Raw genomic sequence first — 46,865 nt, forward strand, 5'->3', positions numbered from 1 at the left:
GCGGTGGGGCTGGGCGCGCTGGCGCTCCAGGTGGTCCTGGGACTCACCGGCGTCGTCACGCCCGGCGGGCTGCTCATCCTGCAGGGGCTCTTGACCCTGCTGACCCTGACCGTGCTGACGGTTGCCTCCGTGGGCTCTCCCCTGTATCGCGGAGCCCTGGCGCTGCTGACCGTGGTGTCCGGGATCGGGTTGGGGATGGTGCTGGTGCCGGACGTTCCGGCGGGTTGGGCAGCCGGATTGGGCGGGCTGGTGGCCGCCTTCCTGGCTGCCCTGCGCAAGAGCTGACCGCCAGGACCCGAAACGGATGTCAGAGGGGTGGACTAGGGTCTACCCATCGCGTACTAAAAGCGCGTTCAGGTGGACCGGGGTGGTCCACTCTTCCAAGGAGCGACGAGAAATGGCCGTGAATCAGGAGAAGGAAAAGGCGATCGAGCTGGCGCTGGCGGCGGTGGAGCGTCAGTTCGGCAAGGGGTCCATCATGCGGCTCGGCAACGACGAGCCCATGATGAAGGACGTCCAGGCCATTTCGACGGGGTCCACTTCGCTCGACATCGCCCTGGGCGTGGGCGGCGTGCCGCGCGGACGCATCATCGAAATCTTCGGGCCGGAGTCCTCCGGTAAGACGACGCTGTGCCTCCACATCGTCGCGGAGGCGCAGAAGAAGGGCGGCGTGTGCGGCTACATCGACGCGGAGCACGCGATGGACGTGGGCTACGCGCGCAAGCTGGGCGTGCGCACCGACGACCTGCTCCTGTCCCAGCCGGACACCGGTGAGCAGGGCCTCGAAATCGCGGAGATGCTGGTGCGCTCCGGCGCCATCGACGTGCTGGTGGTGGACTCGGTGGCCGCGCTCGTGCCGAAGGCGGAACTCGAGGGCGAGATGGGCGACGCGCACATGGGCGTGCAGGCCCGCCTCATGAGCCAGGCCCTGCGCAAGCTCACGGGCACCATCTCCAAGAGCCAGACGTGCGTCATCTTCATCAACCAGATCCGCATGAAGATTGGCGTGATGTTCGGCAACCCGGAGACCACCACGGGCGGCAACGCGCTGAAGTTCTACGCGTCGCAGCGCATGGACATCCGCCGCGTGGGCGCCATCAAGAACGGCGAGAACGTGGTGGGCAGCCGCACCCGCGTGAAGGTCGTGAAGAACAAGGTCGCGCCTCCCTTCAAGGAGGTGGAGTTCGACATCATGTACGGCGCGGGCATCTCGAAGGAGGGCGACCTCATCGACCTGGCCTCCAACGAGAACATCATCGAGAAGAGCGGCAGCTGGTTCTCCTTCAAGGGAGAGCGCATCGGCCAGGGCCGGGAGAACGCGAAGGAGTACCTGCGCGAGCACCCGGAGACCTACAAGGAGGTCGAAAGCCTGGTGCTGGAGAAGTACGGCATCGGCAAGACGGCCGGTGCGGCGGCGGCCCCCGCGGCGGAAGCGGCCGAGCCCGCGGAAGGCGAGAAGCGCCCCCGCGTGAAGGCCGTGAAGTAGCCGCAAGAGCGTCTCTGGCGGAACGCACCGCCGCGCACCTCCGGGGGGAGCGGCGCGGCGGCTGAAGCCGAGAGAAGGGGCCGGTCCCAGGGCATGGGGCCGGCCCTTTTTTCTTCACCATGAGAGGGATTGAGCGCGTGACGCGCACGGTCATCACCGGACCGTGGCCGGGATGTTTCGTGCTGGACGAGGAGCGCCTCTAGACTTCGCGGCCTGGGAGCCCCTTCACCCCTGCTCCCCGCTGGAGTCCAACGCCTTGTTCAACCCCTTCAAACGCCGCACGTTCCTGCAAGCCGTGGTTGCTGTCGCGGCGACGACGACCTTTGGATGCTCCGACGACGACTCGACGGACGCGTCGGCTGGCTCGCCCTACTTCCCGCAGTCGCTGGCGTCGGGAGACCCGCGTCCGGACAGCGTGGTGGTGTGGGTTCGCGTGGAGGACAAGGACCGCGCCGGGGACGACCTGCCCCTGCGGCTGGAGGTCTCCCCGACGGAGGACTTCAAGACGCTGGTGCTGGACAAGAAGGACCTGACGGCGCGGGCGGAGCATGACCACGCGGTGAAGGTGAAGGTCACCGGCCTGTCCGCGCGCACGACGTACTACTACCGCTTCTCCTACGAGAAGGACGGCCAGAAGCACACCACGCGCACCGCCCGCACGCGCACCGCGCCGGCCTCGGGGGACGACGTGCCGGTGAAGTTCGTCTTCGCCAGCTGCCAGGACTTCATTGGCCGCTACTACAACGCCTGGCAGCGGCTCTTGCAGCTGGACGAGGACCTGGACTTCGTCGTGTTCCTGGGCGACTACGTCTACGAGACGACGGGCGACACGTCCTTCCAGTCCGGCGAGGGCGGCCGGGCCGTGCGCTTCAGCGAGCCGGAAGGCGCGCTGCCGCAGGGCACGGGCATGACGGCGTTCCTCGCGGCCAACTCGCTGTCCAACTACCGCGACCTCTACAAGACGGTGCGCACGGACAAGCAGCTGCAGGCGGTGCACGAGCGCTACCCGTTCATCATCGTCTGGGACGACCACGAGTTCTCCGACGACTGCTGGCAGGACGTGGCCACGTACGAGGACGGCAAGAAGGACGAGACGCAGCGGGACCGCAAGCTCAACGCGGAGCAGGCCTTCCTGGAGTACATCCCGCTGGACACGGTGCAGTCGCCCGAGGGCGCCATCGACGTGGCCAGCGAGCCGCGCTTCCCGAACTCGCGCATCTACCGTGACTTCGAGTACGGCAAGCACCTGAAGCTGCTGGTGACGGACTACCGCAGCTACCGGCCGGACCACCTCATCCCGGAGGACGCGTATCCGGGCGGCGTGGTGCTGGACGAAATGCTGCTGGGCGCGGCGCTGCAGGGCCAGCCGGACGCGGTGAAGCAGACGTTCCAGGCGGACGCGTTCGCGTACGTGGACATCGACGACCCGGCGTACGCGGCCCAGAAGCAGGTGCTCCAGGGCGTGTACCTGAGCCAGGCGAAGGCCGCGGGCCTGACGGACAAGGACGCCGCGGAGAAGATGGCCGCGTGGGTGAAGGGCCCGCTGGCGCTCTTCTACGTGAACCAGGTGCTGGCGGCGGTGAAGAGGGAGCTGGTGATTGCGCCGGCGGGCAAGCCCCGGGGCCTGGCGTACGCGCACATGGGCAAGGCGGCGCTCTTCAACATCCAGGGCTCGCGCTACGTCGTGGTGAAGGACACGTTCGACCTGTTCGCGGCGGTGAACTTCCAGCTGTCCAAGGGCAAGAGCGAGGACGTGTTCGGCCCGGAGCAGGAGGCGTGGTTCCAGCAGACGCTCGCCACGGCGACGAACACCTGGAAGATGGTGGTGAGCTCCACGTCGCTGTCGGCGCTCATCTGGGACTTCCGGCAGCAGGCGGACATCACGGACCCGACGCTGCGCCAGCGCTTCTACTTCAGCGTGGACCAGTGGGACGGCTTCCCCACGAAGAAGAAGGTGATGCTCAACGCGCTGAAGAAGGACGTGTCGAACACGGTGTTCATCTCCGGCGACATCCACGCGTCGTTCGCGTCGGTGGAGGAGGGGGTGCCCACGCTGACGGCGCCGGCCATCACCTCCGGCTCCATCAAGAGCCTGGCCAGCCTGGCGCTGATTGGCGCGGGTTACGCCACGGGCGCGCCGGTGTACCAGCACGCCGTGACGGAGATGGACCAGACGCTCATGAAGTCCAACCCGGGCCTGCGCTTCGCGGACACGGACTCGCACGGCTTCGTGGTGATGGAGGTGAAGGCGGACGAGACGCTCGCCACCTTCCACCTCATCCCGGCGGGCGAGGTGGCCAAGGACTACTCCAAGCGCGCGGACGGCGAGCTGGAGGCGAAGTTCACCGCGAAGACCTTCCGCGTGAAGAACAGCGACATCCAGCCGGCCTGAGCGGGCCGTTGAGGATGTGAAGCGAAGGGCCGCGTGGGAGGGCTTCCCGCGCGGCCCTTTTTCATGGGCGGCGCGTCTCTGGGAGGCGCGCGCGGACCGGGGTATAGACGGGCGCCATGCACGTCTATGCCGCCGCGTTGGCCCAGGAGCTGGGCATCAAGCCGGAGCAGGTGGACCGGACCCTCGCACTGCACGAGGAGGGAGGCACGGTCCCCTTCATCGCGCGCTACCGCAAGGAGGCCACGGGGGGGCTGGACGAGGTTCAGATCCAGTCCATCCTGGACAAGGCCTCGGAGCGCGCGGAGCTGGACGGGCGGCGGGACACCATCCTGCGCAGCATCGAGGAGCAGGGGAAGCTGACGCCGGAGCTGTCCAGGGCGCTCCAGGCGGCGCGCACGCGCGCGGAATTGGAGGACCTGTACCTGCCGTACAAGCCCAAGCGCCGCACGCGCGCGGCCATTGCCCGGGAGAAGGGGCTGGAGCCGCTGGCGGATCTGGTCTGGAAGCAGGAGGGCCAGCGCGGGGAGAACCTGGACGCGCGCGTGAAGCCCTACGTGAACGCGGACAAGGGCGTGGCGGACGTGGCGCAGGCGCTGGCGGGGGCTCGGGACATCTGCGCGGAGCGGGTGGCGGAGGACGCGAAGCTGCGCCGCGAGGCCCGTGACCTCTGCACGCGGCGGGGCACGCTGCGCTCGGACGTGGTGCCCGCGAAGAAGGGCGAGACGACGAAGTTCGAGAACTACTACGGCCACGAGGAGCCGCTGTCCCAGGCCCCGTCCCACCGCGTGCTGGCGCTCTTGCGCGGGGAAGAGGAGGGCGTGCTGAAGGTGAAGCTGGGCCTGCCCGACGATGAAGTGAAGGGGCTCTTCAGCTCTCGCGTGGTGACGCGGCCGCAGTCGCTGTTCGCGGGGGAGTTGCGCGCGGCGGTGGAGGACGGGTGGGACCGGCTGATGGGGCCGTCGCTGGAGTCGGAGCTGCGCGCGGAGCTGAAGGAGCGCGCGGACAAGGGCGCCATTGGCGTGTTTGGAGAGAACCTGCGGCACCTGCTGCTGGCGGCGCCCGCAGGTGCTCGGGCGGTGCTGGCGTTGGACCCGGGGCTTCGCACGGGCATCAAGCTGGTGATGCTGGACGCGACGGGGACGGTGGCGGAGACGACGACGCTCTACTCGGAGCGGAGCGCGGACGAGCGGGCGCGCGCGGCGAAGCTGCTGGAGGCGGTGGTGCGCAAGCACAAGCCGGAGCTCATTGCCGTGGGCAACGGCACGGGCAGCCGGGAGGCGGAGGTCTTCACGCGCGACACGCTGAAGGCGATGGGCGTGCAGGTCCCGGTGGTGTCGGTGAGCGAGCAGGGCGCGTCCATCTACTCCGCGTCGGAGGTGGCGCGAGAGGAGTTCCCGGAGCTGGACGTGTCGCTGCGCGGGGCGGTGTCGATTGGCCGGCGCTTGCAGGACCCGTTGGCGGAGCTGGTGAAGATCGACCCGAAGAGCATCGGGGTGGGGCAGTACCAGCACGACGTGGACCAGGGGCTGTTGAAGAAGAAGCTGGGCGAGGTGGTGGACTCGTGCGTGAACGCGGTGGGCGTGGACGTGAACACGGCGTCACCGCAGCTGTTGGAGCACGTGTCCGGCGTGGGGCCGTCGCTGGCGAAGAAGCTGGTGGCGCACCGGGCGGCGAAGGGGCGCTTCACGACGCGGCGGGAGCTCTTGAAGGTGAGCGGCCTGGGGCCGAAGACGTTCGAGCAGGCGGCGGGCTTCCTGCGGGTGCGCGGGCCGGAGCCGCTGGACTCGAGCGCGGTGCACCCGGAGCGGTACTCCGTGGTGGAGCGGATGGCGAAGGACCTGGGCGTGGACGTGGCGGCGCTGGTGGGGAACGCGTCGCTGGTGCGCCAGATTGAGGCGAAGCGCTACCTGGGGCCGGAACTGGGAGAGCTGACGCTGAAGGACATCCTGGCGGAGCTGGAGAAGCCGAGCCGCGACCCGCGCGGTGACTTCACGGCGCACGCGACGCGGGATGACCTGCGCACGCTGGAGGACGTGAAGGAGGGGATGGTGTTGCAGGGCGTGGTGACGAACGTGACGGCGTTTGGAGCGTTCGTGGACGTGGGCGTGCATCAGGACGGTCTGGTGCACGTGTCGCAGCTGGCGGCGCGCTTCATCAAGGATCCGTCGGAGGTGGCCAAGGTGGGCGACCGGCTGACGGTGAAGGTCCTGTCCGTGGACCTGGCGCGCAAGCGTCTGGCGTTGTCGGTGAGGGCGGTGCTGGAGGGTGGGGCGCCGCAGTCGAAGCCCGCGAGCGCACCGCCGCCGCAGCAGCAGCGGCCCGCGCAGAAGCCCGCGACGCAGGCTCCGCCGCAGAAGAAGCCGGAGCCGTTCAACAACCCGTTCTCGAAGCTGAGGCGTTAGGGAATTGATGCGCCAATGCTGATGACGAATTTCCGGGCGCCGGAGTTCAGGCGCTCTGGAGACTCCTTGCGTTCAATACGTCTCAAGTGCTCGTGCCCCTTGCTGACAGAGCTTGAGGCTTTGGCTGTTTGGTTTGCCGTCTGGTGGATAGACATTCTTGTGGCAATCGCTTGGAGACCCATCTCTTCATGCAGTCCTCCCTTGTGAGGCACCCGGCTCAATCCAACGGGAACAATAGCACTTGCGTGGGTTGCGTCTCCCCACCACCGAGATGACTTCCAATGCCAGCCGTGGTCAAGTCCATGGCTCTGCACCGGGGGCCTCGTGTACCACGTCTTCCTTTCACACAGCAGCGATGACAAGCCATCCGTTGAGGAGTTGGCTAGGCGGATGCGAGAGGAAGCGAAGCTTGAGCCCTTCCTCGACAAGTGGCACCTCATACCGGGCGCACCCTGGCAGCCGGCACTGGAGCGGGCGCTGGCTGACAGCGAGACCGTGGCCGTCTTCTTCGGCCCCTCGGGGCCTGGTCCCTGGCACAACGAGGAACTGCAGCTCGCGCTCATGCGTGCTGTCCAGCGCCGGGACGATTTCCGCGTCATTCCTGTCCTCCTGCCGGGGGCAAGTCCGGAGCAGCTCAGTGGCTTTCTGGGGCTGCGCACCTGGGTAGACTTTCGCGCGGGGCTCGACAGCGAAGCTGCCTTTTCTCGCCTCATCGCGGGGATCCAGGGCCGCGCTCCTGTTGGAGATGCCTTCTCCCTCCCGGATGAACCCGCTCCCTATCGGGGCCTGCTCGCCTTCGACGAAGCCCACAGCGAGTATTTCTTCGGCCGTGAACCCGACATTTCGCGCACCTTGGAGAAGGTGGTTCGCGAGCGGTTCGTCGCGGTGGTGGGGCCTTCCGGTTGCGGCAAGTCCTCACTGGTTCTGGGCGGAGTCCTGCCCAGAGTGAAGCAGGAGGGCAGGGCGCTGGGCTCCGGGGGGCGAACCTGGACGTTGCGCCCAGGGAATCGGCCCCTGCGTGCACTCGCGGACGTCCTGGCCTCAGGGGAGGCTTCTGGAGCGCAGCGGCTCGCCCTGGCCGACTCCCTCCACAAGCGCTTCCTGGAGAGCCCGGACGGGTTGGTCACGGCTCTCTCGACGCTCACTGCCGACAGCCCCGGCCCGTGCGTGTTGGTGGTTGATCAGCTCGAAGAACTCTTCACCCATGCCCCCGGCAAGCCAGGAACGGGAGAGGTAGAGCCGTTTGTCGCCAACCTGCGTGATGCGGTGTTTGAAGGCAATGGCACCGTGCACATCCTGGTGTCCCTGCGGTCCGACTTCTTCGACCGTTGCTTGAGTCTCCCGCTGCTGCGCGAACTCCTCCAGGACCGCGTGGTGTTGCTGGGCAGCCTGGGGGACGAGGCTCTGCGCGACATCATCCTTCGCCCAGCACACAAAGTAGGTGCCGACCTGGAGAAGGGCCTGCTCACATCCATCCTCAAGGATGTCTCCCGCGAGCCAGGGATGCTTCCTTTGCTGGAGGACGCCCTGGATCAGCTTTGGCGCAAGCGCAGTGGGGCCTGGCTCACCCTGGCTGCCTATGAGCACAGTGGAGGCATCTCCCAGGCCCTCCGGCTTCGCGCCGATGCCTGTTATCAGGCCCTGAAACAGGAGGAGCGCGAGGTGGTGCGGCTCATCCTGGTGCGCCTGACGTCCCTGGGGGAAGGCCGTGAGGATACCCGGCGCCGCGTGCCTGTCAGTGAACTCACCCTTCCAGGGATCCCCGAGGAGCGTGTTGACCGGGTGTTGCGGACACTCTCAGGAGCGGAAGCGCGGCTCATTGTAGTGGACCAGGGTAGCATTGAGGTGACCCACGAGGTGCTCATTCGCACTTGGCCCACCTTGCAGAAGTGGCTGGATGAGGACCGGCGAGCGCTGCGGGTCCAGCGCCGACTCTCAGAGGCTGCGGGAGAATGGCGGGAGAAGGGACGTGAGGACAGCTTCCTCTACCGCGGGGCCCGACTGCTCGACGCCGAGGAACTCTTCAAACAGAAGCCCCAACTGGTCAACCAGCTCGAGTCCGAGTTCCTGGGGGCGAGCATCCAGCTTCGCGAGCAGCAGAAGCGCGAGGAGGAGGCACGGTCGAAGCGGGAACTCAAGGCCGCACGTCGGCTTGCGCTCGTCCTTTCGATCGCCATCGCGATCGCCATCGGCGGTTCAGTTGTGCTCTACCATCAGTTCAGGCGAGCTGAGGAAAATAGCCAGCGAGCGGAACGTGAAAGTCGCGTCTCGTCCTCGCGCGAGCTGGTCTTGAGCGCGCTCCAGACGATTCCCGAAGACCCTCAGCGGGCACTCCTCCTCCTCCAGCAGGCTCAAGGCGCTGCGTCGGACGTCAATCTGCCAGTCGACAACCTTGGGGGCGCCCTCGACGCTTGGAGCATGGACCCCTGCGTGCTTGTCCTGCGGGGGCACCACGGTGTCCTCAAGAGTATTGCGTTCAGCCCTGACAGCTCACGTGTCCTCACTACCTCCTATGACAATACCGCGCGCCTGTGGGACGCCTCTTCTGGAAGACACCTGGTCACACTCCGGGGCCATACGAGTTCTGTAGATGCTGCCGCGTTTAGCCCTGACGGCTCGCAGGTCCTCACCGCTTCTTTTGACCGCACCGCGCGCCTGTGGGACGCCTCCTCTGGCAGACTTCTGGTCATTTTCCAGGGTCACCTCGGCCCCGTGGTGTCCGCCGCGTTCAGTCCCGATGGTGCGCGTGCACTCACCGTATCTTCTGAGGGCTCTGTGTATCTGTGGGAGGTTGCCTCCGGAAATCTCCTGGCCACTTTCCAGGCCCCCGCTGGCTGGGTGGTAGCCACCGCGCTCAGCTCTGACGGCCTGCGCATCCTCACTGCCTCCGCTGATCGCACAGTGCGCCTGTGGGAGGCCTCCTCCGGCAGACTCCTGGCCACTTTCCAAGGCCATACCAAGCCTGTGATGGCCGCTGCGTTCAGCCCGGACGGTTCACGTGTCCTCACTGCTTCTCATGACGACACAGCGCGCTTGTGGGAGGTCTCCTCTGGCAGACTCCTGGTCACTTTCCAGGGCCACACCAACTCCGTGGTGGCTGCCGAGTTCAGCCCCGACGGCTCGCGCGTCCTCACCGCTTCAAAGGACAACACTGCACGCTTGTGGGATGCCTCCTCCGGCAAGCTCCTGGCCTCGTTCCAGGGGCACACCCGCGATGTGAAGTCAGCCACATTCAGCGCCGACGGCGCGCGCGTCCTCACTGCTTCCGATGACAACACCGCGCGCGTTTGGGATGTCTCCGCCGGCAAGCTCCTGGCCACGCTCCAGGGGCACGCCGACGTCGTGAGGACCGTCGCTTTCAGCCCCGACGGTTCACGTGTCCTGACCGGATCCGATGACAGCACCGCGCGCGTTTGGGAGGCCTCCTCCGGCAAGCTCCTGGCCACGCTCCAGGGCCACACCTTCGTCGTGAGGGCCGTTGCGTTCAGCCCCGACGGCTCGCGCATCCTCACCGCATCCGGCGACAAAACCGCGCGCCTGTGGGAGGCCTCCTCCGGCAAGCTCCTGGCCACGCTCCAGGGGCACACCAAGCCCATTGAGGCGGGCGCGTTCAGCCACGATGGCTTGCGCATCGTCACGGCTTCTCATGACCAGACCGCGCGCGTGTGGGATGCTTCCTCTGGCAAGCTCCTGGCCACCCTCCAAGGCCATACCGGTGTCGTGGTGGCTGGCGCCTTCAGTCCCGACGGCTTGCGCATTCTCACTGCGTCTGTTGACGGCACTGCGCGCCTCTGGCCGAACTGGCGCTGGGAGCCAGAGTACTTCGCAAAGCTCGACGTGGGCCGCGCACTCACCTGCGAGGAGCGCCGCAGGTTCCTGCACGAGGAGAACGCTTGCTCCGAGGTGCTTGGAACTCCCGAATTGAGGACAGAACTCTCTGCTGGTGCGCCGGCACCGTGAACAGTCTGGAATGAATACGCTGCTTCCTCGCGCGACTGCATGAATACGTTTCACCAAGGTCGGCTGTCGGCCTTGACGCCCGCGACGCAGGCGCCGCCGCAGAAGAAGCCGGAACCGTTCAACAATCCGTTCTCGAAGCTGAAGCGCTGACCCGTGGCCTACATTCAAGACCTGACCCCTTGCAGCTACTTCCGCCAGTGGCAGTCGTCGCTCGCGGTGGGCTGGCTCGAAAGGGGGAACGCGTATCCCCGGGGTACCGTGGACGAGGCGTTCTTCGCGGCGTTGTTCCGGCTGTGTGTGAATCCCTGGCGACCCCCAGTTGTTACTGCGGGCTTCCACCGGTGCACGCTGTGTCAGTTCACGGGGCTGAACGCGGCCATCTCCTACAAGGGCGCGCACGTTTCGCTTGGGACGGAGAACGTCCTCATCCCCGGGGAGACAAAGGTCTTCATCGCTCCGACGATGATCCTCCACTACATCGACGCGCACGAGTACGTGCCGCCCAGGGAGTTCCAGGAGGCGGTCCTCAAGTGCCCGGAGATGCGCTCCATGGCCTATCTCAAGGCCATCAAGGCCCGGGGAATCTCGCTCTCCGCCTTCTCCCAATGAAAGACCCATGGGTTCGCGACCTGACCGGAGTTCTTCGGGGACTCTTGAAGAAACCAGCCGTCCCGGTTCTGGATATCGAGTGGTTGCTTGCTCGATGCGATGACACCCTGCAAGCCCAGGGGCCACTGCGCGACGCATCCGTCGAGCAACTCGTCAAGGATGTCCGAGCCTTCGAAGCCGAGTTCCCCGCGTTCCCGAAGCTGATTCGCTGAGCGCGGACGTCATTCCGCAGGCACGTCCCAATACGTCTCCAACGCTTGGGACCAATGTCGCTTGGCGATAGGTGAAGCTTCCGCATCCCTCATCCGGATGAGGAACATACGGATGGCGTCCTTCTGGAGCGGACTCAGGCGGTCGAACCTGCGAAGGAAGAAGGCGCGTAGGTCTGGCTGTGCCTCATTGGAGATGGTCAGTGCGGACAGGAGAAAGTCGCGCACATCAAGATCTACAAGCGCCGCGTTGAGGTAGGCCGGAAGGTAATAAGCAAGCGCCTCCGGGCTGAACAGCGGGAGGTGCGCCGCATGGTCGCGTACCTTCTCTATCGGGACGTCCTTCCAGTGGCGCCCCCCGAAGTCCCGGACGAGTTCGGGTGTCTCCCATGCACCTCGTGCATAGGCGATGCGTTCCTTCTCGGGGCGGGGAACACCTGAGAAGGCGTGCTCTATGCGGCGTCGGAGGGCGTCATCGCTCATTGGCACTTCTCAGGAGGGCTGCATTGGACGCGAATGAACTCCGTGCAGCGAGCTTGCCCTCTCTCATAGCCTTCAAGGACGCTCTTGTGCTCAGCATCGCCGCCGCGAAAGCATCGGTTCATCAAGGTCCTGCGCGCTTGGATGCAGTGCTCAAAACGGTTCCATTGAGCCGTCAAGTCGACGCAGGACATTCTTGCTGTACAGCTCATGCTCTGAGTCTTGCATGCCGTACCAACTGCTTTGCTCAAGTCTCGCCAGACGTCTTTGGTGCAGTCGCCCGGAGGAGGTAGCTCTGTTTCTTCAGCCCGGCCTTGGGGCGTGAGAAGGAGGAGCCAGGTGATGGCGACAGGCATCCAGCTTGGGCCCTTCATGCGGATGCACTCCTTTCAGTCCAGCGGGAACAGCCGCGCTTCCTTCGCCAGCACTTCATTGCGCGCCAGCAATCCCGTGAACCGCTTCGTCCCGTTCCGCGCGTCGAACCGTGCCGCGATGTCTCGCGCCTGGGACTCCAGCCAGTCCTTCAGCGCCCGCGTCCCGTAGCCTCCGTCCACCGCGTGCAGCGGGAACGCTCGGGGCAATCGCAGGCTCACTTCGTCCCGGCCCTCCGCGACCACCTGCCCCAGCAGGAACGACGCCGCCGTGTAGAAGCTGAACCGGTCGCGGTAACTGGAGTGCTCCAGCGCCCAGCCCAGGTGCTTCTCCAGGAGCGTCAGGCCTCGCGACAGGTTGCCTGTCAGCGCCAGGAACTCCAGGTGCTCTCCCACCGTGGCGAGGAACTCGCGGTTCTTCGCCACCATCGCGTAGCCGCGCAGGTGGCAATCCCTGGCTTCCTTCATCCGCTCCAGCTTGAAGAACGGATACAGCAGCGTGCCCAGCGTCAGGTGCGGGATCTCCGCGCAGGACTGTCTTCCATCCAGGATGGGCTTCGCCTTCTGGACGGCCTGCTCCCACTCGCCCTTGTCCACGTGGTGATCCAGCTCGTCGTCCAGCTCGCAGACGCGGCAGTCCGTCAGGTGGTCCCTCGGGGCGACGAGCCACGCCTCCCACAGGCGCTCCGCGTCCTCCGTGTCCCCCATGTCGCGCGCCATCTGGTAGCGCAGCTTCAGCGCCGCGCGCTTGCCCGCGTCCAGCTTCGCGAAGCTCTGCTCCACGTCATCCAGCGCGTCGGAAATCTGCTTGCGGCTGATGTGCGGGAACTCGTCCAACCGGCCCACCACCCACTTCTGCTTCCACAGCATGTCCTCCGGGTCGAACCGCTGCGGGTCCTTCTTCTGCTGCCCCCGGCACCACGCGAACGCCACCAGCGCCTTGTCCGGATACCCGCCGAACGTCGCCGCGTCGATGAGCGCGTCCCGCAGCTCGTATCCCAGCGCCACGTCGCCGTGCACGTCCACCAGGCGCACCGCCTCCTCCAGCGCGCGCACCTTCGCGTCGCCCTCCGGCAGCGCGTCCGCCTGCGCGCGCAACGCCTCCACCTGCTGCTGCCAGTCCACGGCCATCAGTGCATCCCCCGCGAGCCCGGACCGGACGAACCGCCTCCACCACCACCACCCTCATCCAGCCGCGCCGAGATGAGCCCCAGGAGCCCGTGGTTCAAGAGCGCCATCTCCTGCGCGTTCAGCGGGTGCTGTCCCAACAGCAGCGCCTGCACGTAGAGCATCTCCACCGACAGCTTCAGCAGCTCCCGCCCCTCCACCGCCGCCAGCCTGCGCACCACCGGGTTGTGCAGGTTGAGGCAGAGCAGCGCCCGGTCCTGACCACCCGCGCCCGCCATCACTCCGTCCAGCACGCCCGCGTACAGGTCGTCCGACTCCTCCCGCGCCCGCTCCGCGTCCCGCTTGAACGCCCCTTCCGCGTCCGAGCTGTAGAGCGTGGGCACCTCCGCCGGGAAGAACTTCTTCACCTCCACGCCGCAGCGGAACGGCGCCAGCACCCGCTCCGCCAGACGCAGCAGCGGATAGATGGCCTCGCGCTCGTCCAGCGTCAGCTCCTCGAAGCTCTGCGGCAGGTCCGCCGACGAGAACGGCGCCACCTGCGCGTCCGGCACCACGTGCGGCAGCTTCTCCAACAGCGCCGTGTCGTGCGTGTACGCCGCGTTCAGCACGCACAGCCCCTGCGCCCCCGCCACCCGCGCCACCTGCCGGAAGCCATCCAGCGTCGGCGTGTAGCGCACCACCGGCCACGACCGCCGGTAGTCCGCCAACGTCATCACCCCGAGCGATGTCTCGAAGGGCAGCCAGTGGATGACCAGCCGGTAGAAGTCATCGTCGTCCAGCGCCAGGCCCTTCACCGACAGCCCATGCAGCGCAATCAACCGCTGCAGCGACCGGGGGTCGTCATTCGCCAGGTCCACGAGGTACTTGCGCAGCGACTGTCCCAGCGCCTCGCGCGCCTTCGCCAGCACGGTGTCCTCGTAGAAGGACTCGCGGCTCGCGGTGGGCCTCAGGCCATTCGCGTTCACCACGCACTTCACGAAGAACGCCCACTCCGGCAGCAGGTTCTCCGCGCTCTCCGACAGCAGCATCTGCTTCAGGTACACCCGGTGCTTCTGCTTCGCGTTGAAGTGCGGCGACGCCGGCAGCACATACGCCACGCCGTCCACGTCCCCCGCCTCCGAGCGCAGCGGAATCACATCCAGGAAGTCCGTGCCGAACACCTCTCGCCCGTACGCGAGCAGCGCCTGCCGCCTGTCCCCCGCCGTCTCGTAGAAGCGGCGCCAGGGCGGACCGTCCGGGTTCAGCGTCTCCGTGCGCCCGTCCACCGTGAGCCGCACGGGGAAGGGCAGCAGGCCGCCATAATGCTTCGCCAGCTGGCGCACGCGCTCCGGCGTGAACCACTCCACCATGTCCGCGCGCGCCACCAGGTAGACGTGCGTGCCGGGGGCGTCCAGCGGGTGCTCGGAGACGCGCACGTCGTACGTGCCGTCGTGCCGGCCCCGCCACTCCAGCGTGCGCCCGTCTCCCTTCGCCGAGCGCGTCACCACCAGCAGCTCGTCGCACACCATGAAGCACGACAGGAGTCCGATGCCGAACTGCCCGATGAAGTCGTTGCGGCGGGCCTCCAGCTGCTCGCGCTTGGAGGATTCCCCAATGGTGGCCAGGAAGCGGTGGATCTCCTCCTCCGTCAGCCCCACGCCCGCATCCGTGAAGAGCAGCGTGGGCGGCCCGCCGTCCTGCTTCTCCCGCAGCTCCAGCCCCACGGCGCCCGGGGCTTGGGGCTCCAGCTGCTGCCGGGCGCGGATGGCGTCCGTGGCGTTCTGGAGCAGCTCCCGCACGTAGACCCCGGGCGAGCTGTACAGGTGGTGGGACAGGAGGTCGATGACCCCACGGAGGCTGACTTGGAATCGATGGTCCACGCGACCGTCGAGCGTAGCGCGCTGCATCCTCCCCGGGGCCACAATCCCCCGCCGTGGGTGGATGAAGGCATGTGTCCTTCCCATGGCAACCGGACACGCCAGCCCCCTTCCGCCTCCCTGGCGGGGTGGTATGTCGCGCCCCGGCCGTGCGGCGCCCCCTGTGGCGGCACGGCGACATGTCGTCTCTTTTCCTCCCTGGAGCGGACAACGATGGGCAAGAACCTGAAGGCAGTGGTGGTGGGCGCGGTGCTGGGTGTCTCGGGCGCGGCCTTCGCGCAGGCCACGCCGGCGGCCCCCAAGGCCGACGTGAAGGCGGCGGCCAAGGTGGCGGCGGGCAAGGCGGCGGGCAAGGCGGAGGCCACGACGGGCAAGACGGAGGTGACGTGGTGGGGTCACGCCGCCTTCGTGGTGAAGACGCCGGGCGGCGCGACCATCGCCATCGACCCGTGGTTCACCAACCCCAAGGCGCCGCAGGGCGCGACCTGGCCGGAGGCGGTGGACGCCATCCTGGTGTCCCACGGCCACTTCGACCACGTGGGTGAGACGAAGGCCCTGGCCCAGAAGACCAGCGCCAAGGTGTACGGCTCCTTCGAGCTGGTGAACCTGCTGGGCCTGCCGGAGGCGCAGGGCATGGGCGCCAACGCGGGCGGGACGTTCACGGTGAAGGACGCCACCATCCACCTGGTGGAGGCGGTCCACTCCAGCAGCTACCAGGCGGACCCGAAGGGCGCCTCGCAGTACGCCGGCGCGCCGCTGGGCTTCGTCATCGAGATCGCCAACGGCCCCACGCTGTACCACGCGGGTGACACCGGGGCGTTCCAGTCCATGGGCCTCATCGCGGAGCAGTTCAAGCCCACCGTGGCGCTGCTGCCCATTGGCGGCCACTTCACCATGGACCCGGCGCAGGCCGCCGTCGCCGCGAAGCTCCTGAAGGTGAAGACCGTGGTGCCCATGCACTACGGCACCTTCCCTGCCCTGGCCGGCACCCCGGACGCGCTCACCACCGAGCTGAAGAAGACCAAGGCCACCACCAAGGTGCTCGCCCTGGAGGCGGGCAAGGCCACCGCGCTGTAGGCCTTCCTGGTCGGTCGTCCCCCACGCGCGCGCGTCCATCGCATCTGTTGCTGGACGCCGCCGTGGGGCCGAGGCCGGGTGGCATCCCGGAAGCGACTGGGTTATTCCCCGCCTCAGCGCCCCCGAGAGGGAAGCTCCGGCCGCGCGCGTTCGAGGGGTGTACCGGTGCCGGTGCTGGTTTTTGGACGGGGGACCTGGCTGGCCACGCTCCTGGCGGACGTGGTCGCCGCGCATGCGCGCGCCCCCGCGCCCGTCCCGGCGCCTCCGCTTCCGGATGCTGGCTCCGGCCGGGCCCGGGGCCGCGCCTTCCTGCGCCGCACGCTGCGAGCCTCGGGGCTGGTGTACGGCACGCCCGTGCCGCTGCCCTCGCCGGTGGATGGCGGTGAGCCCGCGGACGTCCCGGCGCGCGCGGTGGAGGACGAGCTGTTCCACGCCGTGGTGCGCACGCTGGCGCGCATGGCGCTGGACCTGGCGCGGGTGATGGACGCGCCGGAGGGCCCTCGCGTGGAGCAGCTGCTGGTGCTCTTCGCGGTGCTGGCGGGCGAGCTGGACCTGGCGATGGCGCTGGACGCGCGGCTTCAGGCGGGACTGCCGGTGCCCCGGCGGATGGTGGGCCGGGTGGAGGACGCGCTCGACAAGCGGGCGCCGTCGCTGGCCGGGGACCCGGTGTACGGGCTGGTGCTGCACAACGGCGCGCAGTACGCGGACGCGCAGCTGTTCTGCCGGCAGGCCATCGACCTGTTCTCGACCGGGCGGCTGGTGCGCGCGACGGTGGAGCGGCGGCGGGACTTCGCGGCGAAGCAGAAGGCGCTGCTGGTGGACGTGCTCACGGCGCTCGCGTGCGTGGACCGCGAGCCCAGCGCGCCCGCGCGCCGCGCCATCCTCCGGCAGGTGGAGGGGCTGAAGCTGCCGCACGCGCTGGAGGGCGAGGTGAAGGCCGCGGTGCGCCAGTCCTTCGAGCGCAAGCGCGACGTGCGGGCAGTGGTGCGCCGGGTGCGCAGCGTGGACATGCGGCACCTGCTGTTGGAGCAGGCGCTGCTGGCGGCGCTGGTGGACGGCCGGCGCACGCGGCGGGAGCGGGCCTTCATCGACACGCTGGCGGGCGCGCTGCACGTGCCCCACGCGGAGCTGCGCCGTCTGGAATTGGAGATGGCGGAGTTCTACGCGCGGCATCGCTCGCTGGTGGATGTCTTCACCGTGTCGGACGCGGCGGGCGCCATGGGGGAAGAGCTCATGGGCGGCATGCAGGAGACGCTGGAGAAGAACTACCACCGGCTCATGCAGGAGGCGCGCGAGACGGGCGACCTGGCGGTGCTGCTCACCAAGGCGGCGCGGCGCCAGAAGCTCACCGACGACGAGCGGCAGCGCATGCGCGCGCAGCTCATCGACGTGGCGAAGGCCATCCCGGCGCTGGCCATCTTCGCCGCGCCGGGAGGCATCCTGCTGCTCGCGGCGCTGGCGAAGGTGCTGCCCTTCAGCCTGCTGCCCAGCGCCTTCCAGGACGGCCCTCCGATGGACTCGGACGACGAGGACACCCTGGAGCGCGAGGCCATCTGAAGTCCGCGCTAGTTCGCCTCGGTGAGGGTGAGGCGCAGGTGCTGGGACAGGGGCGTGCCGTAGCGTGACACGGGCACCCGGCGCACGGTCCTGTCGGTGTCCACGGTCCACGTGGGGGCGCCCTGGTGCGGGCCCACGGCGGGCTCCTCGTCCAGCTCCGTGCCCACGTCCCAGAGGTACACCTTGGACGTGAGGTCTCCCGTCACGGGGGTGTTGTCCTTGTCGAACAGCGCGATGCCCTGCTCGTCGGTGCCGAAGAACCAGTCGTTGGACTGGCCGAACATGGTCGCGAAGGACAGCCGGTCCGCGGGGCGCGCCGTCACCGTGAACTCGTAGGCGTGGCCCGGCAGGAGCGGACCCGGAGCGGACGCGTCCACCGGGGTGTTGAAGGTGCCGGACACGCTCACGCCCGTGGGCGGCTTCAACGCGAAGGCGTTGGCCAGCTGGGAGGGATCCCCCGTCTCAGCGAGGGCTTCCAATCCCAGCCCCCGGTCCGGCGCGCCTTCCGTGAACAGCGGCGCGGAGGCGTTGTGCACGGCGATGATGACCGGGGACAGGGGCGTGGCCACGCCATTGAGCGGCGTGAGCCAGGTGTGGAGCGCCGTGACATCTCCGGTCTCCGCGAGGGCCTCCAGTCCCTGGCCCCGGTCCGGCTGGCCCTCGGTGAAGAGGGGTTCATTGCCCGCGCCCACGACCCAGACGCCCGGAGCGATGCGGACGGGCTTGATGCCTTCGGACGTGCTCAGGGTGACGCCGTCATCGGAGACGTTGCTGATGCGCACCGTGAAGCGGTGCGTGGCGGCGTCGTGGGCCAGTTGCACGCGGATCATCGACGCGAGCGGCGGCAGGTTGAACGTCTGGCCGGTGCTGAGCACGGGCCGCGTGCCCACGCGCCGGACGTTGGAGTTGAAGTCCTTGGTGCCGGGGCCGTCCGTGGCGGTCGCCTGCTTCGGGCCGGTGTGCGCGCCCACTGCGGGCTCCTCGTCCACCTCCGTGCCCGCGTCCCAGAGGATGACCTGGGACGTGATGTCGCCGGTCACCGGCTGTCCATCGGCGGAGTAGAGGGGCAGGCCCCGGGGCTCCGTGCCGAAGAACCAGTCGTTGGACGCGCCGAACATGCTGGCGAAGGAGAGCCGGTGGTTGAGGCCCGCGGTGAAGCTGAACTCGTAGGTGTCACCCGGGGCGAGCGGGCCCGGCGACGTGCCGCTCACCCGCGTGTCGAACCGGCCGGACTTGAGGTTCTGGAAGGGCGCCACGTTCTCGATGCGCACAAGGAAGCGCCGGGCGGACGCGTCGTCGTCGCCGGAGCCACAGGCGGACAGCGTGAGCAGACCGAGTGCGGCGCAAGCGGCGCTTCCACGAAAGGAGCGGATGGACATGGGCGGAGTCTCCCTGGGGCTCGCGGAAATGCGAAGCCCGGCGGCGTTACTCCCTCCTACGCGGCGTGGGCTCCCCCGGTTACGTCACGGGGCAGGAGCGGCGTCAGGAACCGCTCCAGCGCCAACGGGTCGCCGGGCCGGGAAGCGTGTCCCACGTAGCCATCCGGGCGCACCAGGATGAGCGCGCCCGTGTCCGGGACCACGTCATAGGCGCGGTGCGCATGGCCCTCCGTATCCACCAGTGCGTCTGGAGGGAGGGGCACTCCCGTCCCGAGGATGCGAACGACGCGCACGGATTCCCCGGAGACCTCCGCGTGCGCGGCTCCGAAGGCGAGCAGCGTCCAGTGCGGGCCGCGAAACCTGTCCGACAGTCGGACAGGTTTCCCGTGCGCGTCCACGCAGGGCGCGTCCGGGGCGCGGTCTCCGGCCTGGACCCGGGCTGTGTCGCCGGGAAGCTCCTTCGCGAGCGGACCGCCGCGATAGCTCAAGCCCAGCTGCCGCAGCTCGTCGCCTCGGTTCAGGGCCTTCATGTGTCCCTGCCGCATGCCGTCGAACAGCTGGGAGGACAGCCCGAGCACCCGCGCGGCGATGGGCAGCCGCTCCGCCTCGTAGGTGTCGAGCAGGGCCGGGTCCGCGCCCTGGATCACGTGGCCCAGCTTCCAGCCCAGGTTGTAGGCGTCCTGCACGCCGGTGTTGAGCCCCTGGCCTCCGGTGGGCGGGTGCACGTGCGCGGCGTCGCCCGCGATGAAGACGCGGCCCACGCGGTAGCGGTCCGCCATGCGCACGTTGGGGCGGTACAGGGACAGCCAGCTCGCGTCATGCAGGCGCACGGCGCGGCCCGGGTGAGCGGCCTCCTGGATGCGCTGCTGGAGCGCCGCCTCGGTGAGCTCCGGCACGACGCCACCGGGCTTCACCTGGAGGGCGAGCTGGAAGCGGCCCGCGCCGGGAAGCGGGCACAGCGACACCGCGCCGCCCTTCGCGAAGGGCCAGATGTGCCAGTGCGTGTGCTCCAGGCCCTCCACGCTCACGTCGCCCACGACCATGCGCTCCTCTTCGTGGGTGACGCCGTGGAAGGTCAGGCCCAGCTCCTTGCGCACGCGGCTGTGTCCGCCGTCCGCGCCCACCAGGTATTGCGTACGGACGGTCTCCTCCACGCCGTCGCGGGTGAGGGTGGCGGTGACGCCGGTGTCGTCCTGGGTGAAGCCGGTGAGCGAGGTGCCGGACTCCACCGTGACGCCCAGCGACGCCAGCCGGTCGCGCAGGATGCCCTCGGTGCGGGCCTGGGGTACGAGCCAGGGATTGGGGTGCGGCACGTCCGGCGTGGCCGCGCGGCGTTTCATCATGGTCCACCGCCCCACGACGAAGCGCCGCCAGTGGAGGCGGAGGCTGGGGTAGGGCGTACCGGCGGCAAGCACGGCATCGACCACGCCCAGGTCATCCAGCATCTCCAGCGTGCGAGGCGAAAGTCCCTTGCCGCGAGACCCGGCGAAGGGCCGGGAAGCCGCGTCCACGATGCGCACGCGGATGCCGCGGCGAGCAATGTCACACGCGAGCGTCAGGCCCGTGGGGCCGGCACCGATGACGAGCACCGGAAGGATGTCATGAGGCATGGAAGGTCTCCTGTCGCAAGCCAGCGGCGACGGAGACAAGAATGTAAGGGAGTGCTTATGTTGTCAGCTTGCGTTCCCGCTCCAGGAGTCCGGCATGCCGCGCGCGAAGCTTTCCCCTCGGAAGACGCCCACGCAGGAGCGCTCGCGCGCGACGGTGGACGCGCTGGTGCAGGCGACTGCTGACATTCTGGTGCGTGACGGCTACGCGAAGCTGACGACGAACCGCATCGCGGACCGGGCGGGCGTGAACGTGGCGTCGCTGTACCAGTTCTTCCCCGGCAAGGAGGCGCTGGTGGCGGAGGTCCAGCGCCGGCACGTGAAGGCGGAGCGCGCCGCCATGCGGGAGGTGCTGGCGACGCGCAAGTTCAGCACGCTGAAGGAGCTCATCCAGACGCTGGTGGCGCTGGGGTTCACGGCACACGCCGTGAATCCCAGGTTGCATCACGCGCTGACGGAGGAGATGCCCGCGCGCCCCGCCAGGAAGTGGGACCCGGAGGACGCGCCCATGCTGGAGGCCCTGGGCCGGTTCAAGACGGACGTGCCGGACCCGGAGCTGGCCCTGTGGCTCATCGACACCGTGGCCCACGCGGTCATCCACCGCGCGGTGGTGGAGCGCCCTGACGCCCTGTCCCAGGGACTGCTGCAGGAGGAGCTGGTGACGCTCCTCCTGCGCTACTTGAAGCGGAAGTGACTCAGCGGCCGGACGCCTGTGTGTCCACGGCGGCCAGCTCATCCTTGTTGAGCTTCACCTCCGCGCCCGCGAGGTTCTCCTCCAGGTGCTTCACGGAGGACGTGCCCGGGATGGGCAGCATCACCGGCGAGCGCGCCAGCAGCCAGGAGAGGGCAATCTGCGCGGGCGTCGCGTCGTGCTTCTTCGCCACGGAGTCGAGCGTGCTCCCCGGCTTCGCCAGCCCGCCCGTCGCCAGCGGGAACCAGGGGATGAAGCCCAGGTTCTCCTTCTCGCAGTAATCCAGCACCTTCTCGTGCACGCGGTCGGTCAGGTTGTAGCGGTTCTGCACCGACACGATGTCCACCACCTTGCGCGCCCGCTCGATCTCCTCCACCGAGACCTCCGACAGGCCGATGTGACGGATCTTCCCCTCCTTCTGGAGCGCCTTCAGCTCACCCAGCGACTCCTCCACCGGGACCTTCGGGTCGATGCGGTGCAGCTGGTACAGGTCGATGCGCTCCAGCTTCAGCCGGCGCAGCGACATCTCCAGCTGCTGACGCAGGTACTTCGGCGCGCCCACCGGGTGCCACTCGTTGGGCCCCGTGCGCACCAGGCCCGCCTTCGTCGCCACCACCACGCCCTTCGCGTAGGGGTGCAGGGCCTCCGCGATGATCTCCTCGCTGACGTAGGGGCCATAGGAGTCCGCCGTGTCGATGAAGTCCACGCCCAGCTCCAGCGCGCGGCGCAGCACGCGCACCGCCTCCGCCCGGTCCTTGGGCGGACCCCAGATGCCAGGGCCGGTGAGCTGCATGGCGCCGTAGCCCAACCGGTGGACGGGCAAATCTCCGCCCAGCTTGAAGGTGCCGCTCTTCTCCGCGGGTCGCGTCGAGGTTCCGCTCATGAGTGCTTCCTCCGTGCAGATGAACGCCCAAATGGATGCATGTGCAGGAAATGCGTTTCCCGCGTTTCAGGCCGTCCGGTAGCGCCCGGCCAGGGTGTGGGTGGCTCCACGCAAAAGCCCGGCCTCGGCCTTCTCCAGGGCGACCAGCGCCTCCGCGGCCTCCAGCCCCGGGACGCAGACCGTCTCACCGCGCTCCAGCGCGACGAGCGACGCGGTGACGACGTCCTCGGGCGACATGGTGCCCGGGTAGCCGCCGTTGAACTCCGTGAAGGTCATGCCCGGGCAGACGACCTGCGCCACCACGGGCGTGCCGCGCAGCTCTCCCGCGAGCGTGCGGGTGAAGTGGACGAGGAACGCCTTCGCGCCCGCGTAGGTGGCCCGGTGGGGCAGGGGGACCGGCGGCAGCGCGCCGGAGAAGGCGAGCAGGGAGGCGACGTTGATGACCGCGCCCTTGCCCCGCGCGAGCATGCCGGGCAGCGCCGCGCGCGTGGCCAGCATCGGCGCGATCATGTGCAGGTTCGCCAGGCCTTCCAATGCGGAGGGCTCCACCTGCGCGAAGGGGCCATAGCCGCCCACGCCCGCGTTGTTGATGAGCAGCGTGATGTCCTCGCCCGCCGCGCGGCTGGCCACCCGCTGGAGGTCCGCGTGCACGGTGAGGTCCGCGCGCAGCACCTCCGCGCGGATGCCATGCGCCGCCGTCAGCTCGGCCGACTGCGCCTTCAGCCGCTCCTCGCGCCGGGCGACGAGGACCAGGTCATACCCGAGCGCCGCCAGCCGCCGGGCATACACCGCGCCAATTCCCGCGGACGTGCCCGTCACCAACGCTGTCCCTCGACTGCCTGCCATGCCTGCTCCTTGAAAGGGGAAGAGGGTGCGCGCCCGGTCCCGTCGCGATGAATGCTGGAGATGGGGACCGCCGCCGCGAAGCGCATGCGGCCAGGGCCGCACCCTCGGCCGCTGGGTAACGAAGGGCGGCCGGACGTGCAAGCAAGACGGCACGGCCGGGAGTCGAAAGGCCCTCAGCCCAGCGCCTTGACCGCCGTCTCCGGCGTGTCGCGGAACTGCTGGTGGTACAGCTCCGCGTAGAGCCCGCCCTTCTCCATCAGCTCCGCGTGGTTGCCGCGCTCCACCACGCTGCCGTGCTCCAGCACCAGGATGAGGTCGGCGTGGCGGATGGTGTTGAGCCGGTGCGCGATGACGATGCTCGTGCGGCCGGACAACAGCTGCCCCAGCGCCAGCTGGATGAGCGCCTCCGTGCGCGTGTCGATGTTCGCCGTCGCCTCGTCCAGGATGAGCACGCGCGGATTCGCGATGACCGCCCGGGCGAACGCGAGCAGCTGCCGCTGTCCCTGGCTGAGCGTCGCGCCGCCCTCGCCCAGCACGGTGTCGTAGCCCTGCGGCAGGCGGGTGATGAAGTCGTGCGCGTGCACCGCCTTCGCCGCCGCCTCCACGTCCTCGCGGGTGGCGTCCGCCTTCCCGTACGCGATGTTGTCCGCCACCTTGCCGCTGAAGAGGAACGGCTCCTGGAGCACCATGGCCATCTGCCGCCGCAGGCTGGCGCGCGTCACCTGCCGCACGTCCTGGCCGTCCACGCGCACCGTACCGCCCGTCACGTCGTAGAAGCGCGGCACCAGGCTGGCCACCGTCGTCTTGCCCGCGCCCGTGTGGCCCACCAGGGCCAGCGTCTGGCCGGGCTCCAGGTGGAAGGACACGTCGCGCAGCACCGGCCGCGCGGCGTCGTAGCCGAAGGACACCCCCTCGAACACCACCTGTCCCTGGATCGGCCCCAGCTCCACCGCGCCGGGCACGTCCGGCGGCTCCGGCGCTTCGTCGAGGATGGCGAAGATGCGCTCCGCCCCCGCCAGCGCGGACTGCATCAGCGCGGCCACCGACGCGGCCAGCTGCACCGGCCGGAAGAACTGCTGCACGTAGATGAGGAACGCCGCCACGCCGCCCACCGTGAGCTGTCCGCTCAGCGCCAGCACGCCGCCGTAGCCAATCACCAGCGCCGTGGACAGCGTGGAGAGCAGGTCGATGGCCGGCGAGAACGCGGACGTGATGCCCACCGCCGCCACGTTCGCGTCGCGGTTGGCCGCGTTCCGGTCGCGGAAGCGCTCGATGTTCTTCTCCGTGCGGTTGAACGCCTGCGCCTGCCGCACGCCTCCAATCTCCTCCTGGAGGTTCGCCGTCACGTCGCCCACCGTCTGCCGCGTCTTGCGGTAGGCATTGCGAGCCCTCGACGCGAAGAACCACGTGGTGAGCACGATGGCGGGGATGAGGGAGAAGCACGCCAGCGCCAGGCGCCAGTTGATCGCGAACATCGCGGCGAGCACGCCCACGAGCCCCAGCAGCGAACCCAACAGCTGCGTCAGCCCCTGAGCGAAGAGCTGGTTGAGCGTGTCCACGTCGCTGAGCAGCCGGCTCATCAGGTCGCCCAGCGGCCGGCGGTCGAACCAGGACAGCGGCAGCTGCTGGAGCCGGTCGAACAGGCGCTGGCGCAGGCCCGACAGGACGTGCTGCCCCGTGTGGCCCACCCGCCGCGTCTGCGCCCGCTGCGACACCAGGCCCACCGCGTAGACGCCCAGCAGCACCGCCAGCGTCCGCAAGAGGCCCCAGCCGTCCCCCGAGCCGATGTCGCGGTCGATGGCCCGGCTCATCAAATACGGCCCCAGGGCCTGGCACGCCGCGCCCACCAGGATGAAGACCATGGCCACGGCGAGCGTGGCCGCGTGCGGACGCAGTTCGCCCAGGAGCCTGCGCAGCACCTTGCCCCGGTGCTTCGCGCGGCCCGCCTCCAGCTCCGCCATCGCCTCGATGCTTCCGGGCCGCCTCATGCCACCTCCTCCTGGCGCGGGGGCAGGAGCTGCGACCCGAGGATGTCGTTGTACAGCTCGCTGGAGGCCTTCAGCTCCTCGTGGCGCCCCTTCGCGGCGATGCGCCCCTCGTCCAGCACCAGGATGAGGTCCGCGTCCCGCACGGTGCTGATGCGCTGGGCGATGACGATGGCCGTCCGGCGCTTGTCCCGCATCAGCGCGTCCAGCGCGCCCTGGATGGCCGTCTCCGTGCGCGCGTCCACCGCGGACGTGCTGTCATCCAGGATGAGCAGGCGCGGATCCGTGAGCAGCGCCCGCGCGATGGCCAGGCGCTGCCGCTGTCCGCCGGACAGGCCCACGCCGCGCTCGCCCACCAGCGTGTCGTAGCCCTGGGGCAGCTCGCGGATGAACTCCGCCGCCTGGGCCGCCTCCGCCGCGGCCTCCACCTGGGCCTGCGTCGCCTCCGGCCGCCCGTAGGCGATGTTCTCCCGCACCGTGCCGGAGAACAGCAGCGCGTCCTGGAGCACCACGCCCATCTGCGAGCGCAGGCTCGCGAGCGTCACGTCCCGCACGTCGTGCCCGTCCAGCAGCACCGCGCCCCCGGTGACGTCGTAGAAGCGCGGCAGCAGGTTGATGAGCGTGCTCTTTCCAGAACCCGTGGTGCCCAGCACCGCCACCAGCTGCCCGGGCTCCAGCGTCACGCTCACGCCGCGCAGGATTTCGCGGTCGCTGCCCGCGTAGCGGAAGCGCACGTCGCGCAGCTCGATGCGGCCCTGCAACGGGGGCAGGGGCACCGCGCCCGGGCGGTCCGCCACCTCCACCGCCGTGTCGAGCAGCTCGAAGACGCGCTGCGCGGACGCGCTCGCCCGCGACATGCTGGCCGCGAAGAAGCCCAGCGTCATCAGGGGCATCAGCAGGAAGGCCAGGTAGCTGTTGAAGGCCACCAGCTCTCCCAGCGTCAGCTCCTGGTGGAAGATGCGCCAGCCGCCCACGCCCACCACCAGCAGCGAGCCCACGTTGGCGAAGAAGGTGACGAAGGGGAAGTTGCCGGCCAGCGCGTCCACCACCCGCAGGTTCTTGTCCTTCAGCTCCGCGTTGGTCTTCCCGTAGCGCTCCCGCTCCCGCCCCTCCGCGGAGAAGGCGCGCACCACGCGCAGCCCGCGCAGGTCCTCCTGCAGCGTGGTGTTGAGCGAGCCCAGCAGCGCCTGCAGCTGGCCGAACAGCGGCCGCATCCGCCGCATGAACCGGCGCAGCACCCACAGGATGGGCACCACGGAGCTCAGCGCCGCCAGCGCCAGCACCGGATCCAGGTACAGGAGCAGTCCCGCGCAGCCCAGCAGCATCGCCGCCGCCGCGGCGAACTGCACGACGCCGCTGCCCACGAAGGTGCGCACCGCCTCCACGTCGCTCGTCAGCCGCGTGAGCAGCTGTCCCGTCTGCGCCTGGTCGTAGTAGCTGAAGGACAGCCGCTGGATGCGCGCGAAGAGCGCGTCGCGCAGGTCGAACGCCACGCCCTGCGACGCGCGCTCCGCCAGGTAGCCCTGCAGGAAGTTGAACAGGCCGCGCCCCAGCGCGATGGCCACCAGTCCTCCCACCGCCAGATACACGGGGCCCTGGTCGCCGCGCGCGAGCCCGTGGTCGATGGCGATGCGGATCATCTGCGGCGCGCCCAGGTTCGCCACGGAGACGAGCAGCAGCGACAGCAGCGCCCCCAGCGCCTCCAGGCGATAGCGGCGCAGATAGCCCAGCGCCCGCAGGATGGGCGGACGGCCGGATGCGGGTGGCGCGGACGTGCTCACGTGGGACCTGGACCCCTGCCTCCCTGCCCTGGAAGGCGCGCGCATGATGGGCGCCCGTCAGTACCACTTCAAGCACGACGCGGGGTGCGAAACGGTGGTTGCGCGCCGCGCCACGGGCCGTTACGTGGGCCGCCTTTCCTCCCGCTTCGTCACGAGGTGAACGTCATGGAATACCGGCAGCTGGGTGGTTCTGGTTTCAAGGTCCCCGTCCTCAGTCTGGGCACGGGCACGTTCGGGGGCGCGGGTGACTTCTTCAAGGGCTTCGGCTCCAGCGACGTGAAGGAGGCCACGCGGCTCGTGGACATCGCGCTGGACGCGGGCGTGAACATGTTCGACTCCGCGGACGGCTACTCCGCCGGGCTCGCGGAAGAGATTCTCGGCAAGGCGCTGGAGGGCCGGCGCGACAAGGCCATCATCTCCACCAAGGCCACCTTCCGCGCGGGCCCGGGGCCCAACGACGTGGGCTCCTCGCGCTTCCACCTCACGCGCGCCGTGGAGGCCTCGCTGCGCCGGCTGAAGACGGACTACATCGACCTGTTCCAGCTCCACGCCTTCGACGCGGTGACGCCCGTGGAGGAGGTCCTCAACACGCTGGACGGCTTCGTGCGCGCGGGGAAGATCCGCTACCTCGGCTGCTCCAACTTCTCCGGCTGGCACCTGATGAAGTCGCTGGCCGTGTCGGAGCGCTACAACCTGGCGCGCTACGTGGCCCACCAGGCGTACTACTCGCTCGTGGGCCGGGACTACGAGTGGGAGCTGATGCCGCTCGCGTTGGATCAGAAGGTGGGCGCGGTGGTGTGGAGCCCGCTGGGCTGGGGCCGGCTCACCGGCAAGCTGCGCCGGGGCGCGCCGAAGCCGGAGACAAGCCGCTTGAACAACCCCGCCACCGCGGCCGGCGGCCCGCAGGTGCCGGAGGAGTACCTGTTCAAGGTCGTGGACGCGCTCGACGCCGTGGCGAAGGAGACGGGCAAGACGGTGCCGCAGGTGGCGCTCAACTGGCTGCTCCAGCGGCCCACCGTGTCCAACGTCATCATCGGCGCGCGCACGGAGGAGCAGCTGCGGCAGAACCTGGGCGCCATCGGCTGGAACCTCACGCCCGCGCAGGTGGCCACGCTGGACGCCGCCAGCGCCACGCCCTGGCCCTACCCGTACTTCCACCAGCGCCAGTTCCACGAGCGCAACCCGTTCCCCGTGACGTGATGAGCGCGGCGTGAAGCAGGGGGCGGCCAGGGCCTGGGTCCGGCCGCCTCCGTCCCGGGGGCAGGTCCACTGTCTCCCGGGGCGATGCACCTCACGCCCATGTCCCTCAAAGAATACAAGCCCGGCAGACCCTTCCCTGGCGTCATCGGCCGTACCTGGGAGCAGTCGTCTCCCGCGTGGCCCGCGCCCCTGCGCTCGAAGCCCGGCGCGCCCAACGTCCTGTTCATCATCCTGGATGACACGGGCTTCGGGCACCTGGGCTGCTACGGCTCGCCCATCCGCACGCCGAACCTGGACCGGCTGGCGAGGGGCGGGCTGCTCTACAACAACATGCACACCACCGCGCTGTGCTCGCCCACGCGCTCGTGTGTCCTCACCGGCCGCAACCACCACTCCAACGGGATGGGCACCATCACCGAAACGTCGCTGGGCTACCCCGGCTACAACGGCACCATCCCCTTCGAGAACGGCTTCCTCTCCGAGATGCTGATGGAGGCCGGCTACAACACGTATGCCATTGGCAAGTGGCACCTGACCCCGGCGGAGCAGACGAGCGCCGCCGGGCCGTACTCGCGCTGGCCGCTGGGCCGCGGCTTCGAGCGCTTCTACGGCTTCCTGGGCGGGGACACGCACCAGTACTACCCGGACCTCATCCACGACAACCACGCCATCCGCCCGCCCGGCACGCCCGAGGAGGGCTACCACCTCACGCCGGACCTGGTGGACCGCGCCATCGACTGCATCGCGGACACGAAGCAGGTGGCGCCGGACAAGCCCTTCTTCCTCTACTTCGCCACGGGCGCCATGCACGCGCCCCATCACGTCCCCCGCGAGTGGGCGGACGCCTACGCGGGCCAGTTCGACGACGGCTGGGACGCCTACCGCCGCAAGGTGTTCCAGCGGCAGCTGGAGCTGGGCGTGATTCCCAGGGGCACGCAGCTGTCCCGGCACGACCCGGACGTGCAGGACTGGGACTCGCTGCCGCCCCAGGAGCAGCGGCTCTACGCGCGGATGATGGAGGTGTTCGCGGGCTTCCTGGAGCACACGGACCATCACATTGGCCGGCTCTTGAAGTTCCTGGAGGACACCGGTGAGCTGGACAACACGCTCATCATGGTGCTGTCCGACAACGGGGCCAGCGCGGAGGGCGGGCCGCATGGCTCCGTGAACGAGCTGAAGTTCTTCAACAACGCGCCGGAGTCGCTGGAGCAGAACCTGGCGGCCATGGAGGACCTGGGCGGCCCGAAACACTTCAACCACTACCCGTGGGGCTGGGCCTGGGCGGGGGACACGCCGTTCCGCCGCTGGAAGCGGGAGACGTACCGGGGCGGCACCACCGACCCGTTCCTCGTCCACTGGCCCCGGGGCATCCAGGCGAAGGGCGAGGTGCGCACGCAGTACGCGCACGCCATCGACATGGTGCCCACGGTGCTGGACTGCCTGGGGCTGGAGCCGCTGGCGGAAGTCCGCGGCGTCACCCAGTCACCCATTGAAGGCGTCAGCTTCAAACACACGTTCAACGACGGGAGCGCCGAAGGCCGCCACCGCACGCAGTACTTCGAGATGTTCAGCTCGCGCGCCATCTACCACGACGGCTGGCGCGCGGTGTGCCCGTTCCCCGGCCCGTCCTTCGCGGAGGCCGGAGAGGGCTTCGGTGAGTCGCTGCTCGACGAGGACCGGCTGCGTGAGCTGGATACGCGCGGCTGGGAGCTGTACCACGTGGCCGAGGACTGCTCCGAGACGAAGAACGTCGCGGAGGAGCACCGGGGCAAGCTCATCGAGATGATCGCCCTCTGGTACGCCGAAGCGGGGCGCTACCAGGTGCTGCCGCTCGCGTCGCCCACCCGCGCGGTGTTCGCCCTGGAGCGCCCGCAGCTCACGAAGGACCGCACGCGCTACGTGTACCGCCCGCACACGTCGCCCGCGCCGGAGAACGCGGCGGTGCACGTGCTCAACCGGCCCCACACCATCACCGCGGACGTGGAGGTGACGCGGGACACGCAGGGCGTGCTGCTCAGCCACGGCGGCCTCACCGGCGGCTACTCGTTCTTCATCCAGGGCCACAGGCTGCACTACGCCTACAACTACCTGGGTGAGCAGGAGTTCCACATCGAGTCGGCGGTGGACGTGCCCCAGGGGCGCTCGCAGCTGAGGTTCGAGTTCGAGCCCACCGGCAAGCCGGACCTCCAGGTGGGGCGGGGCACTCCCGGACGCGGCCGGCTCTACATCAACGGGGACCTGGTGGCGCAGAGCACCCTCGACGCGACCATGCCGCTGGCCATCAGCCTGGGCGAGGGGCTCACCTGCGGCCGGGACGAAAGCTCCTCCGTCAGCCAGCGCTACGCCGCGCCCTTCGAGTTCACCGGCACGCTCCACGAGGTGACGGTGGACGTCTCCGGCGAGCACGTCCGGGACGCGAAGGCGGAGCAGAGGGCGGCCCTGGCGAAGCAGTGAAAAACAAAAGGCCCGGACGGGAGCGCGAAGGCTCCCATCCGGGCCTGAAGGCTTCAGGCGGTTACTTCGTCACGCCGACGGCGGTCCAGGCCTCGGCGACCTTCTTCGCCTCGGCGGAGTCCTTGCCGTACAGGTCCGTGGCGGCCTTGATGGTGGCGGCGCGGGCCTGGGAGAAGTTCGTCTGCGGCGTCATGTACGTGGTCAGCGCGCGGCCGAAGACCTTGAGGCTCTTCTCCATGCCGATGCCGTCCTTCACCTCGATGCCGGACGTCTTGTTCTTGCCGCCCTCGGTCAGCAGGAAGAAGGCGTTGTTCGCGATGCCGCTGGAGCCGTGGACCTCCGTCATCTTCGGGTAGTTCTTGTAGTTGTCGATGGAGTAGCCGTCCGCGGTCGGGTCGTTCATGTAGCGGAGGGCGTCCGTGTTGTCGCCGTTCTTGGGCGTCCAGGCGTCCTCACCCACGGCCCAGTCGAACTTCACCGCGCCGTTCTTCTGGCTGGCGTACCACTCCACGCCCGTCCCGATGATGTCGCTGAAGGACTCGTTGAGGCCACCGGACTCGCCCTCGTACTCCAGGCCGGCGGTGCGCTCCGTGAGGCCGTGCGCGATTTCGTGGCCGGCGATGTCCAGCGTGGTGAGCGGGCCGGAGTCCACGCCGTCGCCGTCGCCGTACTGCATCTTCTCGCCGTCCCAGAACGCGTTCACCAGGTTGTTGTCGGTGTGCACGTAGTTGATGAGCTTCTCACCCTTGCCGTCGATGGAGTCGCGGCCCAGGACGTCCTTCATGAAGTCGTACGTCATGGCCGCGCCGTAGTGCGCGTCCACGCCCGCCTGGGCGCGCGTCGGGTCGCCCTTCTCACCCCAGACGTCGTTCTTGTCGGTGATGGCCGTGGTGCCGGACGCGTTCGGGCGGTTCTTCGCGTCGTACGTCACGATGCCCTTGCCGCGCGTCTTGTCCTCCAGCGTGTACGTGCCGTCCGCGCCCTTGGTGGTCTGCAGGTCCACCTTGCCGCTGTACATCGTCTGGTCGTCCGCCACGCGGGCCGCGCCGCCGCCCGTCGTCGGGGCCGGCGTCGCCGGGGTGGAGGGCTTCTGCGGGGACGTGCCCGGCTTCGTGGGGGTGGCCTTGGCGCCCTCGCGGCTCCAGTGGCTGATGGTGTTGTACTGCTTGATGGACTCGCCGCTGTTCGCGTCGATGAAGTAGTTCATCGAGCGCGGCTCCTTGCCGTTGGCCGCGGACGTGTCGGTGAGCGTCACGTGGTAGGCGGCGCGGTACTGGCCGTCCTTGCCCTTGACGATGACCTTCTCCGACGTGGGGGCGCGCGTCGTGTCGCCGTTGAAGTCCTTCTGCGCCACGGCGAGCGCGTCCTTCGAGGTCAGCTTCGTGGGCGCCTTGCCAATGCCCGGCGGGATGCTGGACACGTCGCCCGTCAGGCTGTCGAACTGACCCTTCGCGTCCAGGTGGCCGATGACCTGCTCACCGGCGACCTTCACGCCCTCGTGCATGCGGTCCATGCGCACGTGCGTCATGCCCAGCTGGTCGCGCTCCACGGTGCGCGGCGAGAACGACGTGCCGCCCGTGATGCCGGACAGCTGCGGGTTCTTCTGGTTCACGTACGCCACCGTCTGCTGGATGGCCTGCTGCGCCTGGGGGCTGGTGAGGTCCACCGGGCCCGGCGTCAGCTTCTGACCCACGCCGTTGAGCGCCACCGTGGCCTTCGCCTTGGCCGGCGCGCCCGCGCTGAAGCTGGACTGCGAGCTCATGCCCACCGGGCCCTGCGGCTTCACGGTGTTCACGGGCTTCGTGTCGGTGCGGTTCTGGGTGGCGACGACGGGCTTCGAGAGGTCGGTGCGCAGGGCCATGGGGGAGTGCTTTCGGGGGGCAGGTGCAGCGGACAAATTGATTCTCGTGTCAGCCGTCCCATTGTTGCGTGTGGGTGGGCGCTTACACGGTCATGAGTGGGTCCAAGCTCATGAATTCACAGGTGAAGTTTTCAGCCTACATCCGCCCCGGAATCACATTCCGACCGGTAGGTAGGCAGGTGCGCTGGGTTGTATTTCCGTTCATTTTCAACCTGCTTGTGCACGCCCGTCCACTCACACCCCGTGTGTGGACGGCTGGCCGTCCGGCCCGCCCGCCGTGCATGCGGGCGGGCAGGGGAGGAAACCGGCGCTCGCGCACCCCATCTTCCTTCGAGGAAGGAGCGGGGATGCGCGGGGACGCAGGCGACTCGGTGGCGGAAGGGTGGGTGGCCCCTCGAGGGCGTGCGGCCCGGGGACACCTGCCCCGCCACGTCGCGGGCCTCTTCCGCTTCCAGCCGGGCCGGCCCGCGGTGGCGGCGGGGCTGCGCACGGGGCTGGCGCTGGGCGTGCCCCTGATGATCTCCGCGCTCCTCCAGATGCCCGCGGCGTCGTGGGCGGGCATGGCCGGGCTCTTCGTCGCGCTGGTGGACAAGGGCGGGCCGTACCGCACGCGCGCGCGGGCCATGGGTGCGATGACGGTGCTGGGGGCGCTGGTGGGGCTCGTCATCGTGCTGCCCAGCCCCTTCTGGGTGGACGTGGCGCTGACGCTCTTCTGGGTGACGGCGTGCGGCTTCGCGCGCAGCTTCGGGGACACGCCGGGCATCGTGGGCATGCTGCTGGCGAACCTGTTCGTGGTGTCGCTGGCCCTGCCGCAGCGTGGGCCGGAGGCGGCGCTGATGCAGGCGGCGTTCTTCATCGCGGGCGGCCTGTGGTCCATGTTCCTGGCGCTGGTGCTGTGGCCGCTCAGGCCCTACCGCCCGGCGCGCCTGGCCATCGCGGCCTGCTACGAGCAGCTGGCGGACGCCGTGGACGCGGTGGCGGGCTGGCCCATGGAGGGGCCGTCGCGGGTGGGGACGTGGGAGGCGGTGCAGCGGGCCGCGCGCATCCGGCAGTCGCTGGAGACGGCTCGCGCGACGCTGGGGGCCACGCGCCAGGGGCGGCAGGAGGAGAGCGGCCGGGGCGAGTACCTGCTGGTGTTGCTGGAGGACGCGGACGCGCTGTCGCTGCTGCTCACGGCGATGTCGGAGGCGCTGGACGAGGCGCCTCGCCAGGGGAAGTGCCGCACGGCCCGCATCGAGGCGCAGCATGCGTTGGGCACGCTGGCGGTGGACCTGCGGGGCGTGGTGGGGGCGCTCACGCGCGGCACGGTCCCGGGGCCCACGTCATGGGACGCGGAGCGGGTGACGCGGGTGCTCCAGGAGGACGGGGGACTGCCGGAGCCGGCGCGCTCGCAGTACGCGCACGTGGCGGGGCTCCTGGGCCGGCTGCGGGAGTACAGCGGGGTGGCGCTGGACGTCGCGGCCCGGCTGGAGAGCGGCAAGCCGTTGCCGGAGCGGGACACGAAGGCGCTGGGGCTGGAGCCGGGGAAGCGGCGCTCCCGATGGAAGATGCTGCGCGACCACCTGACGCCGGAGTCCGTGGTGTTCCGGCACGCGCTGCGGCTGGGGCTCACCGCGACGGTGGCCACGGCGCTGGCGGAGGGGCTGGGGCTCAATCACTGGTACTGGGTGACCATCACGGTGATTGTCGTGTTGCAGCCGTACTCCGGGCTCACGACGGAGAAGGGGCTGCAACGTGTGGCGGGGACGTTCGTGGGCAGCGTGCTGGCCATGGGGCTGGTGCACGTGCTGCCGGCGCAGTGGATGATGCTCGCGGTCATCGTGTCGCTGGTCTGCGTGTCGGTGAGCGTGCGGCCGCTGAACTTCACGGTGTACCAGGTGCTGCTGGCACCGGCGCTGGTGCTGCTCGCGGAGCTCCAGACGGGGGACTGGCGGCTCGCGGGGGTGCGCATCCTCAACACGCTGATGGGCGGCGCGCTGGCGCTGGTGGGCATCCGCCTGCTCTGGCCCAGCGGCGAGCGCGTGCGCTTCGGCGAGGAGGTGGCCTGCGTGCTGAAGGCGGGCCAGAGCTACCTGCGAGAGGTGGCGAGGACGCCGGTGCCCTCGGAGGCGGCGCTGCGCGAGGCCCGGCGCAAGGTGGGCGTGGCGCTGCTGTCCGCGGAGGCGTCGTTCCAGCGGCTGCTGAGTGAGTGGAAGGGACCGGCGAAGGAGCTGGAGCCGGGGATGGCGCTGATTACGTACGCGCGGCGCTTCACGGCGGCGGTGACGGCGCTGGCGGCGAGCCGCGCCTGGCATCCGGAGCCGGACCTGGGGCCGGTGGTGCGCTACGCGACGGACGCGCTGGAGGAGCTGTCCGCGGCGCTGGTCGCGCGCCGCGTGCCGTCAGCGCCCAGGCGCGAGGCGCCGAGCCTGGAGGGCACGGACGCGCTCGCGCGCACGCAGCTGTCGCGGCTGGTGCGTCAGCTGGGGGTGCTCCAGCACGCGGTGGAGCGCATGCCGCCCGCGCTGCGTGCTTCGGAAGATGGTGCCACGCCGGTTCCGGCGTGACACGCGGCCCGCGTTACGCGCGCTCCAGCTTGACCATCAGCCGGCGCAGGTCCTCGTTCACGCGCACGAAGTTGGAGTTGCCCTTCTCGTCCTCCAGCTGCTTCTTCAGCGCGGGCAGGGACGCTTCGCGCAGCTTCTTCGCCGCGCCGGGCGCGTCCGCCAGCCAGTCCACCGCCTGGATGACCGTGGCGCGCGCCTCGGTGTCCCGCTCGCTGAGCCGGGCCGCGAGCGTCGGCCCCTGGTCCGCCGCGCCGGAACGCCCCAGCTCCAGCGCCGCGCGCTGCAACAGCGCCGCGTTCGCCTTCGGCAGCCGCTGCGACCAGCAGGCCGCGTCGCCGCTGCACGCCTGCGCCGCCTCCAGCACCGCGCCATGACCCTGCACCTGATCCGCGCGCTTCTTGCCCAGCGCCGCGGCGTCATCGCAGCCCTCCTCACCCGTCTCCTTGCAGTCCGCCGCCGTGCGCGCCGGCTCCGCGGCCGCCAGCTTCGCGAGCACCGGCTGCTCCCGCGCATCCCCCAGCAGCGCGATGCCCTTCACGGCGATCTCCCGCGCGTACCAGTCCCCGGTGCCCGCCGCCTTCTCCAGCGCGGGGAGCGCATCCCGGCTGCCCAGCAGCGTCAGCGCCCGCACGTACGCATCCCGCACCGTCGGATCCAGCTCACCCACGAGCGCCGCCAGCGGCTTCACCGCCTCCTGGGCACGCATCCTCCCCAGCGCATCCGCCGCCTGCATCCGCACCAGCGCTTGAATCTGCGGATCCGAGTGCGTGAACGACAGCTGCTTCACCAGCGACGGCACCGCGCGCTTCTCCCGCAGGTCTCCCAGCACCTGCGCGGCCTTCATCGGATAGCTGGCCGGGTTCACGCCCTGCGCCTTCGCCCACGTGAGCAGCTCCGTGTCCTTGCCGTCCAGCACCGGCAACAGCGCGTCCGCGGCGGGTGCGCCCATCTGGAACAGCGCGAAGCTGCTCTCCACGTAGAAGGACACGCCCCGGCGCTCCTTCGTCAACGTGCGCATCAGCGCCGGCACCGCGCGTGGGTCTCCAATCTGCCCCAGCGCCTCGATGGCCTTCTTGTTGAGGAACGGCTCCGTGGCCTCGTCCGTCGCCAGCTGGATGAGCGGCTCCACCGCCGGCTTCGCTTTCAGCGCGCCCAGCACCTGGATGGCCTCGATGCGCGTGTAGTTGTCCTTGCTGCGCAGCAAGGGCACCAGCGACGGCACCGCGCGCTCATCACCAATCCGCCCCAGCGCGCCCACCACCGCCTTGTTCACCTGCTGCGCCGGCACGTCCGCCGCGCTGGGGTCCAGCGCCGCCGTCAGCGGCTCCAGCGACGTCGGGTGGTGCAGGTCCCCCAGCGTCCGGGCCAGCGCCGCCTTCACCTCCGGCCGGCGCTCCGAGGACAGCCGCGCGTGCAGGAAGGGCAGGAACTGTTCGTTGACGTTGCCCGACGTGCGCAGCGACTCAATCACTCGCACCTTGTCGTCGGGCCGCTTGGCCCCCTCCAGACTGGACTGCCAGTATTCCGGCGACTTGGGGTCCTCCTTCTTGCAACCTCCCAGGGCAAGGCAGGAAACGGCCAGGGACAGGGCGACGAATGAGCGGGACATGGGGCTCCTTTGCGTCCGAACGTCTGGGCTTTCGTCGGGTGTAGACCTGTCCTGACGAAGGACGCAAACCTCCCCCACCTCCTGGGGTACGCTGGTCAACGACATGGCCCCTGCCGAAGACACTCGTAACGCGTCGCGTCCGACCATCATGCGTCGGACGTACCTGCTCGACCGAGAATTCCAGCTCAAATACATCCTGCTGCTCACCGGCATGGGCGCCGGGAGCATGTTGCTGTTCGGCGTGCTCGCCCAGCAGGTGAACCGCATGTCCGCCGAAGGGGGCCTGTCCGGCGAGGAGACGCTGTGGTGGCTCACCGGCGTGGCCACCGTGGGCCTGGGCATCGCGCTCGGGTTGTTCGGGTTGCTCTTCACGCACCGTGTGGCGGGGCCCGTCCACGTGATGAGCCTCTACGTCGCGGCGCTCGCGGCGGGCCGCTATCCGCGCCTGCGCCCGCTGCGGCGCAAGGACGAGCTGCGCGCCTTCTTCGGGCGCTTCAGCGAAGCGGTGGACCGCATCCGCCAGCGTGAGGCGGACGAAGCGCTGGCGCTGGAGAAGGCGCTGGAGGCGCTCAAGGACGTGGCCACCACCCCCGAGACACGCGAGGCCCTGTCCACGCTGGAGGCGCTGCGCGCACGCAAGCGCCAGGCGGTGGACACCTCCGCGCCGCCCGCCACGTTCAAGTCCGTGGCCTGAATCCCTCCCTTCCTTCCGCACGAGACTTCCCTCACATGAGCAGCCGACCCCGCATCGTCTTCATGGGTACGCCCGAGTTCGCCGTGGCCTCGCTGGAGGCCTGCTTCGACGTGGGCGACGTCGTGGCCGTCGTCACCCAGCCGGACAAGCCGAAGGGCCGGGGCAACGCCGTCACCGCGCCGCCCGTGAAGGAGCGCGCGCTGGAGAAGGGCATCCCCGTGCTCCAGCCGCAGAAGCTGCGCACGCCGCCGTTCTCCGAGGAGCTGCGCCAGTACGCCCCCGACGTCTGCGTGGTGACGGCCTACGGGAAGATTTTGCCCAAGGACCTGCTGGCGCTTCCGGTGAAGGGCTGCGTGAACGTGCACGCGTCACTGCTGCCGCGCTTCCGGGGCGCCGCGCCCATCCAGTGGGCCATCGCGCACGGCGACAGCGAGACGGGCGTGTCGCTGATGGTGATGGACGAGGGCCTGGACACCGGCCCGGTGCTGGACATGAAGCGGCTGCCCATCGCGCCGGACGAGACGAGCGCCACGCTGCACGCGAAGCTGTCCGCGCTGGGCGGCGACATCCTGCGTGAGTCCCTGCCGCGCTATCTGCGAGGCGAGCTGACGCCCCGGCCCCAGCCGTCCGAGGGCATGGTGCTGGCGCCCATCATCGACAAGGAGAACGGCAAGCTGGACTTCACGAAGCCCGCGGTGGAGCTGGACCGCCGCCTGCGCGCCTTCACGCCATGGCCGGGCGCGTACACGCTCCTGGGGGGCAAGGTCTTCAAGGTGCACCGGATGCAGCCGGCGGCGGGGAAGGGTGAGCCCGGCACGGTGTTGTCAGCGGGGCCGGACGGCATCGAGGTCGCTTGCGGCGAGGGCTCGGTCGTCCTCCTGGAGGTCCAGCCAGAGGGCAAGCGGGTGATGCGCGCGGCGGACTTCCTCTCCGGCAACAGATTGCAGCCGGGCAGTCAGCCGTTCACGTCTTGAGCGCGCCTCCGGGCGCCATGTGGAATCCTCGCGGGATGGAGTCTTTTGGATGGGCATGAAGCTGCTGGTGTTGCACGGGCCGAACCTCAACCTCCTGGGCGAGCGCGAGGACGTCGCGGGAGGCCGCCTGCCGGACCTCGACGCGCTCCTGCGCGCGAAGGCGAAGGCGTTGGGACTGGAGCTGACCATCGTCCAGTCCAACCACGAGGGCGTCCTCATCGATGCCATCCACGCCGAGCGCAAGAACGTGGAGGGCATCCTCATCAACCCCGCGGGCTACTTCACGTCCTACGCGCTGAAGGAGGCGCTGGAGGCGGTGGGGCTGCCCGCCATCGAGGTGATGCTCAAGCCGCCCGCCCGCGAGTCCGTGGTCGCGGAGGCCTGCGCCATGCAGGTGCTGGGGCTGCACGGCTTCGACCCGTACGTCCAGGCCCTGGAGACCTTCGCGAGCGGCATCTTCCACCCCGCCATCCCCGGTCCGGTGAAGACGCTGGGCCGCCGCAAGAAGGGCTCGGCCGAGGACGACGATGAAGGCTCGCGCCCCAAGCCCAAGCTGGTGGCCCGCGTGCACCCGCTGAAGAAGGACGACACGCCGGAGCCCACGCCGCTGGCCGCGCCCGCGCGCTCGCTGCGGCGCACGGCGGAGGCCGGGGGCCCGTTGAAGACGCTGGGCCGCAAGTCCACGCCCACCGTGGTGAAGACGGAAGGCAAGCCGGGCAAGACGCTGGGCCGCGCGGCGAAGGGCGGATCCACGCCCGCGGCGGAGCTGCTCACGCGGGCGCTGGTGCGCCAGAAGGTCGCGGACCGGCTGGCCGGCCGGCTCAGTGAAGCGGAGCTGGCCACCTGGGCTCGCGCGAAGTATCAGCAGGTCCAGCGTGGTGAGCCGGCGGAGAGCGGCCACCGCGAGCTGCTGGAGGACAGCCTCCAGAGCCTCACCCTGTCCCATCTGCCCGCGACGCGGCTGACGGACACGCAACTGGTGGACCTGATGACCCGGCTGGAAGAAGGATGAACGCCCGTATCCTCGCCATCAACATCCTCGCGCGCGTGCGCGCCACGGATGCCTACCTCAACGTGGTGCTGGACACGGTGCTGTCGGAGTCGCCGCCCAAGGACCCCCGCGACGCGGCGCTCGTCACCGAGCTGACCTACGGCGCCACCCGCCGGCAGCTGGCGCTGGACTACGCCATCACCCGCTTCGCGGACCGCAAGCTGGACGCGCTGGAGGACAAGGTCCTGGCCGCCCTGCGCGTGGGCGCCTACCAGCTCTTCCACACCCGCGTGCCCGCGCGCGCCGCCGTGGCGGAGACGGTCCAGGCCCTCAAGGACGTGGGCCTCGCGCGCGCGTCCGGCTTCGTCAACGCCATCCTGCGCAAGCTGTCGGAGCTGCCCTCGCCGCCGCTGCCGTCCCAGAAGGACCCGGTGGAGTACCTGTCCGTGCGCGAGAGCCACCCGCGCTGGCTGGTGGAGCGGTGGATCCGCCAGTTCGGCCGCGAGCGCGCGGAGGCGATGCTCGTCGCCAACAACACGCCGCCCTCCGTCGTCATCCGCGCCAACAGCGCCAAGGTGACGCGCGACGCGCTGCTCGCGCAGCTGAAGGAAGTGGGCGTGGACGCGCGTGCCACGGAATCGTCGCCCGTGGGCATCGTGCTGCCGTCCGTGGGCCGGGTGGAGGACGTGTACGGCTACTCGGAAGGGCTGTGGCAGGTGCAGGACGAGGCCGCGCAGCTGGTGGGCGTCTATGGCGCCATCCCGGAGTCAGCGCGCGTGCTGGACGCGTGCGCGGCGCCGGGCGGCAAGGCCTGCCACCAGGCGGAGACGCACGACGTCGTCGCCGTGGACCTGCACGCGAACAAGCTTCGCAAGATTGAGGCGGAGGCCCAGCGCCTGGGGCTGTCCGGCCGCCTGAAGGCCTACGCGCACGACGCGTCCGAGCCGTTCCCCGAAAGCTGGGGCGAGTTCCACGCGCTGGTGGTGGACGCGCCGTGCACCGGGCTGGGCACGCTGCGCCGGCACCCGGAGCTGCGCTATCGCCGCAAGGAGGAGGACGTGGCGCGGCTGGCCACGCTCCAGCGGCGCATCCTGGAGAACTGCCAGGAGGCGGTGCCGCCGGGCGGCCTGCTCGTCTACGCGGTCTGCACGCCGGAGCCCCAGGAGGGGCAGGACCAGGTGGACATGTTCCTGCGCAGCCACCCGGAGTGGACGGCCGAGCCGCCCGTGCTGCCCGGCCTCAAGCTGCCGCTCGCGCAGGCCTGGCTGCGCACGCTGCCCGGGCCGGAGGGCTACGACGGCTTCTTCGCGGCCCGGCTGCGCAAGCTCTACTGAGTCTTCAGTCGTCCTGCGGCATCTGGGAGACCAGCTTGAAGGCCTCCAGCACCGCGGCGGACGCGCGGTCCAGGTACTTGCCCTTGCGGATGAGCAGTCCAATGGGGCGCGACACCGGCCCCTCCGCGAAGGGCTTCGCCACCAGCGTGCTGTTCTTGATTTCGGCGTGGGCCGTGGCCATCGGGAGGATGGCCACGCCCAGGCCCATCTCCACCGCGCGCTTGATGGTCTCCACGTTGTCCATCTCCATCACCGGATTGATGTCGATGTTCTTCTCGCGGAACAGGCGATCCAGCGCCTTGCGCGTGGGGGCCTCCCGGTCGAAGGCGATGAAGGGCACGCCCGACAGCGCGGTGAGGCTCACCTTCGCCTTGCTCGCGAACGAGTGGTTGGGCGCGCAGACCACCGCCAGCCTGTCGTCGCGGAAGGGCAGGATGTCCACGCCCGCGCGCGGCTGCGGGTAGGCCACGATGCCAATCTCCGCCGCGCCAAGAATCACGTCGTCGTAGACCTGATCATTGCGCCGGTAGTTCAGGCGCATGTTGACCTTGGGGTGCGTCTTCAACAGCTGCTTCTGCACCACGTTCAGCTCGTGCAGACCCACCGAGTAGATGGTGGACACGGTGGTCGCGCCCTGGACCTCCGTGGCCTGCTCGCGGATCTCCTGCTCCACCTCCGCGAAGCGCGCCAGGATCTCCTTGCAGCCCCGGAACAAGCGCTCGCCCGCGGGCGTGGGCGTCACCTGACGCGCGCTGCGCGAGAGCAGCTTCTGCTCGTAGCGGTTCTCCAGCGCGCGAATCTGCTGGCTCACCGCCGACTGGGTCACGTGATTGAGCTGCGCCGCGCGCGAGAAAGAGCCCGTCTCGACCACGTCACAGAACATCTTCAATGATTCGAGCTGCATGGCCGTCTCCTACCCTCAAACCTAATGGCCGGGCCAGTGGTAATTAGTAGCCCTACCCTGCCCGCGAAAATGACCTACAGGGACAATGTGCCTGGCTGCTTGCGCGGCGCGGCGAAATCCTTGGGCTCTCAAACGCTGGAGTCATGGCCGTCCTCGGGTGGACGCGGGCGGGTGAGGGCGAAGAGGGCGGCGCTCAGGGCGACGAGCGCCCCGCCGGAGAGCGTCTGCACGCGGCCCAGGTCCCGGTCCGTCTCATGGAGGAGCTGGCACTCCTGCGGGGACAGCTTCGCGCAGTCCTCGGGGGCGAAGAGGGCCCGCACACCCAGCCCGAGCAGCCCCAGGCCGCCCAGCATGAGGCCCGCGATGCCGCCGAACGCCGCGGCGCGCAGGACGGAGGCACCCCGGGGCGAGGGCAGGGAGGTCATGGACCGGGAGGCGTAGCACCGTCCCGGCCTGGAGGGGACAGGGGAGGGTGTCCCGGGCGTATGCTTCCGGACCATGCGAATCCTGTATGGGGTCGTCGGCGAAGGGATGGGCCATGCCACGCGCTCGCGCGTGCTGCTGGAGGCGCTGACGAAGGAACACGAGGTCCACATCGTGGTGTCGGGCCGCGCGCAGCACTACCTGGCCCAGCGCTTCCAGAACGTGCACGGCATCTGGGGGCTGACCATCGCGTACGAAGGCAACTCGGTGAAGAAGTGGCAGACGGTGCTGCAGAACCTGCAGGGCGCCGTCGCGGGCTGGCCGCAGAACGTGCGCCAGTACTTCGACCTGGTGGAGGGCTTCAAGCCGGACGTGGTGGTGAGCGACTTCGAGACGTTCAGCTACCTGTTCGCGAAGCGCCACAGGTTGCCCGTCATCAGCGTGGACAACATGCAGATCATCAACCGCTGCACGCACGACCCGGCGCTGCTCGCGGGCCACGAAGAGAGCTTCGAGGCCTCACGCGCCATCGTGAAGGCGAAGCTGCCCGGGGCCTTCCACTACCTGACCACGACGTTCTTCTACCCGCCCGTGCGCAAGCGCCGCACCACGCTGGCGCCGTCCATCCTGCGGCCGGAGATTCTGGCGGCGAAGCCGGAGCCCGGTGAGCACCTGCTCGTGTACCAGACGTCGACGACGAACACGCACCTGCAGGAGATTCTCAAGCAGTCCGGCGTGCCGTGCCGCGTGTATGGCATCCGCCGCGACATCAAGGAGGACGTGGTGGAGGGCAACCTCACCTACCGTCCCTTCAGCGAGGCGGGCTTCATCGACGACCTGCGCACCGCGCGCGCGGTGGTGGCGGGAGGGGGCTACACGCTGATGAGCGAGGCCGTCTATCTGCACAAGCCGCTGCTCAGCATCCCCGTGGGAGGCCAGTTCGAGCAGGTGCTCAATGCCCTGTACCTGGAGAAGCTGGGGTACGGCATGTATGTGAAGGAATTGAGCCAGGACGCGCTGAAGACGTTCCTGTCGCGCGTGCCCGCCTGCGCGGAGGCCCTGAAGGGCTACGAGCAGGACGGGAACGTGAAGATGCTCTCCGCGCTCAATGATCAGCTGGCGCAGGCGTACGAGCACCGCGGCCACTGGCGCATGGAGCTGGCGGAGATGGACGGCAAGGCCTGAGCGGCCTTCCCGTCAGTGCAGGGACACCTCGTTCTCGTTGTTGCGCTCCGCCGCGCGGCGGCTCATCTCCGTGAGCCAGGAGCGGGTGAGGGGTGTCTCGCTCTCGTGGCCCTTGTAGCGCTCCGGGGTGCTGTCCTGGGGCAGCATCCGGTTGACGACGTCCAGCACGCGCGCGGTGAGGTTGGGCGCCAGCGCCCGGCCCACCGCGCCCAGCTTCGCGGGCATGCCCACCAGCGCCTCCGCGTCACCGCGGCGGCACGCTTCGATGATTTTTCGCGCCACGCGCTCGGCGCTCATGGACACGCCCATCATCGAATTGCTCACGTGGAACCACGCGTACTCCTTCTCGTGGTCGCCCTTGAAGTTGGCGTTGCGCGGGCTGCCGGTGCGGATGAGGGACGGGCACGCCGTCGTCACGCGGATGCCGTCCTGGGCCAGCTCCGTGCGGAACCCGTCCGACAGGCCCACCAGCGCGAACTTGCTGGCGGAGTACGGCACCAGGTGCGGGATGCTCAGCTTGCCGCCCATGGAGGACACGTTGACGATGCGGCCCTCGCCCTTCGCCTTCATGTCCGGCGTCACCGCGAGCGTCGTGTACAGCGGACCCCACAGGTGGACGTCCACCGCCTCCTCGAAGTCCTCCAGCGTCATGGACTCCAGCGGGCCCACCATGATGACGCCCGCGTTGTTGATGAGCACGTCCACCGCGCCCCACTGCTCGTGGACGGCGCCCACCATGGCGTCCACCTGCACCTGGTCGCGCACGTCGCAGCGCAGGGTCAGCACCTCGCCGCCCAGGCGCTCCAGGTCCGCGTGGGCGCGCTTGAGCGATTCAACGTCGCGTCCGCAGATGGCCACGCGCGCGCCTTCCTTCAGGAACATGCGCGCCATCACCAGCCCCAGCCCCCGGGAGCCTCCGGTGATGACGACCGTCTTGCCCTTGAAGCTGTAGCGCGGCCGCAGCGCGCGCGTCAGCCCCACGGCGGCCCCCACCCCGGCGGCAATCGCGCCCAGGGAGAAGCCCTTTCGCTCGGTGTGTCGTCGGTCAGCCATGGTGCGACTCTCCAGGGGAGGGAAGGGTGGAAGGCTCAGGGATTGGAGGCCGCGGCCTGGTCCTCCTGCTCGCGGGACACCTCGCCGTGCAGCGCGGGCTGTTCCTGGCCGGGCAGGTCCTTGAGCAGCTTGCGCACGCGGCGCAGGGCGTCCTTGCCGCCAATGCGGTTCTTCAGCCGTCCATCCGTGCCGAAGAGGAGGAAGGCGGGGTGCTTGTCCACGCCGTAGGCCTTGGCCATGGAGCCGTCATCCATGGCGATGGGGTAGCGCAGGCCGTGCTCGCGCGCGAAGCCCTCCACCTTGTTGGTGTCCCGCAGCTCCGTCTCGTCGTGGGTGACGTCCACGCCAATGACCTTCAGGCCCTTGGGCCCGTAGTCCACCACCCACTGGTTCACGGCCTCGAACTGCTCAGCGCAGTCCTCGCAGTCCATGGTCCAGAAGTGCAGGAGGACGGGCAGTCCATCGAGCTCCGAGACGTGGACGGGGGCATTCACCCACCCGCCATCCGGGTCCAGGAGCGTGAGCGGGATTTTCGTCGAGGCCATACGGGCTCCCTATGGGAAGTGGAAAGCGCTTCAACGGGACGTGACTCAAGCTATGCATGCGTCACCGGCTGCTCCCGGCGGCGCGCCCGTCCGCTCGCCTGTCCGGCAAGGACTGTTGTCCGCTCCGCCCGCCGGTGGGCAGGCGGGCATGGAGGACGTGATGCGCATTCCCGACTTCGAACTGGAGCGGTACTTCGCGCGCTGGGAGTTCGCCGCGCCCTTCCTCCTGTGCTCCTCCGACATCGAGGGCTGGCGCATGGCGGACCTGCTGGCGCTCGCGTCGCCGGAGGACCGCGCCCGCTGGGACGGGCTGACGCTCGGCTACACGGAGACGGCCGGCCTGCCCGCGCTGCGCGACGCCATCGCCGGCATGTACCCGGGCCTGTTCCCGGAGGACGTCCTCACCTTCGCGGGCGCGCAGGAGGCCCTGTTCGTCGCGATGAACGTCCTGATGGGGCCCGGCACGCACGCCGTCGTCACCTGGCCGGGCTACCAGTCGCTGTACGAGGTGGCGCGCGCCACCGGCGCGGACGTGACGCTGCTGCCCCTGCGCGAGGAGGACGGCTGGGCCCTGGACCTGGACGCGCTCACCGCGGCGCTGCGCCCGGACACGCGCATGGTCGTGGTGAACTTCCCGCACAACCCCACGGGCTCGCTGCCGGACCGCGCGACGTTCCAGAAGCTGTGCGCGCTGTGCGAGGAGCGCGGCATCCACCTCTTCTCCGACGAGGTGTACCGCCTGCTGGAGTACGACCCGAACGACACGCTGCCGCCCGCCGCGTCGTGCTTTCCAAAAGGCGTGAGCCTGGGCGTGATGTCCAAGGCGTTCGGCCTCGCGGGCCTGCGCGTGGGGTGGCTGGCCACCAGGGACCAGGAGCTGCTCGCGCGCTGCCGCGCCTTCAAGGACTACACGTCGCTGTGCAACAGCGCCCCCAGCGAGCAGCTGGCCCTCATCGCGCTGCGCGCCCGCGACCGCGTGCTGGAGCGAAGCCGCGGCCTGCTCACCGCGAACCTCGCGCGGCTGGATGACTTCTTCGCGCGCCACGCGGACACCTTCCACTGGGTGCGCCCGCGCGCCGGCAGCGTGGCCTTCCCCCGTCTGCTACGAAACATCCCGGTGGCACGTTTCACTGAGTCACTGATTACCCGTGAGGGTGTGTTGCTGTTGCCAGGCCATGTGTATGGCTTTCCGGGCAATCACTTCCGGTTGGGGTTGGGCCGCGCCAACCTGCTGGAAGCACTGGAGCGCCTGGAACGCTTCGTACGAGAGGGAGGGCTGGACGCGCAGGAGTAACGTTTCACGCCAGCGCGGTGCGTCAGGGTTTCCACTGACCACTGGACTTTCGGCTTATCGCCTTCAACTGAAACAACCCCTAGAGTGGTTGTCCCCTCGCCCGGCCTGGGGCCGTGCGTAAAAGCCCTCTCATCCCCCCGAGAGGCCAGGAGACACACTCCGATGAAGATGCTGATTGGCGCGGCCGTGACCGTTGCGACGCTGTTGGTGGGCACCGAGGCCGCCGCGACGAACTACACGCTGTGGATCCACGGCCGCAACGGCGGCTCGACGCAGCCGGGCAACTACAACGACTTCAGCTACTGGGGGCCGTCCACCACCGCGGCGGGCGTGAACAAGAAGGCGGTCAACTGGAACGGCACGCAGCGCGTGGGCGCGGAGAACTACCGCATCCGCAACGCGCTGGACTGCTTCTGCACGGGCACCAACTCCTGTTACATCGCCGCGCACAGCGCCGGTGACCTGCAGATCGGCTACGCGCTGGCGCTGTACGGCGGCAGCACGCGGCAGGTGAAGAACGCCATCCCCAACAGCAGCGGCGAATGCGGCAACGCGGGCACGGCCACGCAGACCGGCTGGAACATCAAGTGGGTGGCGGTGGCGTCCGGCGCGGGCGGCGGCAGCGAGCTGGCGGACCACGGCGACTGGGCGGTGAGCGAGCCCCTGGTGAGCGACCTGGTCACCACCACGGCGCGCGCCATGTACAACCACAACACCACGCGCAACACGTGGTTCTACATGTTCGCCGCCTCCAAGGGCACGGCGTACTCCGGCATCCTCCCGGGCCAGGACGACGAGGCGGTGGCCTACCACTCCACCGGCGGTGTGTCCGGCACCGGCAACGGGTCGTACTGCAACCCGGGCGACTGGTTCTGCGGCGGCACGCTCACCACGGGCACGGCCGCGTGCAGCGACGGCCGGGCGAAGTGGAGCTACCACTCGGTGGCGTGGCGCGACGACAGTGAGTCGGTCAACCACTACGCCAACGGCAACTGGGGCGGCATCGTCGGCAAGGTGCGCGAGTACATGGTCACGTACGCGTACTAGACTGAAGGCTTCCCCCGCCCCCTCCGGCGAAGCCCGATGATGACCCCCGACG

At 69.4% G+C, this 46,865-nt stretch carries 34 protein-coding genes and 1 pseudogene; 19 read left to right on the forward strand and 16 right to left on the reverse strand.

Annotated features, from left to right (window positions below; translation table 11 throughout):
• From D7X55_RS43215 to D7X55_RS02735, 6 genes and pseudogenes are all read left to right on the forward strand, one after another.
• Nucleotides 1-285: pseudogene (locus tag D7X55_RS43215) on the forward strand (hypothetical protein); the annotation flags it as partial.
• Between the two features lie 112 nt (nucleotides 286-397).
• The gene (gene recA / locus D7X55_RS02715) at nucleotides 398-1,486 is read left to right on the forward strand and encodes a recombinase RecA (RefSeq protein WP_120549051.1); all 1,089 of its coding nucleotides are present in this window, start codon (nucleotides 398-400) and stop codon (nucleotides 1,484-1,486) included.
• Nucleotides 1,487-1,658: 172 nt separating this feature from the next.
• On the forward strand, nucleotides 1,659-3,878 hold the full coding sequence (locus D7X55_RS02720) for an alkaline phosphatase (RefSeq protein ID WP_120549050.1): 2,220 nt from the start codon (nucleotides 1,659-1,661) through the stop codon (nucleotides 3,876-3,878).
• A gap of 116 nt (nucleotides 3,879-3,994) precedes the next feature.
• Complete coding sequence (locus tag D7X55_RS02725; RefSeq protein WP_121722136.1) at nucleotides 3,995-6,280, forward strand: Tex family protein; 2,286 nt, start codon at nucleotides 3,995-3,997, stop codon at nucleotides 6,278-6,280.
• A 324-nt stretch (nucleotides 6,281-6,604) separates the two neighbouring features.
• A complete protein-coding gene (locus D7X55_RS02730) occupies nucleotides 6,605-10,240 on the forward strand; it encodes a TIR domain-containing protein (RefSeq protein ID WP_121722137.1) in 3,636 nt (1,211 codons plus the stop codon).
• A gap of 153 nt (nucleotides 10,241-10,393) precedes the next feature.
• Nucleotides 10,394-10,849 carry a hypothetical protein gene (locus D7X55_RS02735; protein ID WP_121722138.1) on the forward strand — a complete coding sequence of 152 codons (456 nt, stop codon included), beginning with the start codon at nucleotides 10,394-10,396 and terminating at the stop codon, nucleotides 10,847-10,849.
• Between the two features lie 221 nt (nucleotides 10,850-11,070).
• Here D7X55_RS02735 and D7X55_RS02740 read toward each other — a convergent pair whose 3' ends face one another.
• From D7X55_RS02740 to D7X55_RS02755, 4 genes are read right to left on the reverse strand one after another with little or no spacing between them, the layout of a single operon-like run.
• Nucleotides 11,071-11,541 carry a DUF6714 family protein gene (locus D7X55_RS02740; protein ID WP_120549047.1) on the reverse strand — a complete coding sequence of 157 codons (471 nt, stop codon included), beginning with the start codon at nucleotides 11,539-11,541 and terminating at the stop codon, nucleotides 11,071-11,073.
• Nucleotides 11,538-11,912, reverse strand: coding sequence for a hypothetical protein (locus tag D7X55_RS45695; protein WP_120549046.1), 375 nt, complete (start codon nucleotides 11,910-11,912; stop codon nucleotides 11,538-11,540). The genes D7X55_RS02740 and D7X55_RS45695 overlap by 4 nt, the downstream gene beginning before the upstream one ends.
• Before the next feature lie 15 nt (nucleotides 11,913-11,927).
• Complete coding sequence (locus tag D7X55_RS02750) at nucleotides 11,928-13,040, reverse strand: hypothetical protein (RefSeq protein WP_121722139.1); 1,113 nt, start codon at nucleotides 13,038-13,040, stop codon at nucleotides 11,928-11,930.
• On the reverse strand, nucleotides 13,040-14,896 hold the full coding sequence (locus D7X55_RS02755) for an HSP90 family protein (RefSeq protein ID WP_121722153.1): 1,857 nt from the start codon (nucleotides 14,894-14,896) through the stop codon (nucleotides 13,040-13,042). The genes D7X55_RS02750 and D7X55_RS02755 overlap by 1 nt, the downstream gene beginning before the upstream one ends.
• A 210-nt stretch (nucleotides 14,897-15,106) precedes the next feature.
• Here D7X55_RS02755 and D7X55_RS02760 point away from each other — a divergent pair, with 210 nt between their 5' ends.
• Together D7X55_RS02760 and D7X55_RS02765 are read left to right on the forward strand one after the other, a co-directional pair.
• Nucleotides 15,107-15,970, forward strand: a complete 864-nt coding sequence (locus D7X55_RS02760) for a metal-dependent hydrolase (protein ID WP_120549043.1) — start codon at nucleotides 15,107-15,109, stop codon at nucleotides 15,968-15,970.
• Between the two features lie 165 nt (nucleotides 15,971-16,135).
• The gene (locus tag D7X55_RS02765) at nucleotides 16,136-17,527 is read left to right on the forward strand and encodes a TerB family tellurite resistance protein (RefSeq protein WP_233609500.1); all 1,392 of its coding nucleotides are present in this window, start codon (nucleotides 16,136-16,138) and stop codon (nucleotides 17,525-17,527) included.
• Nucleotides 17,528-17,535: 8 nt separating this feature from the next.
• Here D7X55_RS02765 and D7X55_RS02770 read toward each other — a convergent pair whose 3' ends face one another.
• Both D7X55_RS02770 and D7X55_RS02775 read right to left on the reverse strand, forming a co-directional pair.
• Nucleotides 17,536-18,906 carry a spondin domain-containing protein gene (locus tag D7X55_RS02770; protein WP_121722140.1) on the reverse strand — a complete coding sequence of 457 codons (1,371 nt, stop codon included), beginning with the start codon at nucleotides 18,904-18,906 and terminating at the stop codon, nucleotides 17,536-17,538.
• Between the two features lie 56 nt (nucleotides 18,907-18,962).
• Nucleotides 18,963-20,516, reverse strand: coding sequence for an FAD-dependent oxidoreductase (locus D7X55_RS02775; RefSeq protein ID WP_121722141.1), 1,554 nt, complete (start codon nucleotides 20,514-20,516; stop codon nucleotides 18,963-18,965).
• Nucleotides 20,517-20,610: 94 nt separating this feature from the next.
• On the opposite strand from D7X55_RS02775, the gene D7X55_RS02780 reads away from it, so the two are divergent.
• Complete coding sequence (locus D7X55_RS02780; RefSeq protein WP_158616227.1) at nucleotides 20,611-21,207, forward strand: TetR/AcrR family transcriptional regulator; 597 nt, start codon at nucleotides 20,611-20,613, stop codon at nucleotides 21,205-21,207.
• A gap of 1 nt (nucleotide 21,208) precedes the next feature.
• Here D7X55_RS02780 and D7X55_RS02785 read toward each other — a convergent pair whose 3' ends face one another.
• The 4 genes from D7X55_RS02785 to D7X55_RS02800 all read right to left on the reverse strand — a co-directional run bounded on the left by D7X55_RS02785 (nucleotide 21,209) and on the right by D7X55_RS02800 (nucleotide 26,699).
• Nucleotides 21,209-22,087, reverse strand: coding sequence for an aldo/keto reductase (locus tag D7X55_RS02785; RefSeq protein ID WP_121722143.1), 879 nt, complete (start codon nucleotides 22,085-22,087; stop codon nucleotides 21,209-21,211).
• 66 nt (nucleotides 22,088-22,153) lie between these two features.
• Complete coding sequence (locus D7X55_RS02790; protein WP_121722144.1) at nucleotides 22,154-22,933, reverse strand: SDR family oxidoreductase; 780 nt, start codon at nucleotides 22,931-22,933, stop codon at nucleotides 22,154-22,156.
• Between the two features lie 173 nt (nucleotides 22,934-23,106).
• Complete coding sequence (locus D7X55_RS02795) at nucleotides 23,107-24,921, reverse strand: ABC transporter ATP-binding protein (RefSeq protein ID WP_121722145.1); 1,815 nt, start codon at nucleotides 24,919-24,921, stop codon at nucleotides 23,107-23,109.
• Complete coding sequence (locus D7X55_RS02800; RefSeq protein WP_120549036.1) at nucleotides 24,918-26,699, reverse strand: ABC transporter ATP-binding protein; 1,782 nt, start codon at nucleotides 26,697-26,699, stop codon at nucleotides 24,918-24,920. The genes D7X55_RS02795 and D7X55_RS02800 overlap by 4 nt, the downstream gene beginning before the upstream one ends.
• A 165-nt stretch (nucleotides 26,700-26,864) precedes the next feature.
• On the opposite strand from D7X55_RS02800, the gene D7X55_RS02810 reads away from it, so the two are divergent.
• The gene (locus tag D7X55_RS02810; RefSeq protein WP_120549057.1) at nucleotides 26,865-27,899 is read left to right on the forward strand and encodes an aldo/keto reductase; all 1,035 of its coding nucleotides are present in this window, start codon (nucleotides 26,865-26,867) and stop codon (nucleotides 27,897-27,899) included.
• A 99-nt stretch (nucleotides 27,900-27,998) separates the two neighbouring features.
• Complete coding sequence (locus D7X55_RS02815; RefSeq protein WP_121722154.1) at nucleotides 27,999-30,353, forward strand: arylsulfatase; 2,355 nt, start codon at nucleotides 27,999-28,001, stop codon at nucleotides 30,351-30,353.
• Nucleotides 30,354-30,414: 61 nt separating this feature from the next.
• Here the strand turns inward: D7X55_RS02815 and D7X55_RS02820 are convergent, their stop codons facing one another.
• Nucleotides 30,415-32,214: a M4 family metallopeptidase gene (locus tag D7X55_RS02820; protein WP_120549035.1), complete on the reverse strand. Its 1,800-nt coding sequence runs from the start codon at nucleotides 32,212-32,214 to the stop codon at nucleotides 30,415-30,417.
• A 347-nt stretch (nucleotides 32,215-32,561) separates the two neighbouring features.
• Here D7X55_RS02820 and D7X55_RS02825 point away from each other — a divergent pair, with 347 nt between their 5' ends.
• Entirely contained in the window at nucleotides 32,562-34,760 is a 2,199-nt protein-coding gene (locus tag D7X55_RS02825; protein WP_120549034.1) for an FUSC family protein, read from the forward strand.
• 13 nt (nucleotides 34,761-34,773) lie between these two features.
• Here D7X55_RS02825 and D7X55_RS02830 read toward each other — a convergent pair whose 3' ends face one another.
• Complete coding sequence (locus tag D7X55_RS02830) at nucleotides 34,774-36,369, reverse strand: HEAT repeat domain-containing protein (RefSeq protein WP_121722147.1); 1,596 nt, start codon at nucleotides 36,367-36,369, stop codon at nucleotides 34,774-34,776.
• A gap of 103 nt (nucleotides 36,370-36,472) precedes the next feature.
• Between D7X55_RS02830 and D7X55_RS02835 the strand changes: the two genes are divergently transcribed.
• Genes D7X55_RS02835 through rsmB form a run of 4 tightly spaced genes read left to right on the forward strand, consistent with a single transcriptional unit; the run spans nucleotide 36,473 to nucleotide 40,362 of the window.
• Nucleotides 36,473-37,063: a signal protein gene (locus D7X55_RS02835; RefSeq protein ID WP_121722148.1), complete on the forward strand. Its 591-nt coding sequence runs from the start codon at nucleotides 36,473-36,475 to the stop codon at nucleotides 37,061-37,063.
• Between the two features lie 35 nt (nucleotides 37,064-37,098).
• Nucleotides 37,099-38,037 carry a methionyl-tRNA formyltransferase gene (fmt, locus tag D7X55_RS02840; RefSeq protein WP_120549031.1) on the forward strand — a complete coding sequence of 313 codons (939 nt, stop codon included), beginning with the start codon at nucleotides 37,099-37,101 and terminating at the stop codon, nucleotides 38,035-38,037.
• Between the two features lie 49 nt (nucleotides 38,038-38,086).
• Nucleotides 38,087-39,049: a type II 3-dehydroquinate dehydratase gene (locus D7X55_RS02845; RefSeq protein ID WP_199746837.1), complete on the forward strand. Its 963-nt coding sequence runs from the start codon at nucleotides 38,087-38,089 to the stop codon at nucleotides 39,047-39,049.
• Nucleotides 39,046-40,362, forward strand: coding sequence for a 16S rRNA (cytosine(967)-C(5))-methyltransferase RsmB (gene rsmB / locus D7X55_RS02850; protein WP_121722149.1), 1,317 nt, complete (start codon nucleotides 39,046-39,048; stop codon nucleotides 40,360-40,362). The genes D7X55_RS02845 and rsmB overlap by 4 nt, the downstream gene beginning before the upstream one ends.
• A gap of 4 nt (nucleotides 40,363-40,366) precedes the next feature.
• On the opposite strand, the gene D7X55_RS02855 is transcribed toward rsmB, so the two are convergent.
• On the reverse strand, nucleotides 40,367-41,266 hold the full coding sequence (locus D7X55_RS02855; RefSeq protein ID WP_121722150.1) for a LysR family transcriptional regulator: 900 nt from the start codon (nucleotides 41,264-41,266) through the stop codon (nucleotides 40,367-40,369).
• A 128-nt stretch (nucleotides 41,267-41,394) separates the two neighbouring features.
• Entirely contained in the window at nucleotides 41,395-41,691 is a 297-nt protein-coding gene (locus D7X55_RS02860) for a hypothetical protein (protein WP_121722151.1), read from the reverse strand.
• A 73-nt stretch (nucleotides 41,692-41,764) separates the two neighbouring features.
• On the opposite strand from D7X55_RS02860, the gene D7X55_RS02865 reads away from it, so the two are divergent.
• Nucleotides 41,765-42,874: an MJ1255/VC2487 family glycosyltransferase gene (locus D7X55_RS02865; protein ID WP_121722152.1), complete on the forward strand. Its 1,110-nt coding sequence runs from the start codon at nucleotides 41,765-41,767 to the stop codon at nucleotides 42,872-42,874.
• Nucleotides 42,875-42,886: 12 nt separating this feature from the next.
• On the opposite strand, the gene D7X55_RS02870 is transcribed toward D7X55_RS02865, so the two are convergent.
• Nucleotides 42,887-43,927, reverse strand: coding sequence for an SDR family oxidoreductase (locus D7X55_RS02870; RefSeq protein WP_120549026.1), 1,041 nt, complete (start codon nucleotides 43,925-43,927; stop codon nucleotides 42,887-42,889).
• Nucleotides 43,928-43,962: 35 nt separating this feature from the next.
• Entirely contained in the window at nucleotides 43,963-44,472 is a 510-nt protein-coding gene (locus D7X55_RS02875) for a peroxiredoxin (RefSeq protein WP_120549025.1), read from the reverse strand.
• Between the two features lie 160 nt (nucleotides 44,473-44,632).
• On the opposite strand from D7X55_RS02875, the gene D7X55_RS02880 reads away from it, so the two are divergent.
• Together D7X55_RS02880 and D7X55_RS02885 are read left to right on the forward strand one after the other, a co-directional pair.
• Complete coding sequence (locus D7X55_RS02880) at nucleotides 44,633-45,766, forward strand: aminotransferase class I/II-fold pyridoxal phosphate-dependent enzyme (RefSeq protein ID WP_120549054.1); 1,134 nt, start codon at nucleotides 44,633-44,635, stop codon at nucleotides 45,764-45,766.
• Nucleotides 45,767-45,928: 162 nt separating this feature from the next.
• On the forward strand, nucleotides 45,929-46,813 hold the full coding sequence (locus D7X55_RS02885) for a hypothetical protein (RefSeq protein WP_120549024.1): 885 nt from the start codon (nucleotides 45,929-45,931) through the stop codon (nucleotides 46,811-46,813).
• The last annotated feature ends 52 nt before the right edge of the window (nucleotides 46,814-46,865 follow it).

Origin of the sequence: Corallococcus sp. AB049A (assembly GCF_003668885.1) — a bacterium.
Lineage (GTDB): Bacteria > Myxococcota > Myxococcia > Myxococcales > Myxococcaceae > Corallococcus > Corallococcus interemptor.

Excerpts from the sequence above, each read along its gene's own strand:
- D7X55_RS02795 (WP_121722145.1), bottom strand. The coding sequence starts at position 24,921 with ATGAGGCGGCCCGGAAGCATCGAGGCGATGGCGGAGCTGGAGGCGGGC.
- D7X55_RS02830 (WP_121722147.1), bottom strand. The coding sequence starts at position 36,369 with ATGTCCCGCTCATTCGTCGCCCTGTCCCTGGCCGTTTCCTGCCTTGCC.
- D7X55_RS02835 (WP_121722148.1), top strand. The coding sequence starts at position 36,473 with ATGGCCCCTGCCGAAGACACTCGTAACGCGTCGCGTCCGACCATCATG.
- D7X55_RS45695 (WP_120549046.1), bottom strand. The coding sequence starts at position 11,912 with ATGAAGGGCCCAAGCTGGATGCCTGTCGCCATCACCTGGCTCCTCCTT.
- D7X55_RS02720 (WP_120549050.1), top strand. The coding sequence starts at position 1,659 with ATGTTTCGTGCTGGACGAGGAGCGCCTCTAGACTTCGCGGCCTGGGAG.
- D7X55_RS02845 (WP_199746837.1), top strand. The coding sequence starts at position 38,087 with ATGGGCATGAAGCTGCTGGTGTTGCACGGGCCGAACCTCAACCTCCTG.
- D7X55_RS02815 (WP_121722154.1), top strand. The coding sequence starts at position 27,999 with ATGTCCCTCAAAGAATACAAGCCCGGCAGACCCTTCCCTGGCGTCATC.
- D7X55_RS02790 (WP_121722144.1), bottom strand. The coding sequence starts at position 22,933 with ATGGCAGGCAGTCGAGGGACAGCGTTGGTGACGGGCACGTCCGCGGGA.
- D7X55_RS02760 (WP_120549043.1), top strand. The coding sequence starts at position 15,107 with ATGGGCAAGAACCTGAAGGCAGTGGTGGTGGGCGCGGTGCTGGGTGTC.
- D7X55_RS02725 (WP_121722136.1), top strand. The coding sequence starts at position 3,995 with ATGCACGTCTATGCCGCCGCGTTGGCCCAGGAGCTGGGCATCAAGCCG.
- D7X55_RS02810 (WP_120549057.1), top strand. The coding sequence starts at position 26,865 with ATGGAATACCGGCAGCTGGGTGGTTCTGGTTTCAAGGTCCCCGTCCTC.
- rsmB (WP_121722149.1), top strand. The coding sequence starts at position 39,046 with ATGAACGCCCGTATCCTCGCCATCAACATCCTCGCGCGCGTGCGCGCC.
- D7X55_RS02880 (WP_120549054.1), top strand. The coding sequence starts at position 44,633 with ATGCGCATTCCCGACTTCGAACTGGAGCGGTACTTCGCGCGCTGGGAG.
- fmt (WP_120549031.1), top strand. The coding sequence starts at position 37,099 with ATGAGCAGCCGACCCCGCATCGTCTTCATGGGTACGCCCGAGTTCGCC.
- D7X55_RS02875 (WP_120549025.1), bottom strand. The coding sequence starts at position 44,472 with ATGGCCTCGACGAAAATCCCGCTCACGCTCCTGGACCCGGATGGCGGG.
- D7X55_RS02865 (WP_121722152.1), top strand. The coding sequence starts at position 41,765 with ATGCGAATCCTGTATGGGGTCGTCGGCGAAGGGATGGGCCATGCCACG.
- D7X55_RS02780 (WP_158616227.1), top strand. The coding sequence starts at position 20,611 with ATGCCGCGCGCGAAGCTTTCCCCTCGGAAGACGCCCACGCAGGAGCGC.
- D7X55_RS02820 (WP_120549035.1), bottom strand. The coding sequence starts at position 32,214 with ATGGCCCTGCGCACCGACCTCTCGAAGCCCGTCGTCGCCACCCAGAAC.
- D7X55_RS02770 (WP_121722140.1), bottom strand. The coding sequence starts at position 18,906 with ATGTCCATCCGCTCCTTTCGTGGAAGCGCCGCTTGCGCCGCACTCGGT.
- D7X55_RS02750 (WP_121722139.1), bottom strand. The coding sequence starts at position 13,040 with ATGGCCGTGGACTGGCAGCAGCAGGTGGAGGCGTTGCGCGCGCAGGCG.
- D7X55_RS02825 (WP_120549034.1), top strand. The coding sequence starts at position 32,562 with ATGCGCGGGGACGCAGGCGACTCGGTGGCGGAAGGGTGGGTGGCCCCT.
- D7X55_RS02785 (WP_121722143.1), bottom strand. The coding sequence starts at position 22,087 with ATGAGCGGAACCTCGACGCGACCCGCGGAGAAGAGCGGCACCTTCAAG.
- D7X55_RS02870 (WP_120549026.1), bottom strand. The coding sequence starts at position 43,927 with ATGGCTGACCGACGACACACCGAGCGAAAGGGCTTCTCCCTGGGCGCG.
- D7X55_RS02775 (WP_121722141.1), bottom strand. The coding sequence starts at position 20,516 with ATGCCTCATGACATCCTTCCGGTGCTCGTCATCGGTGCCGGCCCCACG.
- D7X55_RS02855 (WP_121722150.1), bottom strand. The coding sequence starts at position 41,266 with ATGCAGCTCGAATCATTGAAGATGTTCTGTGACGTGGTCGAGACGGGC.
- D7X55_RS02740 (WP_120549047.1), bottom strand. The coding sequence starts at position 11,541 with ATGAGCGATGACGCCCTCCGACGCCGCATAGAGCACGCCTTCTCAGGT.
- recA (WP_120549051.1), top strand. The coding sequence starts at position 398 with ATGGCCGTGAATCAGGAGAAGGAAAAGGCGATCGAGCTGGCGCTGGCG.
- D7X55_RS02860 (WP_121722151.1), bottom strand. The coding sequence starts at position 41,691 with ATGACCTCCCTGCCCTCGCCCCGGGGTGCCTCCGTCCTGCGCGCCGCG.
- D7X55_RS02885 (WP_120549024.1), top strand. The coding sequence starts at position 45,929 with ATGAAGATGCTGATTGGCGCGGCCGTGACCGTTGCGACGCTGTTGGTG.